Below are 54,926 nucleotides of genomic sequence, written 5' to 3' on the forward strand. Positions count from 1 at the left end.
CCGCCCAGGTAGCCGACCGGATGCTGATCCTCACGCGCACGACGCCGCTGGAGGACGTGGCCAAGCCCACCCAGGGTTTGACGCTCTTCTACACCGCGCTCGACCGCAGTCGCGTCGAAGTGCGCGAGATCCACAAGCTCGGCCGTGCCGCGGTGGATTCCAACATGCTGTTCATCGATGGCCTGGCGGTGCCGCACGACGATCGTATCGGCGAGGAGGGCCGCGGCTTCGAGTACATCCTGCACGGCATGAACCCGGAGCGCATCCTGATCGCCGCCGAGGCGGTGGGCCTGGGGCGCGCGGCACTGCGCATCGCGGCGCAGTACGCGAGCGAGCGCGTCGTTTTCGGTCGGCCCATCGGGCAGAACCAGGGCGTGTCGCATCCGCTGGCGCGCGCCTGGATGAACCTGGAGGCGGCCGACCTGATGGTGATGAAGGCCGCCGCGCTCTACGACGCGGGCGAGCCCTGCGGCGCCGAGGCCAACACGGCCAAGTACCTCGCGGCAGAGGCCGCGCACGATGCCTGTCAGAACGCCATCCTCACGCTCGGCGGCATGGGCTACGCCAAGGAGTACCACGTCGAGCGCCTGCTGCGCGAGAGCTATATCCCGCGCATCGCACCGGTGAGCCCCCAGATGATCATGAACTTCATCGCGGAGCGGGTGTTGGGCCTGCCGAAGTCCTATTGATGGCTTCCCCCAGGCCCGACCGAGGAGCGTCAGGCCGTCTGCGATCATGCGGTACTTTCCGCCGCCGGCAGCTTCCCGGTCCTGCCGGCCTTCGCGAACCACTCCCTGAAAGACAACCTGCATGCAATCTGCCGACGCGGCGACCTTCGACGAGGCCTACTACCGGCGCTACTACTTCGACAAGAAAACGAAGGTGGTCGACCCGCAGCACGCCGAGCGCCTCGCGGCCTTCGTCTGTTCGTACCTCAAGTACCTGCGCGTGCCCGTGCGGCGCGTGCTCGACATGGGCTGCGGCATCGGCCACTGGCGCGATGCCATCGCGTTGCATTTTCCGAAGGCCAGCTACCACGGCGTGGAGTTCAGCGAATACCTGTGCGAGCGCTACGGCTGGGAGCGGGGCTCGGTGGTCGACTACCGCGCGAGGGAGCGCTTCGACCTCGTGATCTGCCAGGGCGTGCTGGCCTACCTCGAACCTTCCGACCTCAAGCGCGCGCTGCGCAACCTGGGGTCGCTCAGCGCGGGCGCGCTCTACCTCGAGGCCGTGACGCAGGAGGACTTCGAGCAGGACGTGGTCGACGAGGACCTCAGCGATCCGCGGCTGTTCCGCCACCGTGCGCAGGTGTATCGGCGCGGGCTGACGCGCGGCTTCAAGGAGATGGGCGGCGGCGTGTGGCTGAGCCGCCAGGCGGAGGTGCCGACCTTCGCGCTGGAGTGCACCGACGCCTGACCCGTAGAGCGCCCGCTCAAGGCTCGGCGAAGAACTGGCTCGGCGTCTGCCCGAAGTGCTTGCGGAACATGGTCGCGAAGGCGCCGGGGCTGTCGTAGCCCAGGCGCAGGGCGATGTCGATGATCTTCTCGCCGTCGGCCAGCAGCTCCAGCGCGCGCAGCAGCCGGGCCTGCTGGCGCCACTGGCCGAAGGTCATGCCGGTCTCCTTCATGAACAGGCGCTGGATGGTCTTCACGTCGAGCGACAGCCGCCCGGCCCAGTCGGCCAGGGTGGAGGCATCGTCCAGATGCTGTTGCAGCCGTTCGCAGATGCGCAACAGCCGTGGGTCGGCGGGCATCTGCAGGTGCAGCGGCAGCACGTGCAGGCTGCGCAGCTCGTCGAGGATGAAGCGCATCAGCCGGCCGTCGCGGGTGCCGGGCGCATAGGGTTGCTTCACCTCCATCGCCGCGCGGATCAGCTCGCGCAGCAGCGGCGGAATGCCCACGGCCTGCGTCGTCGTCAGGGTCCGGGGCGCCACCTCGGGCTTCACCAGCAGGCTGCGCATGTGGACCTCGCCGACGCAGCGGATCTCGTGCGCCATGCCCGCGGCCATCCAGATGGCGCGCGTGGGCGGCACCACCCAGCGGCCGGCCTCGGCCTGCACCACCATCACGCCGCGCAGGGCATAGATCAGCTGGTGCTTGGTGTGCTGGTGCGACCGGATGTGCCAGCCGGCGGGGTAGTCGGTGGCGCGGCCCGCGATCGGCGAGGACTCGCCCTCGATCTCGCGCAGCACCTCGGGCAATGACTTGGGACGGCGCGGGAGGTTCATGTCCTTTTTGCGAAAGGTGTTGGTCGGTTGGCGCAAGACAGGCGAGCCGCATCCTCCCATAATTCCGGGGCGCCGGCGGCCCGTTCTTCCCGAACCCGCGCCCCTCGTGCCGGCCGGTCCCGTCTCCCCAGTGTGAAAGTCCCCATGCCGCCTTCCGCGACCGCCCCCCTCGAATCCCAGGCCACGCCCGCGAGCGTCGCCGCCGCCAGTCCCGCGAAGGCCAAGCCCGCCTTCGGCATCCTCGGCGCCATCAGCAGCGCGCACATGGTCAACGACATGATGCAGTCGCTGATCCTCGCGATGTACCCGATTCTCAAGGGCGCGTTCTCGCTGAGCTTCGCGCAGATCGGCCTGATCACGCTGACCTACCAGCTGACGGCCTCGCTGCTGCAGCCGCTGATCGGCCTGTTCACCGACCGGCGTCCGCAGCCCTACTCGCTGCCGATCGGCATGACGGCCACGCTCATCGGCCTGCTGCTGCTGGCCTTCGCGCCCAGCTTCGGCATCGTGCTGCTGGCCGCGGCCTTCGTGGGGCTCGGCTCGTCGATCTTCCATCCGGAGTCCTCGCGCATCGCGCGGCTCGCCTCGGGCGGCCAGCACGGGCTCGCGCAGTCGGTGTTCCAGGTCGGCGGCAACCTCGGCACGGCCATCGGGCCGCTGCTCGCGGCCGCGGTCATCGTGCCCTTCGGCCAGCACAGCGTGGCCTGGTTCGGCCTGGCCGCGCTGCTGGGCATCGGCCTGCTGTTGCAGGTGAGCCGCTGGTATGCCTTCCATCACGTCACGGCCGGCGTGCGCAAGAAGGGCGCGGTCGAGTCGCCCTATCCGCGCCGCGTGGTGCTGGGCGCCATCACGGTGCTGCTGGTGCTGATCTTCTCCAAGTACTTCTACGTGGCGGGCATCAGCAGCTTCTACACCTTCTACCTGATGGACCGCTTCGGCCTCACGGTGCAGAGCGCGCAGCTGCACCTGTTCTTCTTCCTGTTCGCCTCGGCCGTGGGCACGGTGCTCGGCGGGCCGGTCGGCGACCGCATCGGCCGCAAGCCGGTGATCTGGGTGTCGATCCTGGGCGTGGCTCCGTTCGCGCTGCTGCTGCCGCACGCGGACCTGTTCTGGACCACCACGCTGACCATCGTGATCGGGCTGGTGCTGTCCTCGGCCTTCTCGGCCATCCTCGTCTACGCGCAGGAGCTGATGCCGGGCAAGGTCGGCATGGTCTCGGGGCTGTTCTTCGGCTTCGCCTTCGGCATGGGCGGCCTGGGCGCCGCGGTGCTGGGCCTGCTGGCCGACCACACCAGCATCGCCTTCGTCTACCAGGCGATCGCCTACCTGCCGCTGCTCGGCGTGGTCGCGGCGCTGTTGCCCGGAAAATCGCGCAAGTCATAGCTCCCCCTTGTCCGCTGCATGCCTTCCACCCGAATCTTTCGCGGCGCCGATGCGCTGATCGAATGCCTGCGCGCGGCCCGCGTCGCGCGCATCTTCACCCTCTCGGGCAACCACGTCATGCCGGTGTTCGACGCGGCCTTCGGCTCGGGCATCGAACTCGTGCACGTGCGCCACGAGGCCAGCACCGTGCACATGGCCGATGCCTGGTCGCGGGTGTCGGGCGAGGTCGGCATCGCGCTCGTCACCGGCGGTCCTGGCCATGCGAACGCCGTGGCCGCGCTCTACACCGCGCAGATGGCCGAGGCGCCGGTGGTGCTGCTGTCGGGCCATGCGCCGAACGACCAGCTGGGCCAGGGCGCGTTCCAGGAGATGCGCCAGGCCGACATGGCCGAGCCGGTCTGCAAGGCGTCGTGGCGCTGCGCCAGTGCCGACGCGGTGGCGGGCGATGTGGCCAAGGCCATCCGTATCGCGAAGTCGGGGCGGCCCGGCCCGGTGCACCTGAGCCTGCCGAGCGATGTGCTCGAGGGCGCGGCCACCGTGCCCGCCTTCGGCCCTGAAGCCTTCGTGCCCGAGCCGCGGTTGCTGGACCCGGCGCTCGCGACCGAGCTGGCCCGGCAGCTCGCCGAGGCCGAGCGCCCGCTGATCCTCGCGGGCCCGTCCTGCCTCACGCGCGATGGGCGCGCGCTGATCGCCGCGCTGGAGCAGGCCACGGGCGTGCCGGTCGCCGGCATGGAGAGCCCGCGCGGCATCGGCGATGCGAGCCTCGGCGCCTTCGCGCAGCTGTTGGCGCGCGCGGACTGCGTGCTGCTGCTGGGCAAACGACTGGACTTCACGCTGAAGTTCGGCACTGCGTTGGCCGCCGATGCACGGGTCCATCAGATCGATCCCGATGCGGATGAGCTCGCGCGTAGCCGCCGTGCCCTCGGCGACCGCCTGCGCACCGAAGCGCAGGCCGATGCCTGGCCCGCGATGCAGGCGCTGGCCGCGGCCGCAGCTGGCGCCAGGGACCCGTCGTGGCTGCAGGAGGCGCATGCGTGGCTGGCCTACCGCCCCGCCGCATGGGACGACGCGCGCGCCTCGCTGCCGCAGCGCCTGCATCCGGTGCAGATGCTGCGGCCGCTGCAGGCCCTGCTCGACAGCCATCCCGAGTCGGTGCTGGTCTGCGATGGCGGTGAGATCGGCCAGTGGGCCATGGCCTGCCTGAGCGCGCCGCACCGCGTCAACAACGGCGTGGCGGGCGCGATCGGCGCCGGACTTGCCTACGCGCTCGGCGCGCGCTGCGCGCAGCCCGAGGCGCCGGTGATCGCCGTCATGGGCGACGGCACCGTGGGCTTCCACATCGCCGAGTTCGACACCGCCATCCGGCACCACCTGCCCTTCGTGGCGGTGGTGGGCAACGACGCGCGCTGGAACGCCGAATACCAGATCCAGCTGCGCGACTACGGGCCCGAGCGGCTGATCGGCTGCGAGCTGCAGCCCACGCGCTACGACGCGGTGGCGCAGGCCTTCGGCGCGCACGGCGAACTCGTCACCGAGGCCGATGCACTGCCCGACGCGGCGCGGCGCGCGATCGCCAGCGGCAAGCCCGCCTGCCTCAACGTGATGATCGAGGGATTGCCCGCGCCGCAGATCCGGCGCGAGCCTTGAGACGTCGCGGGCCACGGGCGCCCGAAGTCATTCGATTGGCGCCGCAGGGATAGTGCGGTCCATTCCAGCGCGATCAAGAATTTCACGGCCTCCGGAAGAAGGCGTGGTCCCCGCTCCGGCTCAGGCGTGGGGTCTTGTGAATTCGAACCGATCACGTTGGAGACACATCTTGACTAAGACAGAGAACCTCGCGCGGTGGATCCGCGCGCTGCTCGTGGCGCTGGCCTGCGGCGCACTCGCCTCGTGGGCCCAGGCGGCCACCGACATTGCCAACATCCTCGTGCGCACCTGCTCGAACCAGCTCGAGGGTTCGCAGTACGGCGACGCCGTGCTCAACGATTTCCGCGGCAGCCGCTTCCCTTCGCCGAAGACCGGCGGCTTCAAGGTCACTTCCGTCCAGCAGGTCTGGCTCGCGCTGCCGGCCTACTGCCTGGTCAAGGGCACGATCCAGCCCACCTCGCCCGGCGGCGTCGACCCGGCCGTGAAGGACCCGAGCTACCGCGTGCGCGACATCAACTACCAGATCTACATCCCGGCGCAGTGGAACGGCAAGTTCGTGCAGCTCGGCGGCGGCGGCTTCGCCTGGAAGTCCGACGTGGTCGCCGCCGGCGCGCAGACCAGCCAGCAGTTCGCGCTGCCGCTGCAGGGCGTGGCGCTGGCCAACTACGCCGTGGTGCTCAGCGACGCGGGTGCCGATGGCTCGAACGGCGCCTTCGATCCCGACTTCGTGCGCCCGGGTCGCAAGCTCGCCGATGTCGCGAGGCAGGAGATGGTGAAGAACTTCGGGCAGGACTCGATCAAGAAATCGCTCGACGTCGGCCTGTACCTGCTGAAGAAGCTCACCGGCGCCGCGCCCACCGACACCTACTTCGTCGGCATCTCCACCGGCGGCCGGCAGGCGCTCAAGGCCATCGCCAACTGGCCCGACGCCTACGACGGCATCGTCGCGGGCGCGCCGCCGGTCGACGAGACCAACCTGCTGAAGACCCTGCAGGTGCCCGACGCGGTCAACGACTGGACGACCAACTGGGCCAGCGCCTCCGCCATGCTCACCAGCCTGTTCGGCCAGGACGTGTCGCCCCGGACCATGAGCGACGGCCTGGGCGCGACCTCGCGCTACCTGGCGGACGTCGCGATCGAATCGGGCGCCGACTACGACGGCTACCACCGGCTGCTCGACCAGCTGGCCCCGGTGTGGAACGTGCGGCCCGCCGAGCTCGTGCCCTTCCTGCGCATGTCGGCGCGGCAGGAGAGGGACGGCGGCAAGGGCAAGAAGATCGTGATCTACCAGGGCACCTCCGACTTCCTCGTGCCCTGCACGCAGGCCGGCGAATTCGTCAGGCAGCTGAACGGCCTGCCCGCGGGCGGACAGGTCGCGGCCGCCGACATCCGCAACACCGTGCGCGCCTATTTCGTCGAGGACTACAGCCACGGCTTCTACAACACGAATGCCGTGCTTAAGCGGCTCGGCCTCACGTCCCTGCAGTTGAACTGGGATGCGCTGGCCGATCTCGACCGCTGGGTGCACGACGACCAGGCGCGGGGCGGGGCGCCTTCGCTGGCGCGCAATGCCTCGGGGGAGATTCCTACGGCGCAGGCCTTGAGTGCTTGGAGGTGCGTCGCGGCGCCCTGAGGGGCGTCATTGGCTTACGCAACATTCTTTGACCACTCCGCGCGCAGCGTCGTTCAAAGTTCATGCGCTGAAAGTCAACTTCCTAGGATGTTGCTGGTCCATCGCCCTCCGCGCAGTCCCTTTGCCACGGTCACTTTCGAGGATCGCAGTGCGAGCGATTGACGGGGCTGTTGTGATAGCAAAGGTTATTGCGATGGCAGAGTTCATCACTGCAGCAGCAGATGGGCCGACCTCGGCCCACCTGCTGTTGCCGCTGCTTCAGCGTAAGCCCGCGGCTATGTCATCGAAACCGAAAGCATGCGCACGCGGCTAGACTTTCGCTATCGATCAACCGCGAGAATTCGAACCAGCCGCCCAACCGGAAAGAAGACGATGGGGTATGACCTGAACTTGTGTACCGTGAGCGATAGGCAGTTGGACCATTTGAGGATCAATACTTCGCACACGCGCGATTTCATCGACGGCAGGCGCCCGAGGATGGCCGCAACCGGGGAAGTCGATGTCGAGGCCGGATGCGCTTGGCCGGAATCGGCAGCCGCTCGCACGGAGCTGTACTCAAGGGGCGGGCTCTATTTCATCCTCAACGGAACTACAGCCAAGGTTGATGGCGTCACGAACTTTCCCAACGTTGGAGGGCGATACCGCGGAGAGATGCTTGGGCTGGCGGTCGAGCTTGGTGAAGTGGGGCTTGGGCATGCGCACGCGTTTCGGGCCGCACAGGTCGTCGAGCTCAGAGCAGCATTGCGCGACCTGGATGTGGCCACGGTGGAAGCGCGGGCGCGCGCCCACGCTTGCGACGTCGAAAGCGATGAGCAAGAGCTTGCGCGCGATGCCGTCGCAGACGTCAATGCCTTGCGCGAGTTTCTCGACCGCGCCTGCGGCACGCAACTCGGCATGATGTGGTTCTGGGCCTAGAGAGCCTCGCGGCCACGACCAGAAATTCAACCAGTCCCCTTAAACGTACGCTGGCGAAAGCGGACAAAGCCGAGGCCTCACCCCATGCTTTCAATCCGAATTGATCAGTTTGAGTTCGACTATCCAGACGCCGAAGAGAAACTCGAGATTGATGTCTCGAAACGATCAAGGTATCCACACCCGGATGTGAAAGCGTTTGCCGGGTCGACCATCGGTGTTCCAGCCGCCTCGGCGCTACCTGAGCCCGTGCCCTTCTATCGGGTGGCGGAACGAGGAAGCATCAGCGAATATCTCGAGCGTTTCGCCAGGGTCGATGTACCCCGACACTGCGACTGGGCCACGCACATCCTTTCCGAGGAGTCATGGGATGAAGTTCATCTCATCATTTGCATGCCGGACGCATTTGTTCGCTATCACTGGTCCACAAGTGCATGAACGAGGAAGATCATTCGTTTGGCCGGTCGCTACAGAATGTGCGGCAGCCCCGGGATATGCGAATGGGAAGCTCCCAACAAAGCCCTGGAAGGCACTCGCGATCGAATCAGTTCGAATTCCCCACGGTCCTAAAAACAGCAAACCCTCATGAACCTCACGGAACACCAACAACGTTTGCTTGATGACGCTGAGAGCTGGGTGAAACGGCTGCTGGAGACAAATGGCCGTCTCGACGTGTTCGGCATCGCGGAAATGCCCGGCGGAAAGATGTCCGTTGTGCAATCGCCCATCGAGAGTGACGACTGGGAACGGGCACTGAAGCGGACCGTCGCGGAACTGACCGGCCTTGCACTCCGGCGCGAAATCATCGCGAGCGTGGTCATCACTCCTCTGACTGATGACTCCAACGGCGTGGTGATGTTGGATGTCGAAAGCCGTGAGGACGGCCGGCTGACGGTTCGCCTCATGCTGAAGAAAAAAATGTTCGGCGGATGGACTTTGATCGACAGGAAATTCGAGGCGCAAGAGAGGGGTATCTTCAAGATTCAGGAGTCGACACGGGCGAGTAATCCTGATGTTCGGTCCTTCACACGCGACGATCTGAACCTCGTCTATCCCTACATAGTCCCCAAGTCCTGGGTTGACTACGCGGGCAAGGATGCGTTGGTGACATGGGAGTTCTCAGAGGATGTCCGCATGGTCCTTGTCGTAGACAGGTTGGGAACCGTGCAGAACGTCAGGCCTCAAGACCTTGAAAAGGTGCACGAAACGCCTGATAGCCTCTTCGAGATAGCTACGGAGAACTTGTCCAAATCGTTCCAACAGCAAGAGTTCGAGATTGGAGGCGCCACGCTGCTGGACGGGCGTGAGGTTGGCTATTCCCGCGGGAGCTGGATGGCGCCGGCCGGCGGATTGATGTTGAGCGCGCTTTATCAAGGCCTGCAGCAGCAGTTCAAGCAGGACGAATTTACCGCAATCGCGGTCAATCAACAATTCCTGCTGGCCTTCCCCCTGGACGAAGACACCCTGAATTCGGACTCACTGCGACTGGCTGTCGATGACGAGTGGCGTGCACCGAAACCGATCTCTCAGTCTTGGCTCCTGTTGGACGGGCAGTGGCCTCGCGAGTATCCCTATACGCCGACCTTCGGGCCTAATAAAACCGCAATGCATTGAAAGCAGCGGTAGATTTATTTCAACACTTGCGGGCTATCGACCAGAGGCGGGAATCCATGAACTACTCAAGACTGCGCCCTAAATCGGAAAGAGAACTCAGGCAAGAAGAGTTGCTTGCACGGCTTAAACAGCGGGGAGGACCGGAGCCCGGGGTCTGCCTTACGCAGGACGCTCCCCTTGACGAGCAGGTGGCCATTAGAGAGCTGACGCTCGACGCTGAAGGCCGGGTTGTCGGCGTCTCAGAGTTCGCGCTCTCTCCGAAGACTGGATCGGGTGAAACCAGCATTACGGACCCGCTCAAACAAGAGCTTGAGCGCCTGCTGGCCGCGGCGGGCGATGAAGGTGTTGTGTGCGGCGACAACGGTCGCCGAGCCAGTCGAGAGGAACTCGAAGAATGGCTGTTGCTCATCGGCCTGCCAGTGTTCAGATACTCTCGGGGCTGACGTTTGCTTTGGGCCCGCAGCAGGCCTTGCTAGCATGTCCGATTTCGGCCAACTGCGGTCGTCGGAACCAGCAAGCCAACCTATGACATTTCTATGGCGAACTCCTGAGGCCGGTTCTGATGGCCTCATCGGCACATATTCGCGCTCGAACACCTTGGACCGGTTTGACTTCCGCAATGGGAAGCACATTGAGTTCAGCGGGACGACGCCGGTCCTGAGATTTGATGGGCGGACCCGCGACCTTATGGCCTTTGACTGCCTGTCAAACACGGCGGCACCCATGGTAAGCCAACGCATGGCACAAGTACTGCACGACGCCTGTCCGCAAGACATTCAGCTTGTGCCAGCACGAATCGAAGCAGCGGACGGTGACCTGGATGGATGGTCCTTGCTCAATGTGACTGCAACGGTGCTCGCCATCAATCACAAGAAATCAGCGTACACGACGGTCCCGGGAACGCAAAAAATCATGAGCTTCCGGCATCTCGAATACCTCGAGGGCTGTTTGAACGAGCACCAACTTGCGCGTGACGCGGAGTATCTCGGCCACTTGCTTGTGAGCGACTCATTGGCACACACTCTGTCAGGTTTCGCCGGTGTCTCATTTGAACGGCCTCAGGAGGTCTACTACCAGACCATGAGCCGACGCTGGAACTCAGCCAACGATGCCCGCTGAACAGCCGAAATGAATGACCGCTTGCCGAAAATCCGTACGCTGGCTTAGGGCCCGCTCAAGCCGGTAGCGCGACCGGCTACAGTCGGCCAGGAGCCGACATTCGTCATCGACGCCCGGTTCAGCGGGTGACCGCCTGACCGCATGAGTAAGTTGTCAAGCGAATCTCAATTGGATGCGCATGTGCGTCAATCTTCAACGCAATAGCAAACGCCGTAGCCCTGTCACTTGAGCTGCGGACGCACTAGGCCGGCTGGCGGTCAATTTGATGGGAAACTAGAAATGGAAACAAAGGATCAACCCCGCGCTGGCCTCAGTCAGCCGCATCGTTCGAGCCTCTTCGCCTGCAACGGCATTCTTGAAGTAATGGCCGAGCTCAATCGGGGGTGCGATCACGATTGCATGTACTCGCTGGAACAGCTCCATGGCGACCTTTCCCTTGCTGAAGCCGTAGCATCTCACTTTCAACCGCAAGTAGGTGTCGGGGCTGAATGGACAACCGAAGTTGGCAACTCGCCGAGGCAGGACCGAGAAACCGTCCGACTTGATCAACTGCAGAATGATTGGAAAGATGTTCTCGAGCGATCGCTTGCAAGTTGGTTCTTCGCGCAAGCGTACTCGCCAAAAACGTCTGAGATAAATCAGGCAAACGTCATCCGTGGTTTTTTGAATCACTTTTCAGACGTTCTTCAATCCAGCTCCATCTTTGATGTGACAAGGCCGGCCTCGATGTCATCAGAGGTCTTTTGGGAGGGGTACGCATTTACAAATAATGACTCAAACTTTTTGCTGCATTTCGGATTTACGGACTGATTGCTGTGATCTCTGGCCGGGCACACTGGGCCCTTTCGCTACGCCGGCGGGACCGGCTACAGTCGGCCAGGACCGAACACTCACCGATACCTCAGAATTTGCGACAAACGCGACTTTCGTTGCGCGTAAACCGAATACTCAGTGAGACCTGATGAGCCGCTATCAAGACAAGCCGTTCCTTCGATTCTTGGACAGCTACGTTCTCGACGCAATTGACCAACTCAGTGACGATCAGCGCCGAGGGCTTGAGGAGCTTCGGCCGATGCTGGCGAGGTCACTTGGCCTCCAAGGCACTTGGCAGGAAATCGTAAGTGCCGCGATGGAGTTCCCTGAATCAATGCCCGAATCCATCCGTCGAATATGGGACGCCTATCTGGACGCGGCACGCGCCGCCCAGAACCCTGTTGACCCGAACGAATTCGTCGCAGAGTTCATCGGCGCAAACTTTCCAGACATTGCCTCCTCGCACGATCTCCACTAGTCTGCTACCGGCCACAACCAGACGTTTGGCAACAGCAGCAAAACCGATGATCACGACCCTGTCTGTAAATTCCGCTATCGATGCTTTGCAAGAGGTGGCTGGCCAGGACATCACGGTTGAAGGCGTCCTCTGCTTCGAGTTTGAGGACACGTCCATCGATCACTTCCCGAAGTTGGAGCGGCGCGAACCGGACCGAATAGGGCCGATCCGCCCTTCAAGCATTTGGTTGAGCGTCGGTGACGGAGCGCTTCGGTTCAATGAAGAGCAACTCAAGCGATGGCACGGTAAGCGCGTGACAGTGAGCGGAACGTTGTCTGCCCCGGTCTCGGGTTTCGATGGATGCGGTCACATGTCCGCCTGCGCAGCCGAAATGCTTGCTCGTTCCATCGAGCGGCTGTAGCCGGCCAGAAGCGGACACCATGAAATCAAGAAGCACGCTCGTGACTGCAGCGCTCGATGAGGTCGCGATGCTTCGCGCATCTGACTTTCGAAGGGAAGAACTTATCACCGCTCAGTTGTTGCGCGAATACGGCAAGTCCAGCGACCTGACAAACCAGTTGTGGTTTGACCTCTCTGCGGAACTGCGTGTAAACCGTCGCCGTGACATCAGTGATCTACTCGGGCTGTGGATTTGGAGAACTTCCGACAATGGTTCGCGCATTCGGCATGCCCTGGATGACTGGCTCCGTGCTTGCGACGACGAGAGTAAAGTATGGATTGCACTTCATCGGGAAGGCGTTCCATTCGCACAGGAGGGTGACCTACTTGAGCGTGCAGCCGAGAGATTTCCTGGCTTGGTAGATCTCTGTCGCGAGGCTCGCCTGAATCGATAACCTCAGTGTCTGCTATGGGCCCAAAGCCGTCATCTAGCTTGCTCGAAAGCAGGCATTCATTGCAGCCGCAATGTGAGATCAGACGCTAGGCCTGGAGGACGGCTTCCAGATGTTCGTGCGTGGCACGTATTCCTCATATCCAGTCCCGTCATCGATGCCGCCGACTTGATGGCCGAAACACTCCACCAGCGCAACTAGACTGCCGGTGCCACCGTATGGGTAGCCGTGGGGATTGAACTCCAACACATGCCGTGACGCTCGCGGTTGGATTGCAATGAGGTCGTAGTCCCCATTCCAAATGGCATCAAGCATGGAGGCGAAATCCCACTGTGGAGTCAGCATCTCAGGGGAATGCCGCTCTGGGAGTGGAGTGGAGAACCAATATTCATTCCACTCAGCCACTTCGGCGGGGGTCAGGTTCGAAAAGTAGGAGCGCTCACCGTCGGTCAGAAAGGCCAATAGCTGCGACTCATCCAAGGGCTCGTCACTGTCTTTCGCAACCTTCACGAGGTCAAAAAAATCCGTCAACCGCTGTAAGGGTCTCTCGCCATTCGACTCGAATTCAATTCGGCAATATGTCGGGCCGCTTCCATCGGCTGAGGCCCCTACAACCCTTTCTGAAGGCGGGATGGAGTGTGCTGGTGAGACAGCCACGCGTTTCTTGAAGGGTCGCATAGGGTTGTACGAGTCAGTTGAGCGACAGAGACCACAGACCGGTATTGGCCGGCTCCGGCTATTGGCCGCATTCTGCCGTGCTCGCCACCAGCGACGCTGGCAGCAGTTCGTCAGCCGGTGGCAGGTGTGCGAGTAGATGCGCGCCAGCACGCTGCGCAGGCATGCCCATGAGTCCGGGCCGTCGAGCTCGGCAGCCCGCACCAGGCTCATCATCGCCGCCGCGCGCCGCAGGCGACTTGCTGTCCATGAACGGCCAGTTCTTCGTGCCGACTTTCCAGGGCTTGATCTATCGGTCAATCAGGTTGTCGTCGATGAATACCGCACCGTCCTGCAGGTGCAGGACTTCCAGGGGCCAGCGCCCGTCATCGCGCCTCTCCTTCGCGAACGCCGGCAGCGGCCGATAGCCGGCACTTCTCGACTTCGCGTGAAAGTGCACGAACCTCGATCAGTTCGGATCAACGACTTTGACCAACTCGCAGCAAAGTGACTTCCCACAACCGTCATGCGACACGACAAGGCCTGAAAAAGATCCGCCCTGGATCGTCTCGGAAGCCGCATCGCCCACGCCCTCAGCGCACGTCATCGAACGCCGCGTCGATCTCCTCGACGTTCATCGCCGCATAACTCGCGGCCGAACCGCCCAGCTCCCACACCGCCTCGCCGCGCTCGACCGCACGCGCCATCTCCTCTTCCTTGCGCATGCGCGCAAGCGCGGCCTCGACTACCTCGCCGGCCTCGCGGCGCGGCACGCAGACCACGCCATCGCCGTCGGCCATGACCAGGTCGCCCGGCTGCACCAGCACGCCGTCGCAGACCACCGGCGTGTTGACGAAGCCATGGCCGCACTTGTCGGGATGGATCGAGAGGACGTGGGTGGACCAGACCGGCAGGCCCAGCGCCTCCACCGTATCGGTGTCGCGCACGCAGCCCTGCACCACCACGCCCGCGAGGCCCTTGCGCAGCGCATAGCGCGCCGCCATGTCGCCCCATTGGGCGCCCGAGGTCTCGGCCTCGCAGACCACCACGAGCACGTCGCCGGGCTGCGCGAGGTAGAGCGCGCGGTGCATCATCAGGTTGTCGCCGGGCGCGCAGAAGGCGGTGACGGCCGGGCCCGCGATGCGCGCGCCCTTCTGGATCGGCCGCATGCGGCTGGACATCAGGCCGCCGATGCCGCGCGGCGCGGCCGACTCGTGCAGGTCGGACACCGTGGCCTCGCGCGCCTTCGCGCACAGGGCCGCCTCCACGCGGTTGACGCGCAGGAACACTCTGGAGCTGTTCACGGTCGGTCCCCGTTCAGTGCGGCACGCAGTAGGCGTCGGCCGCGAGACGGAAGGTGGTGCGCTTCATCAGCCGCGGCTGGTTGAGCTGCATCTCGTCGCGGCGGTGCATGGTGCAGCCGTTGTCCCACATCATCAGGTCGCCGTTGCGCACCTTGTGGCGGTACACGAGTTCGGCGCTGCCGCCGGCCTCGAACAGGAGCGGCAGCACGCGCGCGTTCTCGGCCTCGCTCAGGCCCTCGATCGCCACCAGCGTGGTCGGGTCGGCATAGAGCGCCTTGCGGCCGGTCAGCGGATGCGTGAGCACCACGGGATGGAAGGCATCGGGCAGCTTCGCCATCTCCTTGGCCTGCGCGCTCTCCTTGTCCTTGAGCTCGAGCGTGTTCATGATCGCCATGCGCTTGGCATAGCGGTAGGTGCCGGTGCGGCCGTCGATCAGCGCGCGCACGTCCGCCGGCAGCCGCTCCCAGGCGCCGTACTGGTCGGCCCAGTAGATGTCGCCGCCGCCCTTGGGCACCTCGAGGCCGTAGAGCATGGCGCCGGTGGCGGGCTTGACGCGGAAGGTCTGGTCCGAATGCCAGTCGACGTCGTCGCCGCCCGCGAAGCCGCCGACGAAGCGGCCGTCGGCATAGCGCAGGGTGCTGAAGTAGATGATCTCCTCGTGATAGGGCGACTGGATGTCCTTGCGGTTGGCGCTCTCGCAGTGGCCGAACTGCTCGGTGAAGCGCACCTGGTCGGCCTCCTCGAGCGACTGGCGCGGGAACACGATCACCGGCGCGTCCTGCCACAGGCGGCGCACCTGCTCGATGGCGTCGGGGTTGGCGAGGATGTCCTCGATGCGTTCGTCGATCTCGATCACGAAATCGGAATGCAGCGGGCGGACCTTGAGTTCTTGCGCGAGCACGGTCATGGGATGTCTCCTGGGTGTGTATGAAAGAAGAAAGGGGAAAAGAGGGGTGGCGCGTCAGTCGGCCTTCATGCCGGCGCTGCGGATGATCTCGGCGTCGGTCAGTCGCTCCGAGCGCAGCCAGGCGACGAGCTGGGCGTGGTCCATTGGCGGTGCGGGCTCGAAACCGAGCTCGTGCAGGGCCTTGGCGGTCTCGGGCAGCGCGAGGATCTTGCGCATCTCGGCGGCCAGCCGCTCGCGTACCTCCACCGGCGTGCCGCGCGGCGCCATCAGCGCGTTCCAGGCCACCACGCTGAAGCCCTCGAGGCCCTGCTCGGCCACCGGGCGGATCTCGGGCAGCGCGGTCATGGCCTTGGCCGAGGTCACGGCCAGCGGCTTGATCCTGCCGAACTGCGCGCGCGAGGCCGCCACCGTGTCGATCAGCACCGGCACCTGGTTGCCCAGCAGCGCGGTCATCGCCTCGCCCGAGCCCTTGTACTTGATCGAGAACAGCGGCACGTTCTGGCGCCGGATCATTTCGAGCACCAGCTGCGCCGTGACGCTGGGCAGCGCCACGTCGACCTTGTCGGGCCGGCTGCGCGCGAGCTTGATCAGCTCGGGCAGCGTCTGCACGCCGAGCGAGGGATGCACCGAGATCACCATCGGGATGAAGGCGGTCGCGACGATGGGATCGAAGTCCTTCTCGGCGTCGAAGCCGATGTTGTCGTAGAGCGCCGGGTTCATCGCATGCGTGCCCGAGGCACCCATGATCAGCGTGTAGCCGTCGGGCGTGGCGCGCGCCGCATAGGCGGTGCCGATGTTGCCGAAGGCGCCGGGACGGTTCTCCACCACCACGCCCTCGTGCAGCGCGGCCGAGAGCTTGGCCGCGAAGTAGCGGGTGGCGATGTCGGTGCTCTGGCCCGGTGGGTAGGCCACCACGATCTTGATCGGCCGGTTCGGGTAGCCCTGGGCCAGTGCGCCGGCGGTCAGCGCGAAGGCCAGCGGCAATGCGGCGAGTCGCCGCGCGAGGCGAAAAAGTGAGGTCATCGCTGTCTCCTTCATGGTTGTAAGGTCGCCGCCCGCGGTGGATCGAAGGCGGTGCCGTTGGCCGCCGGCATGGCGGGCAGGGGAGGGGATGGGTTCGCGAAGGCCTCGGCGCCCGCACTGCGCAGATGGCGCGCGTCGAGCGCGTCGAACGAGGCGCAGCCGATCTGCGCGAGCACCATGTCGATCTCGTTGCGCACGATCTGCAGCGCCCGCGCGATGCCGCGCGCGCCGCCCGCGGCCGCACCGAACAGCGTGGGCCGGCCGAACAGTGCGAAGCGCGCGCCGAGGCAGCGCGCGATCACGATGTCGGAGCCGCGGCGCACGCCGCTGTCGAGCAGCAGCTCCACGCGCTCGCCGACCGCCGCGCGGATCGCGGGCAGCATCTCGAGCGGCGTGGGCGCCACGTCGAGCTGGCGCCCGCCATGGTTCGAGACCACGATCGCATCGACGCCGAGCGCCGCCGCCTGGCGCGCATCGTCGGGATGCAGCAGGCCCTTCACGGCGAGCGGGCCGCGCCAGTCCGCGCGGATGCGCTCGAGCGTGCGCCACGTGATCATCGGCGCGGGTGTCAGCGTGCCGTAGAGGTCGGCGACATCGGCCGCTGAGGCGCCCGCGCGGCCATAGGGCGCCCAGTTGCTCATCATCGGAATGCCGCCGCTGCGCAGATAGCGCAGCACCCAGGCCGGATGGCCGAGTGCCTCGAGCACCACGCCGGGCGTCATCCGGAAGGGGCGCGAGAAGCCGTTGCGCCGGTTGCGCTCGCGGTTGGAGTTCACCGGCACGTCGACCGACACCACGAGCGTTCGCACGCCGGCGTCGCGTGCACGCTCGACGAGATCGAGGTTGATGCGCTCTTCGCGCGTGCCGTAGATCTGGAACCAGACATGCTCGGGCGCGAGCTTCGCGACCGTCTCGACCGAGGCATTGCTCGCGCTCGAGAGCAGGAAGGGCACGTCGGCTGTGCGCGCGGCCTGCGCAAGCAGCTCGTCGGCACCCGGATGGAACAGCCCGGCCAGGCCCGTGGGCGAGATGCCGAAGGGGCTCGCATGGCGCCGGCCCAGCAGTTCGGTGGACTGGTCGCGCTGCGACACGTCGACGAGGTAGCGCGGCACCAGCTGGAAGCGGCGGAAGGCCTCGCGGTTGCGCCGCATGCAGTCCTCGTCGTCCACGCCGCCGTCGATGAAATCGAAGGCGATCCGCGGCAGCTTGCGCCGTGCCATCGAGCGCAGGTCCTCGAGGTTGACCGCAGTGTTCACGTTCATCGTTTCTCGTCGTGAGTTGTCTCTGCGATCGAGAATATCGAGCGGTCTTCTCGCTGCCCATAGGGCCGGGCAGCGGAGTTTCACAGTTTGAACTTGTAGCGCCGCGCGTCGGTGCTCAAGGCTCGGCGTTCACGCTCATGTGATCCATGTGCATGACGCCGCCGAGGAATTCGCGCGCATCCTGCTCCACCGCCGCCGCCACTTCGTCGAGCGCCGCGCGGACTTCGGCGAGCTTCGGCTCGCCGAACTGCTCGGCCAGCCCGGTGAGGCACACCGCGGCCATCGCGCGCCCGTTGTCGGCGCACACCGGCACCGCGAAGGCATGCACGCCAGTCACCACGTCGCCGAGGTTGACACCGAAGCCATGGCGCCGCGAGCGGTCGCGCATCTTCTCGAGCGCTTCGAGGCGGCCGCTGCCGCGCTGCGCGATCTCCTGCTGCATGTTGTCGGCGAGGATGTTCTCGGCTTCGAGCGAGGGCAGGGTCTGCAGGATCGCGACGCCGCCGACCGAGGTGAACAGCGGCCGCCGCGTGCCCGCGTGCACCATCAGGCCGCGCAGCTCGAGCGAGCCCTGGCGCACCGCGCAGACGTACTCGTTGCCGCTGCGCAGGATCAGCCAGGCGATGGCCTCGGTCTGCGCCGCCAGCTTCGCCATGCGGCGTTCGCAGGCCTGCTGGAAGGCCGCGTAGCCCGGGAGCGAGAGGCCGAGCTCGTAGAGCATCGGGCCGGGGAAGTAGTGCTTGTCGGTGCTGCGCTGCTGCACGAAGCGCTCGCGCACCAGGCACGAGAGCACGCGGTGCACGGTGCCCTTGTCGACCTCGCAGCGCGCCGCGAGGTCCGACAGCCGCCAGCCGAATTCGCCGCGCGCGGCCAGCTCGCGCAGGATGCGCAGGGCGCGCTCGATGCTTTGCGTGCCGTGGGAGGCGGGGGCCTGGGGGCTGCGCGAACTTCTCACCGCTCGTGTTCCTTCGATGCGCCTGCGCGGCGTTCCGGGCTGGACATCGATCGCGGCGAAGACGCGGATTATTCGCCGCGCGCCGCGTCAGCCGGCGAAGAAGCGTTCGCGCACCTGGGGCGGCAAAGCGACACCCGCGGCTTCGGCCGCGCGCAGCACGCTCCAGAAGTAGCGATAGCTCGCACGGTCATGCAGTTCGCCCTCGTGGCGTATCGGTCCCCATTGCGCCTCGCTCGCCGCCAGCAGGATCGCGCCGGCGCGCTCGGCCTGGCTCGCATCGGGCGCCATGGCCTCGACGATCGGCCGGATCTGATCGGGATGCACGCTCCACATGCGCAGGAAGCCGAACTCGTGCCGCGCGCGATAGGCGTCGTTGCGCGTGGCCAGCGGATCGCGCAGCGTCAGCGACACGTTGTGCGCCGGCACGAGGCCGTTGGCGAGCGCCGCGGCCACGATGCGCGTCTTGGCGCGCACCAGCAGCGGATGCTCGAACTGGCCCGGGCTGCGCATGGCCTCGAAGCCGATCGCGCCCTGGTGGTCGCTGACGAAATCCATCAGCCCGAAGTCGAGCACCTCCAGGCCCGGCAGCGCCGCGATCTCGAACACGTCGCGCAGCGCGCCATGGGTCTCGACCAGCACATGGACCGGGATGGCGCGCGCGAGGCCCGCAGCCGCGCGGCGCCGCTCGATGTGCTCGAGCATGGCGATGACGTCGCCGGTGCGTTGTGCCTTGGGCAGCGTGAGGTAGGCCAGCCGGTCGCCGGCCTCGCCGATCAGCGTGTCGACGTCGGCGCGCCAGAAGGCCGACGAGGCATCGTGCACGCGCGCGCCGACCCTTCCGTGGCGGTTGGCATCCGAGGCGATGGCGCGCGCGGCCATCTCGGCGTGCGCCTTCTCCTCGCCCGCCGCGGCGCCGTCCTCGCAGTCGCAGGTCAGGTCGAAGACCGGGCCGAGTTCGGCCTGCAGTTGCAGCGCCTTGTGGATCAGCTTCTCGCTGCCCGCATAGTGCTCGCAGGGCGCGAGCGCGGGAACGAGCGTCTCGCCGGAGAACAGCGCGGCCGAGGGATGAACGGGCGTGGAATGCATGAGCGCTTGTCGTGGATGAAAGGAGATCGGGTCACAGCGCATGCGCGGCACGCAGCCGCGCCAGCGCCTCGGCATCGAGGCCCAGCAGCTCGCTCAGCACCTCCTGCGTGTGCGCGCCGAGCGCGCCGCCCAGGTGGCGCAGCAGCGGCGGCGTCCTCGACATCCGCGGCACGGCGGCCGGCACCACGAGCTCGCCCACGCGCGGGTCCTGCACCCGCTGCAGGTTGCCGCGCGCCGCGTACTGTGGGTCGGCGAAGATGTCGTCGATCGCCATGATCGGCCCGCAGGGCACGCCGGCCGCGTCGCAGCGCGCCACCACTTTGGCCAGTTCGAGCCGGCCGATCCAGCCCGCGATGGCGGCATTGATCTCGGCACGGCCCGCGAGCCGCTGCGCATTGGTCGCGAAGCGGTCGGGCGCGACCAGGTCGGGCCGCTCCATCAGGTGAGCCAGTCGCTCGAAGATCTTGTCGCTCGAACAGGCCAGCGCCACCCACTTGCCCTCGGCCGTCTGCCAGTGGCCATGCGGCACCACGTGCGGCACGTCGGCGCCGAGCCGCTGCCGCACCTCGCCGAACTTGCCGTAGGCCGGCACCAGTTCGTCGAGCAGCCGGAAGATCGATTCGTAGAGCGACACGTCGATCACCTGGCCCTCGCCGGTCTGGTCGGCGACGCGCAGCGCCAGCAGCACGCCGAGCGCGCCCCACAGGCCCGAGATGTAGTCGGCCAGCGAGGTCGAGCCCGGCACCACGGGCGGCCCGTCGCTCATGCCCGCGAGGTGCGAGAGCCCGCCGAAGCCGTGCGCCACGCGCGCGAAGCCGGGCTTCTCGCGGTAGGGGCCGGTCTGGCCATAGGCGCTCACGCGCAGCAGCACGATGCGCGGATTGGCTTGGCGCAAGGTCTCGAAGTCCAGGCCCCAGCGCTCCATGGTGCCGGGGCGGAAGTTCTCGAGCACCGCGTCGGACTGCGCCACCAGCCGGAGGAACAGTTCGCGGCCCTCGGGCACGCGCAGGTCCAGCGTCACGAAGCGCTTGTTGCGCGCCTCGCTGAGCCACACCAGGGTGTCGCCGCATTCGGTGGGCGTGCCGAACTTGCGCAGCGGATCGCCGCCCTCGGGCTGCTCGATCTTGATCACGTCGGCGCCGAAGTCCGCGAGGATGGTGCCGCTGAAGGGCGCGGCCACGAAGGTCGCGATGTCGAGCACGCGCACGCCGGCCAGCGGGGCGGTGGAGGTCTCAGCCATCTCAGCGCCGATCGGCGTTGCCGCCCGTGTGCCGGTCGATCGTGGCCTGGCGCTGCTGCAGCGAGCGCGCGAGCTTGGCATGGGCCAGGTCGATCAGCACGCCCTTCTCGCCGATGGCCCCGTTGCCCTGCGCGGCGGCCGCTTCGAGCGTGGCGAGCACCTTGTCGGCCCAGGCCAGTTGTTCGGCCGAGGGCGAGTAGACCTCGTTGGCGATCGCCACCTGCGAGGGATGGATGGCCCACTTGCCCTCGAAGCCCAGCGCCGCCGAGCGCGTGGCCGAGGCGCGGTAGCCCTCGGAATCGCCGAAGTCGGTGAAGGGGCCGTCGATGGCGCGCACGCCGTAGGCGCGGCAGGCATTGGCGATGCGCGCGAGCGCGAAATGCCACTGGTCGTTCCAGTGCCGGTGGCGCAGGCCCTGCGCGTCGGGGGCGGTGAGCACCGCATAGCGCTCGCTCGGCGTGCCGAACACGAAATCGTTGGTGCGCATGTCGACCGTGTAGTCGCCGACGCCGAAGATCATCGCCTCCAGCCGGTCGGACGAGGCGGCGATCTCCTCGGCATGCGCGACGCCCTGCGAGGTCTCGATCAGCACCTCGATGCCCACGCGCTTGTCGCGCCCCTTCTCGCGCTCGATGGCCGTCAGCACCTGCGCCACGAACTGCACGTCGAAGGCGGTGCCGGCCTTGGGCAGCAGCACCATGTCCAGCCGAGGGCACTCGCTCACGATGTCGACCAGGTCGCGCAACGCCCAGGGCGTGTCGAGGCCGTTGATGCGCACGGCCATGCTCTTGCGGCCCCAGTCGAGCACGTTGAGGGCTTCGACGGCCTGGCGCCGGGCCTGGTCCTTGAAGGCGTCGGCCACCGCGTCCTCGAGGTCGAGGAAGACGACGTCGGCATCGCTCGCGCAGGCCTTGGCGAAGAAGCGCTCCGAGGTGGCGGGCACCGCGAGTTCGGAACGTTGGAGGCGCTGGCGGCGCGGCGGGGTGAGGGTGGCGGACACGAAGGCTCCTGTGGCGGATGAAAGGGTGTGGGGATGCGGTCGGCCTACTGGTCGACCTTGATGCCGTTGGCGACGATCAGCTCGGTCCACTTCGGGACCTCGGCCTTGACGAAGGCGCCGAAGGCACCGCCGCCGCGCAGGTCGGGCAGCGCGCCGCGCTGCGTCATGGCCTCCTGGATCGCGGGGTCGGACATCACGCGGTGGATGCCCTGTTCGGCGGCCGCGACCACGGCCGGCGGCGTGTGCAGCGGCAGCAGGAAGCCGGCCCAGCCCACGGCCTCGACGCCCGGGAAGCCGCTCTCGGCCACGGTCGGCACCTCGGGCAGCTGCGGCACGCGCCTGGTCGAGGTGACGGCGAGCGCCTTGAGCTGCCCGCTGCGCACATAGGAGATGGCGGCCGAGACCGTGTCCACGCCCAGCGTGACCTGTCCGCCCAGCAGGTCGCTGAGCATCACGCCGCTGCCGCGGTAGGGCACGGCCACCACGTCGATCTGCGCCTTGGCCTTGATCAGTTCGCCCGCGAGGTGCGGCGAGGTGCCCAGGCCGGCCACGCCCCACTTCTCGGCGCCGGGCTTGCGCTTCGCGGACTCGACCAGCTGCCTGAACGAGTCGATGCCGGCCGAGGGATTGGCGAGCACCACCAGCGGCGAGAGGAACAGGCCGTGCACCGGAATGAAATCGGCCAGCGGGTCGTAGGGCAGCTTCTTGCCGTAGAGCCCGGGGTTGATCGCCATCGGCCCGCTGCCGCCGACCGTGAGCGTGTAGCCGTCGGGCGCGGCATTGCGGCCCGCGAGCATGCCGGGGATGCTGGCGCCGCCGCCCTTGTTGTCGATGAACACCTGCTGCGGCCACAGCTTGCCGAGTTCGATCGCGACCATGCGGCCGAACAGGTCGGCCGATTGGCCCGTGGTGTAGGGCACAAGGATGCGCACCGGCTTGCTCGGGTAGCCGGCCTCGGCGCGCGCGCCGCCCGCGTGCACCAGCGGCCAGGCGGCCGCAGCGCCTGCCTGCAGCAGGGTTCTTCTCTTCATGGCTGTCTCCTGTTCTTGTCGTCGGATTTCCCGGCGGGTCGCCGGGCGGGTTTCCGGGTGCGGTCAGGCCGCGCAGGCCGCTGTAGCGCGCTCGCGCAGCGCGCTGAAGCTGCCGCGGAAATAGATCAGCGGGTCGGCGCCGCCATCGCTGTGCACCTCGCGCACCAGGCCGATGAAGACCGAGTGCGTGCCGTGGTCGTGCGCCTGAAGCAGCTCGCAGTCGAGGCTGGCGAGCGCATCGGCCATCACCGGCGCGCCGGTCTGCTGCACGGTCCAGTCGCCGCCCTCGAAGCGCTGCTCGCCCTTCAGCCCGGTCATGCCCGCGAAGCGCGCGGCGATGTCGGCCTGGCCGTCGCGCAGCAGATTCACCGAGAAAGCGCGCGTGCGCTCGATCACCGGGTGCGCGCTCGCGCCGCGGTTGACGCAGATCAGCACGGTGGGCGGCGAATCCGACAGCGAGCAGAAGGCCGTGGCGGTGAGCCCGGTGCGCTCGCCGGGCCGGCCGGTGGCGATGACCACCGGCGCACCCGCGTGATGCTTCATGAGTTGCTTGTAGGCGCTGGCTTCCATGGGATGCTCCTCGTGTCAGCGGTAGAGATGTTTCCAGTCGCCCGCCGCCGGGCGCGCCAGGCCGAGGTTGTCGCGCAAGGTGGGGCCTTCGTAGTCGTGGTGGAAGACGCCGCGGCGCTGCAGCTCGGGCACCACCAGCCGCACGAAGTCCTCGTAACTGCCGGGCATGCTGGTGGCGGCGAGCACGAAGCCGTCGCAGGCGCCGGTGCGGAACCACTGCTCCATCTGGTCGGCGACGTCGGTCTTGCTGCCGACGAAGGTGGCGAGCTCGTCGGTGGTGCCGCGGCCGCTGAAGCGCAGGAAGTCCGCGAGCGTCGGCCGCGCCAGGCCGCTCTGCGCGATCACGCGGTCGAGGATGGCGCGCAGGCCGGTGATCGAGCCCAGCTCCTCGTCGGTGAAGGGCTCGTCGGGCCGCTTGGTCGCGAAGTCGAAGTTCAGCACTTCCGACAGCAGCGCGAGGCCGTCGACCGGTTTCACGAGCGCATCGATCGCGGCCTTCTTGTCCTCGGCCTCGGCGCGGCTCTCGGCCGCGACCACGTAGACCGCGGGCGCCACCTTGACCTGCGCCGGATCGCGGCCGTGCGCCGCGACCTTGCGCTTGAAGTCGGCATACGACCTGCGCGCCACGTCGATGTTCGGATAGATCACGAACACCAGCTCGCCCCAGCGCGCCGCGAACTCGCTGCCGCGCCCGCTCTGGCCGGCCTGGATCAGCACCGGATGGCCCTGCGCCGAGCGCGGCACGGTGAACGGTCCGCGCGACTTGAACCACTTGCCGCTGTGGTCGAGGCGGCGCACCTTGGAAGCGTCGGCGAAGCGGCCGTTCGCCTTGTCGTGCAGCACGGCGCCTTCCTGCCAGGTGTCCCAGTGGCCGAGCACCACTTCCAGGAACTCGTCGGCGCGCTCGTAGCGCAGGTCGTGCGCGAGGTGCTCCTGCGCGCCGAAGTTCGCGGCCTCCGAGTTGTTGAGCGAGGTCACCACGTTCCAGGCCACGCGGCCCTGCGTCAGCAGGTCGAGCGTGGCGAACACGCGCGCCACGTGGAAGGGCTCGTAGTAGGTGGTGGAGTAGGTCGCGCCCAGGCCCAGGCGCTCGGTGGCCAGGCCCATGGCCGTGACCACCGAGATCGGATCGAGCTTGACCGCGCGCACGCCGTGCTCGACCGTGTCGCGGTGGTCGTCGCCATAGCGGTCGGGCATCGCGAGCCGGTCGTCGAAGAAGGCCATCTGGAACTTGCCGCGCTCCAGCGTGCGGGCGATGTTCTGGTAATAGGCCGGCGTGCCATAGCCGAGCTCGGTGTCGGGGTGGCGCCACGAGGCGACCAGGTTCGAGCAGTTCTGCGCCTGCAGGAAGGCCACGAGCGTCATCTGGGGTGCGGTCATCGGATCTTGCCTCTCTCGCGACTCGTCGGAGTCATTGGGATGGCTCGAATGCTAGGTTTGACCTCGCACCACAACAACTCAAATAATCTTAGGCATTGTTCAGACTTTTGGAATGACGCAGGATCGCCCCATGAACATCAACTTCAAGCTGATCGGCACCTTCCTCTCGGTGGCGCAGAACGAGAGCTTCCGCAAGGCGGCCGAGGAGACCAACCGCTCGCTGCCCGCGGTCAGCATGCAGGTCAAGCAGCTCGAGGAGCAGCTCGGCGTGGCGCTGTTCCAGCGCACCACGCGCAAGGTGGCGCTGACGCAGGAGGGCGAGCAGCTGCTGATCAGCGCGCGCAAGGCGCTGGCCGAGCTCGAGGTCGGGCTCTCGCACATCCAGCATGCGGCCGACGTGCAGCAGGGCCACCTGTCCTTCGCCTGCGTGCCCACGATCGCGAGCACGCGGCTGCCGGCGATCCTCACGGCCTTCGCGAAAAAGTACCCGGGCATCAGCGTGCACGTGCGCGAGCTTGCCAACCAGGACCTGCTGGAGGCGGTGCGCCGGCGCGAGGTCGACTTCGCGATCGGGCCGGTGCCCGAGAAGAAGGGCGAGCTCGAGTTCGCGCCGATCTTCGTCGACGACTACTGCGCGATGCTGCCGCGCGGCTACCAGGACAACGGCCGCGCCAGCATCTCGCTGCGCGAACTGTCGAAGCTGCCGCTGCTCAAGCTGTCGAGCTCGACCGCCTTTCGCGACCATGTCGACAACGCGCTCAAGGCCAACGGCCTTTCGCACGAGAGCAACTACGAGTTCATGCAGGTCACGACGCTGGTCGCGATGGCCGAGGCGGGGCTCGGCATCGCGCTGCTGCCGCGCGTGGCGCTGCCGCGGCGCACGCCGCTCAAGGTGGTGCGCATCATCGGCCCGGCGCTCAGCCGCACCATCGCCATCGTGACGATCCGCGGCCATTCGCTCTCGCCCGCGGCGGCGCGGCTGGTGGAGATGTGCAACAAATTGATCGCGGCCGAGTAGCGAGCGGCCGAACATGGACAAACGGTAATGTTCGCGGCGTTCGTGTGCGCCCGATCGTTTTTATGATCCGAAGCGATGGCGGCCCTGTCACGGGGTCGCCGTTCCGCTCGACATGAACACCGCACCCCGCCCCTCCCTGTCGACCTGCTTGCGGGCCGGCCTGCTGTGCGCGGCCCTGTTGTTCGGGCACGCCGCCGACGCGGCGCGCGGGCCCGCGCCCACCGCCTTCCAGACCAGCACCTATGCGGCCGGGCTCGAGCTGCCCTGGGGCATGGAGTTCATGCCCGACGGCCGCCTGCTGGTGACCGAACGCGCGGGCCGGTTGCGCATCGTGGACGCGCAGGGCGACAAGGTCTCGATACCGGTGCGTGGCCTGCCGGCCGTCGACCGGCGCAGCCATGGCGGGCTGCTCGATGTCACGATCGATCCGGCCTTCGAGGCCAACCGCCTCATCTACCTGAGCTACACCGAGGTCGATCGACGCCGCAGCCGCGCCGGGCGCAATGGCATCGCGGTCGCGCGGGCGCGGCTCAGCGACGACGGCGCGCGCGTCGAGCAGCTCAAGGTGCTGTTCCGCCAGACGCCGAAGATCGCGATCGGCGAGAACCTCGGCGGGCGGCTCGCGGTCTCGGGCGACGGCCACCTGTTCCTCACGCTCGGCGACCGCTATGCGCCCGAGGACCGCATGCGCGCGCAGTCGCTGGGCTACTACCAGGGCAAGACGGTGCGCATCCGCACCGATGGCGGCGTTCCGGCCGACAACCCCTTCGCGCAGCGCGCGGGCGCGCGGCCCGAGATCTGGAGCCTCGGCCATCGCAATCCGCAGGGCGCCTTCGTGCATCCGCGCACGGGCCAGCTCTGGGTGGCGGAGCACGGACCGCAGGGCGGCGACGAGATCAACGTGGTGCGCAAGGGCCGCAACTACGGCTGGCCCCTCGTCAGCTTCGGCTGCGAGTACAACACCTGCGCACCGATCGGCGGGGGCACCGCCAAGGCCGGCCTCGCGCCGCCGCTCGTGCACTGGGGCCTGCCGGCGATCGCGCCGAGCAACCTGATCCTCTACACCGGCGACCAGTTTCCCGAGTGGAAGGGCAGCGTGCTCGTGGGCGCGCTGGCCGGCAAGGCCGTGTGGCGCATCGAGCTCGCGGGCGAGGACGCCGCGCCGCGCGTGGTGCGACGCGAGCCGCTGTTCGCCGAGCTCGGCGAGCGCATCCGCGACATCCGCCAGGGGCCCGATGGCGGCCTCTACCTGCTGGTGGACGGGGTGCAGGGCCGCGTGGTGCGCGTCGCGCGCACCGACGCGAGCCTGTAGCGCCAGCGCGGGCGGCAGCGGGCGGCACAATTGCAGGCGTGATCCATCCCACTCCCCTGTGGCGTTGCCTCATCGTCGAGGACGACGCCGACAACGCCCGCTACATCGCCGAGGGCTTCCGCGCGCTCGGCCACGTGGCGGTGATCAGCCGCGACGGCACCGATGCACTGGCGCGCGCCACCAGCGAAGCCTGGGACCTCGTGATCCTCGACCGCATGCTGCCGAACGAGGTCGACGGCCTGTCGATCCTCTCGACACTGCGCGCGCTCGGCAAGAAGACGCCGGTGCTGGTGCTCAGCGCGCTGAGCGCGCTCGACGAGCGCGTGCGCGGCCTCAAGGCCGGCGGCGACGACTACCTGGCCAAGCCCTTCGCGTTCTCGGAGCTGGCCGCGCGCGCCGAGGCGCTGGTGCGGCGCTCGCGCACCGGGCCCGAGATCCGCACGCTCGAGGTGGCCGACCTGTCCATCGACCTCGCGAGCCGGCAGGTGAAGCGCGCGGGCCGTCCCATCGCGCTGCAGCCGCGCGAGTTCCGCCTGCTGGCCTACCTGATGATGCATCCGGGCCAGGTGGTCACGCGCACCATGCTGCTCGAGGCCGTGTGGGACTACCAGTTCGATCCGCAGACCAACGTCATCGACGTGCAGGTGAGCCGGCTGCGCGGCAAGCTCGACGCGGGCGGCGCGCCGACCCTGATCCAGACGGTGCGCGGCGCGGGCTACCGGCTGGCGCCGCCAGAACCCGAAGCCGCGCCGGCCGCCGCGCCCACGCGCCGATGATCCGGGCGCTGCGCCAGCTCTGGCGCTCGGTCGGCTTCCGGCTGGCCTTCTACTACGGGCTGCTGGTCGCGATCACCATGCTGGCCTCGCTGGCGATCGTCTACATGCAGACCGTGGGCGTGCTGCAGCAGCGCATGGTGCGCCAGGTGGCGGCCAGCGTGCAACAGCTGGTGGTGCGCCACGAGGCGCGTGGCCTCGAGGGCGTGGCGGGCGAGATCGGGCATCTGCTGGCCGACGACCGGCATTCCGACAACGAGGTCTACCTGCTGGTGGACCGCGCGGGCCGCAAGCTCGCGGGCAACCTCGACCAGATGCCCTCGAGCGCGCCCGACGCGGGCGACGGCGTGCACCGGCGCGTGCTGCGCGGCGGCCAGGGTGCCATCGCCTACCTCGTGATGCGGCCGCTGCCCGATGGTGCCACGCTGGTGGTGGGGCACGACCTGCGCGACCAGGAGTCGATCGAGTCGCTGGTGGCGAGCGCCAGCGCCGCGGCCGGCATCGTCGCGGTGCTGCTGCTGATCGGCGGCACCTTCGTGTTCCGGCAGGAGCTCGAGCGCAGCGTGGGCGCGGTGCGGCGCACGGCCGCGCGCATCGCGGCCGGCGAGCTGCAGGAGCGTGTCGCGCCCTCGGGCGAGGAGGACGAGTTCGCGCTGCTCGAGCAGGACATCAACGCCATGCTCGACCGCATCGAGTCGCTGATGGACGGCGTGCGCCATGTCTCCAACACCATCGCCCACAACCTGCGCACGCCGCTCACGCGCGTGCTGGTGCGGCTGCGCGCGGTGGAGCTGGGCCTGCCGCCCGACGATGCGCAGCGCGGTGCCGTGGCGACCGCGATCCGCGAGCTCGAGGAGCTCGCGGTGGTGTTCGAGAAGCTGCTGCAGATCGCCGAGGTGGAGGCGGGCGCGCGGCGCCAGCAGTTCGCGCCGGTGGCGCTGCACGTGATCGCCGACGACGTGGCCGAGCTCTACGAGGCCGTGGCCGAGGTGCAGGGCATCGTGTTGCGGCGCATGCCGTGCGAGGCAGCGACGGCGCTCGGCGACCGCGACCTGCTCGCGGGCGCGGTCGCCAACCTGGTCGACAACGCGCTCAAGTACTGCGGCACCGGTGCCGTGGTGTGCATCGGCACGCAGACCGTGAACGGCCGCGCGCAGCTCTTCGTGCAGGACGACGGCCCGGGCATCCCCGCTGCCGAGCGCGAGCGCATCGGCGTGCGCTTCCACCGACTCGACCGCAGCACGCCGGGCCACGGCCTGGGCCTGGCCAGCGTGCGCGCGGTGATCGCGCTGCATGGCGGGCAGCTCGCGTTCGAGGATGCCGCGCCCGGGCTGCGCGTGCGCATCGACCTGCCCGGCGGCGGCGACTGAGGCGCGCCACATTGCCGAACGGCAATGTTGTGTTCACGCACAGCGCGGGCGCGAATTCCTAGGATCGGCGGCTCGCACTTTCACGTGCCAGCCGCATGGGCCGCGCCGCGGTCCCAGGCAATTCCCAGGAGACATCAACGGTGAGAATCAAGAGTCAGAGAGACTTCTGCTCGGGCGTGCTCTTCAGCGCCTTCGGCGTGGCCTTCGCATGGGGCGCCACGAACTACAACGTCGGCACCGGCGCCCGCATGGGCCCGGGCTACTTCCCGCTGATCGTCGGCATCCTCATCGCCCTGATGGGCGTGCTGATCACGCTCAAGGCGCTGTCGGTGGAGACCGACGACGGCGAGCCGATCGGGCGCATCGCCTGGAAGCCGCTGGTGTTCATCATCAGCGCCAACCTGGTCTTCGGCGTGCTGCTCGGCGGGCTGCCGAGCATCGGCCTGCCGTCGATGGGGCTGATCGTCGCGATCTATGCGCTGACCTTCATCGCCAGCCTCGCGGGCGACAACTTCGGCTGGAAGGGCGTGACCCTGCTGGCCACCGTGCTCGCGCTCGGCAGCTACCTGGCCTTCGTGGTCGCGCTGAAGCTGCAGTTCCAGGTCTGGCCGACCTTCATCGCCGGCTGATTTCGCTACAAGAAGAACGAAAAGACAAGACAAGAGAACCATGGACCTGATCACCAACCTCTCGATCGGCTTCGGCGTCGCCTTCACGGCGCAGAACCTGGTCTACGCCTTCGTCGGCTGCCTGCTGGGCACCCTGATCGGCGTGCTGCCGGGCATCGGCCCGGTCGCGACCATCGCAATGCTGCTGCCCGCGACCTACGCGCTGCCCCCAGTGTCGGCGCTCATCATGCTGGCCGGCATCTACTACGGCGCGCAGTACGGTGGATCGACCACCGCCATCCTGGTGAACCTGCCAGGGGAGTCATCCTCAGTGGTGACAGTGATCGATGGCTACCAGATGGCGCGCAAGGGGAGGGCCGGGCCCGCGCTCGCGGCCGCGGGGCTCGGTTCCTTCTTCGCCGGTTGCGTCGGCACGCTGATCCTGGCCGCCTTCGCGCCGCCGCTGACCGAGCTGGCCTTCAAGTTCGGCCCGGCCGAGTACTTCTCGCTGATGATTCTGGGCCTGATCGGTGCCGTGGTGCTGGCCTCGGGCTCGCTGCTCAAGGCCATCACCATGATCCTGCTCGGCCTCGCACTGGGCCTGGTGGGCACCGACGTGAACTCGGGCGTGGCGCGCTACAGCTTCGACATTCCCGAACTGACCGACGGCATCGGCTTCATCGCCATCGCGATGGGCGTGTTCGGCTACGGCGAGATCATCGCCAACCTCGCGGTGCCCGAGCACGAGCGCGAGGTCTTCACCGCCAAGGTCAAGGGCCTGTGGCCCACCAAGGAAGACTTCCGCCGCATGACGCCCGCGGTGCTGCGCGGCACCGCCCTCGGCTCGGCCCTGGGCATCCTGCCCGGCGGCGGCGCGCTGCTGTCTGCCTTCGCGGCCTACACCATCGAGAAGAAGATCAAGCTCAAGAACGGCGAAGTGCCGTTCGGCAAGGGCAACATCCGCGGCGTGGCGGGCCCCGAGTCGGCCAACAACGCCGGCGCGCAGACCTCCTTCATCCCGCTGCTGACGCTGGGCATCCCGCCCAACGCCGTGATGGCGCTGATGGTGGGCGCGATGACGATCCACAACATCCAGCCCGGCCCGCAGGTGATGACCAGCAACCCCGAACTGTTCTGGGGCCTGATCGCCTCGATGTGGATCGGCAACCTGATGCTGATCGTGCTGAACCTGCCGATGATCGGCATCTGGATCAAGCTGCTGACCATTCCCTACAAGTGGCTGTTCCCTTCGATCGTGCTGTTCTGCGCGGTGGGCGTGTACTCGGAGAACAACAACACCTTCGACGTGTGGATGGTCGCGATCTTCGGCATCGTGGGCTACCTGTTCCTCAAGCTCCGGTGCGAGCCCGCGCCGCTGCTGCTGGGCTTCATCCTCGGACCGATGATGGAAGAGAACCTGCGCCGTGCGCTGCTGCTGTCGCGCGGCGACTGGAGCGTGTTCGTCACGCGGCCGCTGTCGGCCGGGCTGCTCGCGGCGGCGCTGCTGTTGCTGGTGGTGGTGCTGCTGCCTTCGGTGAAGGCGAAGCGCGAGGAGGCGTTTGTCGAGGATTGAAGGGGATGCAGTCCCCAGGGGCTCCTGGGCAGGAGCGGGTACCTAAGACCCGCTGCCCGAGCCCTTCATCCGGGGATTCCCTTTCTTCGTGAGCTTGGTGGTCAAGTGAGGAGTGGTAAGCCCATGCGTTTCACCCGGGAATCGCAGCGCATCATCCGCCGCTTGCTTCATGGCACGCGCATCCTCGGCCGAGGCTGACCGATGCTCTATGGCATGAAGATTCATTCGTTGCAAAAGATCGCCATACCAATCCAAACCAAGTAGCTGCATCGCGACAGCGCGCGGCAGTACGCCGTGAGCATAGGCTCCCAGGATGGCCTTCTCGGCGACTTGAGCGCTCAAGAGCATCGCCGCGGGGCGGCGATCCCTTTCGATCAGAACGCTGGCACCTTCGTCCTTTTCGACATCGTCGAGAAGCTCGCCGAGTTGGCTCTCGACGTCGATGGCGTTCACGATTTGCATGGCAGAGTCCCCGGAATGGAAGTGCGCATTTTCTTGATGATGCGCACTTCTACAAATATCCGGATGCCCCCATCAGTGGAATCGCTGCCTTGGCTCTGAAGGCAAACGAGCTACTTCGCCGCGATGCACTCCACCTCGATCCGCGCATTGAAAGCCAGCGCGGTCGCACCGAAGGCACTGCGCGCCGGATACCTGCCTTCGGCGAAGTAGGTCTTGTAGACCTCGTTGAACGCCCCCCACTCGCTCATGTCGGCCAGCATGGCGGTGCACTTCACCACGTCGGCCATGGTGTGGCCATGCGCTTCGAGCGTGGTCTTGATGTTCTCCATCACCTGCTTCGACTCGGGGCCGATGCCGCCCGGCGGCAGCTTGAGACTGCCGGGCAGGTTGCCGATCTGGCCCGACAGGTAGAGCGTGCGGCCGACCTGCACGGCCTCGGAGAAGGGCAGGGTGGTGGGCAGCACCTTGCCCGAGTTGAGATGCCGCGGCGCGACGCCGCAGGCGCTGGTCGCGAGCACGAGGCAGGCCAGCGCGGCGCCGCCGATGAGGGTGTGGCGTTTCATGGCGTTCCGATCGCGGCGAGGAATTTGGCGATGTCGTCCATGTCGTTGTAGACGGACGGCGAGATGCGCGCATGGTTGGCGCGCAGCGTGATCTCGATCTTGTCGGGTGCGAGCCGGCTCGCGAGCTGCGCGGCATTGGCATAGGCGAAGGTCACGATCGGCGAGCTGCTGTCGGGCGGCGTCACCACCTGGAAGCCCTTGGCGCGCAGGCCGGCCTGCAGCGCATCGGTCATCGGCTTGCGCCAGGCCTGGACCCTGTCGACGCCCACGCTCTGTATCCAGTCGATGGACGCCGCGCAGGCCGCCTCGACCGAGGAGGCCGGGAACGAGCCGCTGAAATAGCCCGACACCGAATCGATCTGCACGCTCTCGTAGGGCACGCTGCCGGGCGGGTCGAGCGGATAAACGTGCAGGATCGGCGCCGCGAAGTTGCGCGTCTGGCGGTAGCCGTACCAGGGCCGCTGCAGCTTGGGCAGCAGGCTCTTGCGCACGTAGAGGAAGGCGAAACCGAAGTCGCCCATCAGCCACTTGTAGGTGCCGCAGCCCGCGAAGTCGACGCCGGCCGCCTTCACGTCCACCGGCACCGCGCCGGCCGACTGGATCAGGTCGACGTAGACCAGCGCGCCGCGCGAGTGCGCGAGATCACACACGGCCTTGAGGTCGTGCGTGAAGCCGTTGTAGAGCGACACGTGCGAGATCGCCACCAGCCTGGTGCCCGGCGAGATGGCCTTGTCGAGGTCGGCCAGCGCGATGCGGTGGTTGGCGTCCATCGGCACCGTGAGCACGTCGAGGCCGCGCAGGCGGTACTGCTCGTACATGTAGAACGAGCCCACGAAGTGCAGCGCGTCGGTGACCACGCGGCCGCCCGATTCGGGCAGGCCGAGCGCGCGCGTCACGAGGTACTCGCCCATCGAGGTGCTGGGCACGTAGGCGATCTCGTCGGCATCGGCATTGATCAGCGCCGCGAACTTCGCGGTGGCGGTCGCGCTGCCGCTCGCGAGCGAGAGCTTGGACTGCGCGTAGGAACTCAGCGCGTCGGTGGCGTACTGGTTCCAGGGGTGGTCGGCCGCGCCGTTGAGGTACACGCGGTCGGCCACGCCGGGGAACAGCGCCTTGGCGGGCAATGTGGGCGTGTCGCTCGGCGGGACCGGCGGCGGCGCGGCCGATGCGAAGGGCAGGAAACCGCCCGACGAGCCCGAGCCACCGCCGCAGGCGACGAGCTGGCTGCCGAGCACGCCCGCGACGGAAGCGCCGCCGAGGGACTTGAGCCAATGGCGGCGGGAGGTGACTGGCGGCGCGGATATGTCCGTCGGCAGGGGCGCCGCGGTCGCGGCGGGATGGTTCGAACTCGGCATGATATGAACTCCTTGTTGATGTATCAACGAAATGTTGAATTTCTGGGCGCACCTTGCCCTACAGTTGCCGCGTCGTTTCGGGCGGACCCCAGGGCCGGCCGGACCTGCAAGACATGTGCCAGAATCAACGCCAGATCAAGTATTCAACAGTTTGTTGAAATCAAGGATCAGGGCTTTCACTCCCCTTCGACCTTCCTTCGACTTTCGCGTCCATGCCAGCCACCCGCAAGACCGCCGAGACCTCCAGCGCTCGTTCGACCGCGCAGCCGCCGCCGGCCTCGCGTGCACGCTCGCGCGCGGCCAAACCCTCGAAGGCCACGACGGTGTCGCCGGCCATCGCCGAGGAGCGCCGGCGCATCGTCGAGGTGCTCAAGCCCGTGGTGGAGATGATGGGGCGCATGCTCGGGCCGAACACCGAACTGGTGCTGCACGATCTGACGCAGCCCGATGCCTCGGTGATCGCGATCGCCAACGGCCATGTGTCGGGCCGCAAGGTCGGCAGCACCATCCTCAGCGGCCCGAAGGACGACCGCGCCTTCGGCGCCGCCTGGTCGGCCGCCACCGACCTCTCGGGCAGCGGCCACTCGGTGGTCAATGTCTATCCCACGCTGACCGGCACCGGCACGCCGCTGAAGTCGGCCACCGTGATCTACCGCGATGCCGACGGCACGCCGTTCGCGGCGCTGTGCATGAACGCCGACCTCACCGTGTTCAAGCTCGCCCATGCCTGGCTCGAGCATGCGATCCAGGGCGCGCCCGCGCCCGCGGCGGCGCCCGAGTCGCGCGAGGAATCGCCCGACATGGACCTGCTGATGGGCGAGATCATCCGTTCGGCGATCCGCACCTTCGGCAAGCCGGTGCAGCTCATGAACAAGGAGGAGAAGGTGCACGCCGTCGAGGAGATGCTGCGGCGCGGCCTGTTCATCGTGAAGGGCAGCGTGGGTCGCGCGGCGGCGGCGCTCGACATGTCGCGCTTCTCGATCTACAACTATCTCGACGAGATCCGCAAGCGCGAGGGGTTCACGAAGTAGGTGCCTGTCCAAGGACTCGCAGAGGGTACGACCTCTCTGTGTTGACAACAGCTACACGCACGGCTATGATTTGTATATCAATCGTGTAGACAAGGAGGCCCCATGCGCAACGCAGCCATCAACCTCAGGGCCTTGCCCGAGCAGCGTGATCTGATCGACCATGCGGCCGAGCTGCTGGGAAAGAACCGTTCCGATTTCATGCTCGAAGCTGCTTGCGACCGTGCGCAGGCAGTGATCCTCGATCAGGTGTTCTTCAATCTGGATGCCACGCGCTTCCAGACATTCAACGCGATGCTGGACGCGCCCTTGGCGCCCAATCCAGGCCTCGAACGGCTCATGGCCGTGAAGGCTCCGTGGAAGAAGGCCGCCAAGGCATGAGCCTGACGCTCGGTGCGCCGGAGCCGCTGGGACTTGCCCACCTTCTGAGCGAGTTCGCTTGCGGGGAGGCCAGTCTCGACGACTGGCTTCGCAAGCGGGCACTGGCCAATCAGGCCACGGGTGCCAGTCGCACTTTCGTGGTGTGCGATACGGCCAGGCAGGTTCATGGCTACTACGCGATGGCTGCTGGTGCCGTGTCGCATCAGGACGCCACGAGCGGTGTCCGTCGAAACATGCCGGACCCGATTCCCGTGCTGGTCCTGGCCAGGTTGGCGGTCGACCTGCGTGCCCAGGGCATCCAGCTCGGCGCAGCCCTGTTGCAGGACGCGGTGCTGCGTGCCATTGCGGTTTCGCAGAACACCGGCGTGCGCGCCTTGCTCGTCCACGCGCTGCACGAGCGCGCGAAGCAGTTCTATGCGCACCACGGGTTCATCGAGTCGCCACTGCATCCGATGACCTTGATGCTGCGTCTGAGCACCGTCAAGGCCTGAGTCTTTGTTGTAAAGCCGGCGGGGAGCACTACGGCGCCACCACCAGCTTCCCCCCACGCACCTGATAGATCGTCACCGTCCCTCGCAGGTTGTCCCCGCGCGCATCGAAGGCGATCGGCCCGATCAGCCCGGTGAGCGTCACGCCCGCGAGCTTCGGTCCGTACACGGCGGGATCGGTGGAGCCGGCCTTCTTCATCGCTTCCACCAGCACCATCACCGCGTCGTAGGCATAGGGCGCGAACACGATCACGTCGGCGCCGAAGCGTGCCTTGTAGCGGTGGTTGAAGGCCGCGAAGGCGGCCATGGCCTCGCGTGGCGCGCCGGCCTGCGAGCAGTAGGCGCCCTCGTTGGCGCCGGCCGCGAGCTTGCTCCATTCACCGGTGCACACGCCGTCGCCCGCGATGAAGGTCGCGGTCAGGCCGAGCTGCTTCATCTGCCGGTTGACCAGCGCGGCCTGCGCGTCGGCGCCCGCGTAGACGATCACGTCGGGCTTGAGGCTGCGCAGGGTGGTGAGGATGGCCGAGAAGTCGGTCGCGCGGTCGGTGCCGAACTCGCGCTTGAGCACCTTCACCTGCGCCTTGCCGAGGTCGGCCACCACCTGGTCGGCCAGGCCCTGGCCGTAGGCGGTGCGGTCGTCGATCACGGCGGCGGTCTTCGCCTTCAGCGTGCGCGCGACATAGCCCGCGATGCCGTCGGCCTGCTGCACGTCGGTGGCCATGAGCCGCGCGGCGAACCTGTAGCCGGCGCGCGTGTACTGCGGATTGGTCGCGGCCGGTGCCACCTGCGGGATGCCGGCGTCGTTGTAGACGCGGGCCGCGGGAATGGTGGTGCCCGAGTTGAGATGGCCGACGACGCCGTTGACCTGCATATCGGCCAGCTTCTGCGCCACGGTGGTGGCACTGGCGGGATCGGCTCGGTCGTCCTCGACCACCGCTTCGAAGCGCAGCCGGCGGCCGCCGATCGCGAGGCCCTGCGCATTGAGGTCCTCGATGGCGAGCCGCGCGCCGTTCTCCATGTCCTTGCCGAGATGGGCGATGCCACCGGTCAGCGGGGCGGCGATGCCGATGCGCACGGGCGCATCCTGCGCCTGCGCGGTGGTGGCGATGGCGACGACGAGCGAGGCGAGGGCGTGGCGTACAGCGGGATTCATGCGCGGCTCCGTGGGGCGGGTGAGTCGGGAGGATCAGGAAGGGGCCCCGCCGCGAGGTCGCGAGGCCTCGGTTAGAGTAGGCCGTCCGGACGGAATAAATTTCGCTGTTTCGCCCGGCTGCGTACAGGGCGGGCGGACGAAACATGCGCGAGGCGCGGGTGTTTCGAACGAACCATTTTTCTTTTGCGGGCGATGCCGACATGGCCAGAACCAAATCCGAGAACTTCGACGACATCCGGGCCACGATCCTCGACGTGGCCGCGTCCCTCTTCGCCAAGAACGGCTTTCGCAACACCAACATCATCGACATCGGCGCCGCCTGCAATGCGTCGAAGTCGCGCATGTACCACTACTTCCCCTCGAAGGAAGCGATGCTCGCGGAGATGCTCGGCGAGCACGTGAGCGCGCTGGTGGCGATCGCCTCGGACCTGGTGTCGGCGCCCATCGATCCGCGCGCGCGGCTGCGCAACTACTTCCTCGCGCATCTCAAGTACTACTACGAGCAGCGCGACCGCCACACCGTGCTGATCGAGGACGTCTACCACCTGCCCGAGGAGGTGCGCGCGCAGGTGAATGCCAACGAGCAGAAGCTGGTGGGCTTCCTGTGCGCGCTGCTGCGCGAGATCAACGCGCAGAAGTTCAAGGACCGCCAGGCCGCGACCACGCACGCGATGCTGATGTACGGCATGCTGAACTGGACCTACACCTGGTACCAGCCCACCGGGCGCCTCAGCCTCGAGACGCTGGCCGACCAGGCGAGCGACATGTGCCTGCACGGCATCGTGTAGTGCGTGCGCGGCCGCGGGTTCAGCCGGCTGCTGGCTGGCCGTGCAGCGTGCCGAGCCAGTCGGCCAGCGCGGCAATGGCCGGCTCCTGCGCGCGGCGCCTGAGCACGCACAGCGAGATGCGGTCGCCGCTGGGCACGAAGCCCAGCGGGGCCGCGATGCGCGCCTGCGCGAGTTCCTCGCGCACCAGCACCGAGGGCGCGATGCCCACGCCGAGACCGGCGATGGCGGCCTGGATCATGTAGACCCACTGACCGAAGGAGCGCCGCGGCCGCAGCCGCGCGGCGTCCAGCCCATGGGCCTGCGCCCAGATCGTCCAGCCGGCCGGATAGGACTCCGTGCCGAGCAGCGCATGCGACAGCACGTCCCGTGGCCGGGCCAGCGTCTTCGCCTGCGCGGGCGTGCAGATCGGCCCGATGTCGTTGTCGGCCAGCAGGATCTCGCTCACCTCGCGCGGATGCGTCCCGCGGCCGCAGTAGACCAGTGCATCGATGTGCCCGGCGCGCAGCCGGCCGAGGTCGCTGCCGGTCTGTAGGTTGAGCACGACCTGGGGATGCCGCGCCTCGAAATCGTCGAGCCGCGGGATCAGCCACTGCAGCATGAAGCTGCCGGGGCAGGCCAGCGTCAACGCCGTGGCGGGCCGCTGGCCGCGAATCTCGGCGCAGACTCGGCCGATGTCGTCGAGCGCCCGCGCGGTGCTGGCGAACAGCCGCCGGCCGGCGTCGGTGAGCGTCACGCTCGCGGCATGGCGATCGAACAGCTTGCAGCCCAGCCACGATTCGATGAGCCGCAGCTGGTGGCTCACCGCGCTGTGCGTGACGTTGAGCCGGTCGGCCGCGCCGACCACGCTGCCGGCCTGCGCGGCCGCGGCGAAGGCGCGCAGGGCGGTCAGCGGGGGGAGTTGCTGGAGGTCCATGGTGTGAATTGATTTCACGGCCAGTGTAGAGAAGGATCGCTGGCGAAGGGAGGGGGACCGGCTTATCTTGAGCGGCTTCCGCTCTATCCCCTGCCCACCGTCAGCCATGTCCTCGAACGCCTCGCCACGCGGCACCGCCGTCCTTCTGCTCGCGATCGTCATCGCCGCCTGGGGCGTGAACTGGAGCGTCGGCAAGGTGGTGCTGGAACACGTCACGCCGATCTGGGCCACCACGCTGCGCATGGTGCCGGCGTGCATCGTGCTGTGGGTGGTGCTGCCGGCCTCGGGCCGGCTGGCCGTGCCCACGCGGCACGACCTGCCGGTGATCCTGAGCGTCGGCCTGCTGCACATGGTGGCCTTCTCGGTGCTGGCCGCGCTGGGCCTGCAGTACCTGAGCGCGGGCCGCTCGGTGGTGCTGGCCTACACCACGCCGCTGTGGGTGCTGCCCGCGGCCCGCTTCTTCCTCGGCGAAGCCTTCACCGCGCGCCGCGCCGCCGGCCTGGGGCTCGGCGTGGCGGGGCTGCTGGTGCTGCTGCAGCCCGCGGCCGTCGACTGGCGCGATGCCGACGTGGTGCGCGGCCACGGCCTGATCCTGCTGGCCGCGGCCTGCTGGGCTGCCTGCATCGTCTATGGGCGTGCCCATCGGTGGACCACGCCGCCGTTCCAGTTGCTGCCCTGGCAGATGCTGCTGGCGAGCATCGCGCAGCTGCTGCTGGCGCTGGCCATCGAGGGCGTGCCGCGCATCGCGTGGTCGATGGAGCTGGTCGCGCTGCTGGGCTACAGCAACCTCATCGGCACCGTGCTCGCCTACTGGGCGATGAACACCGTGAACCGTGACCTGCCTGCCTCCGTGACCTCGATGGGGCTGCTGGGCGTGCCGGTGGTGGGCCTGTTGGCGGCCGACCTCGCGCTGGGCGAAAGGCCCGATGGCGCGCTGCTGCTGGCGACGGGGCTGATCGTGGCGGGCATCGCGATCTCGACCTGGGTGCGCCGATCGCGGCGATGACGGTGCGATCAGTGCCCGGGATAGTGCCCCGCGGCAATGTCCTGCAGCAGCGTTGCGTACGTCGGCTCCCAGCCGAGCACTTCGCGCGTCCTGGCATTGGCGGCGGGCGCGTCGGCGCCGAAGAACATGCCGATCCAGTCGAAGTGCGAAGCCGCGCGGTCGGCGGGGATCGACTCGGCCGGCACGTCGAGGAACCGGCCCAGCGCCGTCGCGATGTCCTTGGTGGCGATACCTTCCTCGGCGACCGCATGCAGGACAGTGCCCGGTGGCGCCTTGTCGATCGCGAGCTGCACGAGCTTGCCGGCATCGAGCCGATGGACGGCCGGCCAGCGGTTGAGGCCTTCGCCCAGGTACGCCGCGACGCCCTTGGTTCGCGCGATCCGGGCCAGCGTTGCGACGAAGCCGTGGTCGCCGCCAGCGCCATGCACCGTCGGTGCGAACCGCACGACCAGCGAGCGGATGCCGCGCTGCGCCAGGTCGAGCGTGTACGCCGCATTCGCGATGCGTGGATGGGTCGCGGCCGCGGGCATGTCCGCTTCGGTGCCCACGCGCCCGGGCGCCAGGCCCAGCGTGCCCGAGGCGATCAGCAGCGGGCCGCCGGTTCCCTGCAGGACGTCGGCGAAGGCGTCGATGGCGGCGCGGTCGGTCCGGGCCGCCGCGGCCATCTGGGAGAAGTCGTGGTTGTAGCCGAGGTGCACCACGCCTTCCGCGCGCGCCGCCGCGGCGCGCAGGCTCGCAACATCGTCCAGCGAGCCGCGCACGACCTCGGCGCCCAACTGCTCGATCCTGGCGGCGGCTTCGTCGTTGCGGGCGAGGCCCAGCACCTGGTGCCCGGCCGCGAGGAGTTCGGCGACGCTGGCCGAGCCGATCCAGCCCGACGCGCCAGTGACAAGAATCTTCATGGAATGCTCCAGTGATGTCATTAAGTGACATCAGTATAAACCTATGATGTCACACTGTGTCAACACTTGGGAGGTCCGATGGGTCGTTGGGAGCCCGATGCGGCAGGACGCTTTCGCGTGGCCGCCATGGAGCTGTTCGCGGAGATCGGCTATGAGCAGACCACGGTGGCGGCCATCGCGCAGCGCGCCGGTCTCACGCCGCGCACCTTCTTTCGCCACTTCGCGGACAAGCGCGAAGTGCTGTTCAACGGCTCGGAGCTGCTGCAGCAATCGATGACGGCCGCGCTCGCCGCCGCGCCTGCGCAGGCCTCGGCCATGGAGGCGGTGGCCATCGCGCTGAGGGGCGCCGCGGATTTCTTCGACGAGGAGCGCCGCCGCTACGCCCACCAGCGCGCCACCGTGATCGCCGCCACGAGCGAGTTGCACGAACGCGAGCTGATCAAGCTGGCCAGGCTGTCCGAGGCCCTCGCGGCCGACTTGCGCGCCAGGGGCGTGGAGAAGTCCGATGCAAGCCTCGCGGCCGAGGCGGGCATCGCGGTGTTCCGCATCGCGTTCGCGCAATGGGTCCAGGCCTCCGAGCGACGCAGCTACAGCGAGATCGTCGATGCGTCGCTGGCGAGCCTGAAGGCGCTGGTGGCCGTCTAAGAGTCTGCGCGGCAGCGCCGGCTCCCACGCCCTTCGCGGCGGCACTTGTGTCTGTCGACACGCGCAAGTTACTTCCTGGAGCACCCCCGCTCTACCCACCTTTTGCAAGCCTTGCACGGGCTCCCGGCGCGGGGCTTTCTGCGAGCGACGAGCCCCTTCCTCATTCGCAGGCGCCGCGGCGCGCCCGCGTGCCCGACACGAAAAGAAACTGCCCTGGCATGGGGTACCCCCTGGTGATTTCACGCGGGGGTACGTCTATTTACATTTCGCCGGCCGGCTCCTGCCGACGTCTCATCCCAAGCCCATTGCGTGCATCCGGGCGAATCGCGTGGCTGGAGAAACCGGCATGGTTTCTGGACCCGCAATGGGAGCACACGATGAACGAGACATTCGAGACGATCTGGACCGGAACCCCGCACGCAGGGGCGCCCGCACCCGGGACCGCGCGGGGCCGTGGTAAGACGCACGGCACGGTCCCCGGCACCGCGCTGCTGCGGGTGGCGATGGCTTCGGCGCTCGCCTGCGCCGCGCCCGCCTGGGCAGCCGGTGGCGCGGGCGGGCAGCCCACCGACAACCTCATCCTGCATGGCGGCGCCGGCGGCGCGACCGATGGCAATGGGTCGGTCGGTGGCGGCCGGGGCGCATTGAACGACAGCGCGCTCGGCTCGAGCGCGGGCGATGGCGGTGCTTCGGCGCCCGGCACCGGCGCGAGCGCCGGATCGACGGCCGATATCGGCACCTTCGCCGGTGCCACCGCGGGCACGGGCGGCGCGGCGGGCAGTTCCAGCGCCATCGTGAGTCCCGGCGTCTCGCGCGGCGCCAACGGCGGCGCGGGTGACTCGCGCACCGGCGATGCGAACAACGGCAACGGTTACGGCGGCGGCGGCGGTGGTGGCTACCGCGGCAACGCCCTGGCGCCGAATGCCGCTGTCGCGGCCGGCAGCAACATCGGCGGCGATGGCGGCGCGGGCGGCAACGGCTACTGGGCCGCGGGCGGCGGCGGAGCGGGTGCCCATGGCTCGACGCTGCTCGCACCGACGGCGAATTTCACCGTGCTCGGTACCGGCATCTCGCGCGGCGGAGTCGGTGGCCAGGGTGGCGCGGCGTATTCGCAGGGCGGCGGGGGCGGCGGCGGTGGCAGCGGCTTCTTCGTGAGCGCGTCCACGCCGGGCTTCGCACTGAGCAACCTCGGCAGGCTCGCGGGCGGCGCTGGTGGCGCCGGCGGTCCGGAATTGCTGCCGGCGCGCGCCAATGCCTCGGGCGGCGGCGGTGGCGAGGGCGGCAACGGCTTGATGCTCGCCGGTGCTGCCTCGAGCGTGAGCAACGCCGGCGCGATCGTCGGTGGCGCGGGTGGTGCCGGCGGCAACGCCGGCGGCGGGGTGGGCGGGACGGGCGCGCCCGGGCAGGGCGGCGATGGCGGTGCGGGCCTTCGCTCGTCCGCCGCGCAGGCCAGCATCGTCAACAGCGCGACCATCACCGGCGGTGCCGGTGGCGCGGGCGGTGCCAGCAGCAATGGCGGTCCACGGGGCGCCAACGGCGCGGGCGGCGCGGGCGTGGTGGGCGCCAACCTCGCGCTCACGAGCAGCGGGGCCATCGTCGGCGGGCTCGGCGGCGACGGCATCAGCCGCGCGGCCTCGGTCCGCTTCACCGGCGGCAGCAACAGCCTGCGCCTGGACACGGGCGCGTCGCTGATGGGCGCCCTCGCCATCGACAGCGGTGCCAGCGCCACCGTCATCGCCGGCGCCGACAGGCTCAGCCTCAATGCCGCGGTCGATCTCGGCGGCATCGGCACCATCGACACCAACGGACACGACCTCGCCTGGTCGGGCCCGATCACGGGCAGCGGGGATTTCATCAAGACGGGCGCGGGCACGCTGTCGGTGAGCGGCGCCAACACCTACGCCGGCGGCACCGACGTGCGGCAGGGCGTGCTCAGGACCACGGCCACGAACGCGCTGAGCGCGGGTTCGTCGCACACCGTGGCCGCGGGCGCGACGCTCGACCTCGCGGGCTTCAGCCAGACCGTGGCGTCGCTCGCCAACGGCGGCACGGTGTCGCTGGTCGGCGCGGTGCCGGGCACGACGCTGACCGTCAACGGCAACTACACGGGCAACAACGGCGTGCTGCGCCTGGGCGCCGTGCTCGACAGCCCCGGCATTTCCGACCGGCTGGTGATCAACGGAGGCACCGCCAGCGGCGTCACCCGCGTGCAGGTCGCCAATCTCGGCGGGTTGGGCGCGCGCACCGTCGGCAACGGCATCGAGGTGGTGAGCGCGCAGGCTGGCGCCACCACGACCGCGCAGACCACGCGCGATGCCTTCGTGCTCGCCGGCGGCCATGTCGATGCGGGGGCCTACGAGTACCGGCTCTATGCGGCCGATGCGAGCGGCGCGGGCGAGAACTGGTACCTGCGCGCGGATGCGCCGAATGTCGCGACACCGGGTACCCCGGCCACGCCCGGTGCGCCCATCGGGGCGCCCGTGGTCGCCTACCGGCCGCAGGCCTCGCTGTACGCCGCGCTACCGTCGCAACTGCGCCAGGGCAACCTCGCGATGCTCGGCAACCTGCATCTGCGCCGGGGCGACGAGACCGCCGTCTCCGCAGCTCCCGAGGGCACTTCCGCGCGGCGCGCCTGGGGCCGGCTGATCAGCGCCGACATCGACATCCGCCAGGGCGGCACCGTCTCGCCCGGCAGCAAGGGGCGGGTCACCGGCCTGCAGGCCGGCACCGACCTTCTCGCCATGGGCAACTGGCGCGCGGGCCTCTATGTCGGCCAGCTCGAGGGCGACGTGAGCGTCGACGGCTTCGTCAGCGGCGTGCGAAACCTGCGCGCCGGGCGCAACGACCTGCGCAGCCAGTACCTCGGCGCCTACGGCACCTACGCCGGCGACGGCGGCTTCTATGCCGACGTGGTGCTGCAGGGCGCGCGCCATCGCGCCGATGCGGCGTCCTCGCTCGACCCCGGCGCGCAGACCCGCGGTCGCAGCCTGCTGGCCTCGCTGGAAATCGGCCAGAGCCTCGCGCTGGGCAACGGCTGGTCCGTCGAGCCGCAGCTGCAACTGATCCATCAGCGCCTGGACCTGGACAGCACCGCGATCGCGGGTGCCCAGGTGCAGAGCCACGCGGACAACGGCTGGACCGCGCGCGCGGGCGTGCGGGTCAAGGGCCGGGTCGATACGGCGGCCGGCGCGCTGCAGCCCTATGCACGAGTCAACGTCTACAAGCGCGCCAATGGCAGCGACACCGCGCGTTTCGTGAATGCGGCCGCGGTGACCGACATCACGGCGCCGATCGGCGGCACCAGCACCGAGCTCGCGGCCGGCTTCACGCTCGCGCTGAACGAGTCGACCAGCCTGCACGGCGAGCTGGGCAAGCTCTGGTCATCCGGCGGCGACGCCAGGGTGCGGAGCTCGATCGGTGCATCCGTGGGCGTTCGCGTGGCCTGGTGAGTCGACGGCGCCGCGCGCCGCCGTGCATTTGTTCCGTTCTGAGCCCCCGCCTCGACGGGGCCTGGCCCCGTCCTACGGTGCGGGGCCGGGTGCCGCCCTAGTTTGGCTGCAACGGCGCCGTCCGCCTCCGGTGGGCTGTCATCGCACCGCGCGGCATGCGGGGTGCGGCGTCGTCCACCTTCAAAGGAACGAACGATGCAGTCCAGACAAAAGATCCACCACGGCGCGACGGTCACGCTCGTGCTGCCGGGCGGCATGAGCACGCAGGCGGAGGTCGCGGCGCTGCGCGCCGCCGGCGTACCGGTCGACGAGTGGTGCGAGGTGGCGGTGGGATTCCTTTTCCTGCGCTGGCAGCGGGCGACGAACCGCACGGTCTTTCGCTGGTTCGCCCGCACCCCCGGGGAAGGCGATATGCCTGCCCCGCAGCGCTGAGCCGGCACTTCGTCCGCCATCCACGCCCGGCGCATCCACGTCATCGCCACGCGTTCTCCATGCAGCTTCGGGTAAGCCCTAGCTGCCGCCAGGTCTTCGTCTTCATTTATATTCCGTCTGGAAGGTTAAATAAAGACGCGATGACCGACATCACCAGCACCTGCGGATTTCTAGAGCAGCACTTCGACCGGATCGAGGAGGGCGCGCGCTTCCGTTCGCGCGGCCGCACCCTCACGGAAGCCGACATCGTTCAGTGGTGCGCACTGACCGGCGACTGGTACGTGCTGCACACCGACGCGCACCATGCGGCGCGCACGCGCTTCGGCCAGCGCATCGCGCCGGGCCTGATGCTGCTGGCCTATGCGGCTGGCCTGGGCATCCCGCCCGCGGCGCCGGCGATCGTGGCGAACTACGGCAGCGACGCGCTGCGCTTCACCGCGCCGGCCTTCATCGGCGACACCATCCATCTGGAGGCCGCCGTGCTCGAGAAGACAGTGAAGCGCCCCGGCACCGACGGCGTGGTGCGGCTGCAGTGGAACGTCCACAACCAGAACGGGCTGCTGCTGATGGCCAGCGAGCTGCGCATCCTGATGGCCTTCGAGGGGGCTGCGCGATGAGCGGCGCGACCTCTACCGATGCAGTGCGCCTGACGCTGGAACTGCCGCTCGCTGTCATCGCGATCGACCGGCCCGCCGCGAAGAACAGCCTGCGCCTCGACGAGATGACGGCGATCGCCGATGCGATCGGCGAGGCCGTGTCGGCCGGTGCGCGCGCGGTGCTGGTGCGCGGCACGCGCCATGCCTTCTGCGCCGGCCGCGACCTCAAGGACACCAACCCTGGCACCGACGACACGCTCGCGATCCTGCGCGAACGGATCAACCCGGTGCTGGTCGCCGTGCGCGACTGCCCGGTGCCCACGATCGCCGCGGTGCAGGGCCCCGCGCTGGGCTTCGGTTTCGGGCTGGCGCTGGCCTGCGACATCGCGCTGGTCGCCGACGATGCGCTGCTCGGCAGTCCGTTCCGCAACATCGGCGCGGTGCTCGACTCGGGCGGCCACCATCACCTGCGCGAACGCGTCGGGCCGCACCGCGCGGCCGAGCTGATCTTCCTGGGCCGACTGTTCTCGGGGCGCGAAGCCGCGGCCATGGGGCTCGTGAACCGCAGCGTGGCGGCCGAGGCGCTCGACGAGATCGCGCTGCGGATGGCGCGCGAGATCGCGAGCGGCCCGACCGCCGCTTTCGCCGCGTCGAAGCGCATCCTGTCGTGCGCGCGTTCCTTCGAGGAGACGCTCGAGCTCGAGGCGATCGCGCAGGCCGAGGCGCTGGCCGGGCCCGACGGCATCGAGGGCATCGGCGCCTTCCAGCAGAAGCGCAAGCCGCGCTTCATCGGACGCTAGGCGATGGACATGACCCAAGCTCCCGAAGCAGCACGTTCGCCGCGCGCCCTGTTCCTCGCCGCGCTGGCCGAAGGCCGCCTGGCCTACCAGTTCGACCACGGCGCGGGCCGCGCGGTCTTTCCGCCGCAGGCCGTGGGTCCAGGCGGTCGGCCCAATGAACTCGAATGGCGCACCAGTCGCGGCGCGGGCACGGTCCACGCCTGCACCGAAGTGCAGCGGCGCGATGGCGCCTTCAACATCGTGCTGGTCGATCTCGACGAAGGCTTTCGCATGATGGCCACCGTGGTCGATGCGGCGCCCGGCGCGCTGCGCATCGGCCTGCGCGTGGCCGCGCGCATCGAGCCCTGGAACGACGCGCACCGCGTGGTGTTCGGAGCGCTCGCATGACCGCAACCAATCTGCGCGGCGCGGCCGCGATCGCCGGCATCGGCAGCACCGGCTTCGCGACGATGCCGGCCCTGTCTTCGCCGCTCGACGCGATGGCGCTGGCCTCGGTGCGCGCGCTCGACGACGCGGGCCTCTCGGTGGCCGATGTCGACGGCGTGTTCGCGGCCGGGCTGCAGCTGTTCATGCCGACGCTGAGCCTGTGCGAATACCTGAGCCTGCGCCCGCGCTACACCGATTCGACCCAGGTCGGCGGCGGCGCCTTCCTCGCGCACCTCAACCATGCGCGTGCCGCGATCGCGGCCGGTCTGTGCTCGGTGGCGCTGATTGCCTACGGCAGCACGCAGAAATCGGCGGGCGGACAGTTCGCGACGCACTCCGAACCCAACCCCTACGAAGTGCCCTACGGCTACCCGGGCCCGCTCGCGGCCTATGCGATGGTCGCGCAGCGCCACATGCACGAGTTCGGCACCACGCGCGAACAGCTCGCGCAGGTGGCGGTGAGCGCGCGCGACTGGGCGCGGCTCGACGCCGACGCGCCCGATCCCGGGCCGCTGAGCATCGAGGACGTGATCGCGGCGCGGCCGGTGGCGCATCCCTTCACCGTGCGCGACTGCTGCCTGGTGACTGACGGCGGCGGCGCGCTGGTCGTGGTCTCGGCCGAGCGCGCCGCGCAGCTGCGGCGCAAGCCGGTCTACCTGCTCGGCGTGGGCGAGGCCGCCACGCACCGCAGCATCGCGCAGATGCCGGACCTGGTGCGCACCGCGGCCAGCGTGTCGTCGGCCACCGCCTATGCGCAGGCCGGCGTGGGCCCGAAGGACATCGACGTGGTGCAGTTCTACGACGCCTTCACGATCATGCCGATCGTCTTCGCCGAGGACACGGGCTTTTGCGCCAAGGGCGAGGGCGGCGCCTTCCTCGATGGCGGCCGTGCCTCGCCGGGCGGCGATTTCCCGATGAACACCAGCGGCGGCGGACTCTCGCTCGGCCACCCCGGCATGTTCGGCATCTACACCGCGATCGAATCGGTGGTGCAGCTGCGCGGCGACGCCGGCGCGCGCCAGGTCGCCGGCGCCGAGCTCGCGCTGGCCCATGCGCCGGGCGGCTACATGTCGAGCCAATGCACCGCGATCTTCGGCACCGCCGCCACGCTCTGAACCCACCATGACCCTCCAAGACCTGCAACTGAAACACGCCGGCCGCCTGGCCGATGCGATCGCCGCCGTGGCCTGCCGCGGCTACCACAGCGCCTATCCCGAGGATCCGACGCATCCCGCCTATGCCGACGGCTCGCGCGCAGCCGGCGAGGCCGCCGTGCGCGCGGCCTGGACGCAGCGCGACGGTGCGATCCGCGGCGAGGAGCGCAGCGCCTTCGGTGCGCCCTTCGACACCGCCTACGCCGACGAGCCGGTCGATGCCGTGCTCGCGCGCGCCGAGGCCGCGGCACCGGCCTGGGCCGCGCTCGACCCGGTCGAACGCGCCGCGGTGGCACTCGAGATCCTCGAGGCGCTGCAGCAGCGTGCCTTCGAGATGGCCTTCGCCTGCATGCATGCCTGCGGCCAGCCGTTCGCAATGGCCTTCCAGGCCGGCACCGCCCATGCGCTGGACCGCGCGCTCGAGGCCGTGGCCATCGCCGTGCGCGAGATGGGCGCCTATCCGGCGCGCGTGCTCTGGGAGAAGCCCGACGCGCGCCGGCCGCTGCGCGTGGAGAAGACTTTCGAGATCCTGCCGCGCGGCATCGCGGCCGTGATCGGCTGTGCCACCTTCCCGACCTGGAACTCCTACCCCGGCCTGTTCGCGAGCCTGGTCACGGGCAATCCGGTGGTCGTGAAGCCGCATCCCACGGCCGTGCTGCCGCTCGCGCTGTGCGTCGACACGGCGCGCTCGGTGCTCGCGGGCCTGGGGTTCGACGCCGACGTGGTGCAGTTGCTGGTCGACACGCGCGCCGCGCCCAAGACCAAGGCGCTCGCGCTCGATGCGCGCGTGAAGCTGATCGACTTCACGGGCGGCCCCGAATTCGGCGACTGGCTCGAAAGCCACGCGCGCCAGGCCCATGTCTTCACCGAGAAGGCGGGCGTCAACGCGGTGCTGATCGAGAGCACCGGCGACTACCCCGGCCTGGTGCGCAACCTCGCGCTCACGCTGAGCCTTTACAGCGCCCAGATGTGCACCACGCCGCAGAGCATCTACCTGCCGCGCGCGGGCATCCGGCTGCAGGACGGCATGACGAAGACGGTCGAGGATTTCAAGGCCGATCTCGCGGCCGCCGTGGCCAAGCTGGTCGCCGATCCGGTGCGCGCCATCGAGTTGCTCGGCGCGATCCAGAGCGATGCCACCGAGGCGCGCGCCGTCGAGGCGGCATCGATCGGCGAGCCGGTGTTCGCCTCGCGCCGGCTCGCGCATCCCGATCTGCCCGACGCGGTGCTGCGCACGCCGGCCTTGTATGCGGTGCCGCCCGAAGCCCTGGACACCATCGCGCGCGAGCACTTCGGCCCGATCAGCCTGCTGATCGTGACCGAGGACGCCGACGCGGCGCTGCGGCATGCGCACGAGGTCACGCGCTCGCGCGGCGCGATCACCTGGTCGGTGTACTCGAACGACGAGGCCTTCGTGCGTCGCGCGAAGAACGCAGCCGCCGATGCCGGCGTGCACCTCACGCTCGACATGACCGGCCCGGTGCTGGTGAACCAGTCGGCCGCCTTCAGCGACCTGCACGTGAGCGGCCACAACGCCGCCGGCAACGCGGCGCTGTGCGACACCGCCTTCGTGCTGCCGCGCTTCCGCGTGCTGCAGACGCGCCGCTACCTCGCCGCCTGAAGCGCGACCGCCCACCAAAGAACAAAGGAGACGCCCCATGACCGAATCCCGCAATGCGCAGGCCGCGGCCGATGCCGCAGACGATTTCCTGTCGCTCGACGAACTGCAGGCGCGCCAGGACGCCAAGCTCGCCGCACTCGGCCGCCGGCTCGCGGACTCGCCGCAGTGGCGGGCGCATTTCGCGGCGGCCGGCGCCTCGCCGCTCGACCTGAAGGACCGTGCCGCGCTGCAGGCGCTGCCGCTGCTCGAGAAGAGCCACCTGCGCGCGCTCTATCCGTACCCGCTGCTCACGGTGCCGCTCGAACAGGTGGTGCGCTTCTGCGCCACCTCGGGCACCACGGGCCTGCCGGTGCTGTTCGGTTTCACGCAGAAGGACTGGGAAGACACGCTGGTGCGCCAGCTCGCGCGCATCTACCGCACGGTGGGCGTGCGCGCGGGCGACCGCGTCTACCAGGGCTACGGCTACGGCCTGTGGATCGGCGGCAGCTCGATGGACGAGGCGCTCAAGGCCTATGGCGCGGTCAACTTCCCCGTCGGCCCGGGCCGCGGCGAACTGATGGTGCAGTGGCTGCGCGACCATCGCCACACGGTCACGACCATGTCGCCGCTGTGGCTGATGACGCTGATCCAGCAGGCGCGCAAGGCCGGCATCGACCCGCGCCGCGACTGGGCGCTGCGCGTGGGACTGTTCGGCGGCCAGTCGGTGTCGACCACCTTCCGCAGCGAGATGGAGGCGCTGATGCCCGAGGGCTTCCTGGCGCACAACATCTACGGCACCACCGAGGCCGGCGGGCCGGTGCTCGGCGTTTCCTGCCCGCATTCGCACGGCGACGACGAGATGCACCTGGTCAACGACGACAGCGTGCTCAGCGAGATCCTCGACCCGCAGACCCTGCGCCCGGTGGCGCCGGGCGAGGTCGGCGAGATCGTCTTCACCACGCTCGACAAGGAGGCCTCGCCGGTGCTGCGCTGGCGCACGCGCGACCTGGTGCGCCGCTCGGCCCAGCCCTACCGCTGCGCCTGCGGCCGCCATGCCTATGCGCGCATCGGCCGCATCATCGGCCGCTCTGACGACATGCTCAAGGTGCGTGGCGTGCTGGTCTATCCCTCGCAGATCGAGGACGTGATCGCGGGCGTCGAGGGCCTGGCCAAGGATGCCTGGCAGATCTACATCGACAGCGAGCGCAGCGTGCTCGACCACATGGAGGTGGCCGTGGAGCGCGTGCCCGGCACGGCCTGCACGGGCGACGACCTGGCGCGCGAGGTGCGCGCGCGGCTCAAGGCCCGGCTGGGCCTCACCTGCGAGGTGCGCTGCCACGACGAGGGCGCGCTGCCGCGCTACGAGGCCAAGGCCACGCGCGTGCTGCGGCGCAGCGCCACGGAGGCCAGCCCGGCATGACGCACGCCACGCAAACCACGCCAGGCGCGCTGGCCGGCCTGCGCGTGATCGACCTCTCGCGCGTGCTCGGCGGTCCCTTCTGCACCCAGATGCTGGCCGACCATGGCGCGCAGGTGATCAAGGTCGAGCCGCCGCAGGGCGACGAGACGCGCGACTGGGGGCCGCCCTTTCTCGACAGCGCGGCGTCGTACTTTCTCGGCGTCAACCGCAACAAGCAGGGGGTCGCGCTCGACCTCTCGCTGCCCGAGGGCCGCGCGCTGCTGTTGCGCCTGCTCGCGGATGCCGACGTGCTGGTCGAGAACTTCAAGCCCGGCACGCTCGAGCGCTGGGGCATCGGCTACGAGGACTTCCTGCGCAAGCGTTTCCCGCGCCTGGTGCACTGCCGCGTCAGCGGCTTCGGCGCCGACGGCCCGCTGGGAGGCCTGCCCGGCTACGACGCGGTCGCGCAGGCCATGACCGGGCTGATGTCGGTCAATGGCGAGCGCGGCGGCGCGCCGCTGCGCATGGGCATCCCGGTGATCGACATCGCGACCGGGCTGCACGCGGTCATCGGCATCCTGATGGCGCTGCGCGAGCGCGAGCTGTCGGGCCGGGGCCAGTCGGTCGAGGCCACGCTGTTCGACACCGGCGTCTCGCTGATGCATCCGCACCTGCCCAACCACTTCCTGTCGGGCCGCGTCGCGGGGCGCAGCGGCAATGCGCATCCCAACATCTGTCCCTACGATGCCTTCGCCACGCGCAGCGTCGGCGTGTTCATCGCCGTGGGCAACGACGGCCAGTTCCGCCGCCTGGTCGCGCTGCTGGGCCGCGCCGAGCTGGCCGACGATCCGCGCTTCGCGCACAACAGCGAGCGGCTCGCGAACGCGGCGGCGCTCAAGGCCGAGCTCGAGGCGCTGCTGGCCACGCGCGACGGCGAGGCCATCGCGCAGGAACTGATGCGCGCGGGCGTGCCCTGCGGCCCGGTGCTCGACGTCGGCGGCGTGCGCACGCATCCGCATGCGCTGCACCGCGAGCGTTTCGTCGAGGCCGGCGGCCAGATGGGCGTGGCCTCGGCCGTGTCGCTGTCGCGCACGCCGGCCAGCTACCGCAGCGCGGCGCCGGCCTTCGGCGCGCACAGCCTCGAGGTGCTGCGCGCCGCCGGCCTCGGCGAAGCCGATCTCGCCGAAGCCACCCGCGCGGGCGCGATCCCGCGCGCGCGTTCTTCCTTTGCCAATTGATATGCCGTCTGGAAGGCTAATCAATGATCCACCACCCCTCCCATCCGAACACATGACAAGGAGAGATTCCCGATGAACCCGTCCCCCACCCACCAGGACAACGCCCAGGACACCGCCGCGCTCGCGCGCGCGCTGACCTCGCCGCCCGAGCAGGTGCTCGCCATGCCCGATCCGCAGACCCTGCTCGCCGAGATCGAGGCCGCGCCCGGCATCGACGGGGCGAACATCTTTCCGCTCGAGTGGCACGTGGAGACGCCCAAGCTCTACGACATCTACGATGCCGCGCGCGATCCGGGCTGGTCGCCGCACACGCTGGCCTGGGACACGCTGCGCGTGGAGGACTACAGCCTCGACCAGCGCTACGCCATGGCCTACTGGTTCTCACTGCTCGCGGTGTTCGACGGCTCGGGGCCGTCGGTGTTCGCGCGCGCCATGATCCACACCTACGAGAGCAAGGAAGAGGATCCGGTGCGCAAGTGCTTCTTCTCGGTCGTGCGCGACGAGATGAACCACGAGGAAGTGTGCGGCCGCGCCATCAAGCGCCTCACGCCCGGCGGCCCGCTCGGCTACGTGCCCGAGACGCCGCTCGGGCATCTCGCGCGCAACAACATCGAGTGGCTCTACTACAACGGCTCGCGCTACTGGACCGGCTTCAAGAACGGCGTCGACAAGTACCCGCTCGCGATCCTGTTCACCTCCTTCCTGTTCGGCGAGGTGGCCTCGAGCACGCTGTTCCACGGCATGTACCAGCGCACCACCATCCCGGTGTTCAAGGAAGCCTTCAAGCGCATCGGCCAGGACGAGGGCCGCCACCTGGGCATCTGCCTGGCGGTGCTGCAGAAGCTGCTGCCGGTGCTGACCGAGGACGACAAGCAGATGATCAGCATCCAGCTGCGCGCGGGCTTCGTGTTCCTCTCGGGCATCCTGCACGAGCCGCCCGAGCAGTTCTGGAAGCTGCCGCCCACCTTCATCCCCGCGCAGCGCCAGATCGACGAGGTCGCGCGCAGCGCCGGCCTGGGCATTCTCACGCTCGACGAGCGCAAGGCCAACTGGAAGACGGCCGTGCTGCGCATGAAGGCCAACCTCGATCCCTACGGCATCGAATTCCCCGCGCTGCCCGAAGTCGGCATCGAGGGCAAGGAGGTGGTGTTCGATCCCGAGAAGGTGATCCCGATCTTCTAGGCCGCATGACATCGATGAACATGAGCCGAACGATCGTCGTCAACGAGGCCCTGAGCTTCGGCGTGCCCGAGGGAGACATCATCCTGGACGCCGCGCTGTCGCAGGGCGTGGTGCTGCCGCACCAGTGCCGCGGCGCCTCCTGCGGCATGTGCAAGGCGCGCGTCACGCAGGGCACGGTCGACAACGGCTGGTCGCTGGGCCTCGCGATCTCCGACCAGGAGATCGCCGAGGGCTTCTGCCTGATGTGCCAGGCGCGGCCGCTCAGTGCCGAGGTGCATCTGCGCACCGTGCAGCCGATCCCGGGCGGCGAGGGCTCGGCCGTGCAGAGCTTCGAGGCGCGCGTGCTGTGCAACACGCCGCTCACGCCGCGCGTGCGGCGGCTGGTGCTGCAGGCGAGCGAGCCGCTGCGCTTCGAGGTGCAGGCCGGTGCCTATGTCGAGCTCGCGCTGCCGGGCCTGTCGCCGCACCGGCGCTACAGCCTCGCGACCGTGCCTTCGAGCGCGGGCCTGATCGAGCTGCTGGTGGCGCGCCATCCGGGCGGCGCGGCCAGCGGCCACATCCACGACCTGCTGCAGCCCGGCGACAGCGTCGGCGTGACCGGTCCCTACGGCACCTGCCGGTTGCCCGAGGGCGAGGGCCCGGTGCTCGGCCTCGCGGGCGGCACCGGCCTGGCGCCCGTGCTCTCGATCATGGAGGATGCGCTCGCGCACGGCGACACGAGCCCGATGACGCTGCTGTTCTCGGTGCGCGACGACGCCGAGCTGATGCTGATGGACCGCCTCGCGGGGCTGGCCCGCGCGCATCCGAACTTCCGCTATGCGCTGCTGGTGACCGAGGCGCGCAGCCGCTTCTGCACGAAGCAGCAGTACGCGCCCTCGTGGCTGCGCGAGAACCACGGTTCGCTGGCCGGCGCCCGCGCGGTGATCGGCGGCTCCCCGGGCTTCGTCGCGGCCTGTTCCGACACCTGCATCGCGCTGGGCATGGCGAGCACGGCGATCTCGGCCGACAGCTTCACGCCGGTGGCGCAGACCTAGCGAGCTTTCGATTTTTCCCGGTACGACAGACACATAAAAGGAGACAACGATGATCGAGATTGCAAAGGCCCGCTTCCGGGCCGCCGCCTTCGGCGCGGCACTGTGCTTCGCGGCGCTTTCGGGCGCGCGGGCCGACATCAACGTGGGCGTGGTGGTCTCGGCCACCGGGCCCGCGGCCTCGGTGGGCGTGACCCAGCAGCGCACGGTGTC

At 68.6% G+C, this 54,926-nt stretch carries 58 protein-coding genes (2 of these 58 cut by a window edge); 39 read left to right on the plus strand and 19 right to left on the minus strand.

The genetic code is table 11. From position 1 onward, the window contains the following. Positions 1 to 689: the 3' portion of an acyl-CoA dehydrogenase family protein gene (locus AC07RV_RS33880; RefSeq protein WP_296779427.1), read on the plus strand. Its footprint begins 481 nt before the window's first position; the window shows 689 of its 1,170 coding nt (coding positions 482–1,170); the start codon falls outside the window, past its left edge; it ends in the stop codon at positions 687 to 689. Positions 690 to 810: 121 nt separating this feature from the next. Next, positions 811 to 1,416: a class I SAM-dependent methyltransferase gene (locus AC07RV_RS33885; protein WP_296779430.1), complete on the plus strand. Its 606-nt coding sequence runs from the start codon at positions 811 to 813 to the stop codon at positions 1,414 to 1,416. A gap of 16 nt (positions 1,417 to 1,432) precedes the next feature. On the opposite strand, the gene AC07RV_RS33890 is transcribed toward AC07RV_RS33885, so the two are convergent. Then, a complete protein-coding gene (locus AC07RV_RS33890; RefSeq protein ID WP_296779432.1) occupies positions 1,433 to 2,227 on the minus strand; it encodes an AraC family transcriptional regulator in 795 nt (264 codons plus the stop codon). 144 nt (positions 2,228 to 2,371) lie between these two features. On the opposite strand from AC07RV_RS33890, the gene AC07RV_RS33895 reads away from it, so the two are divergent. The 12 genes from AC07RV_RS33895 to AC07RV_RS33950 all read left to right on the plus strand — a co-directional run bounded on the left by AC07RV_RS33895 (position 2,372) and on the right by AC07RV_RS33950 (position 12,659). Continuing rightward, positions 2,372 to 3,610, plus strand: coding sequence for an MFS transporter (locus AC07RV_RS33895; RefSeq protein ID WP_296779435.1), 1,239 nt, complete (start codon positions 2,372 to 2,374; stop codon positions 3,608 to 3,610). 18 nt (positions 3,611 to 3,628) lie between these two features. Further along, positions 3,629 to 5,257 (plus strand): thiamine pyrophosphate-binding protein, encoded by a 1,629-nt coding sequence (locus tag AC07RV_RS33900; RefSeq protein WP_296779438.1) that lies wholly within the window; start codon positions 3,629 to 3,631, stop codon positions 5,255 to 5,257. A 169-nt stretch (positions 5,258 to 5,426) separates the two neighbouring features. After that, positions 5,427 to 6,890 (plus strand): tannase/feruloyl esterase family alpha/beta hydrolase, encoded by a 1,464-nt coding sequence (locus AC07RV_RS33905; protein ID WP_296779441.1) that lies wholly within the window; start codon positions 5,427 to 5,429, stop codon positions 6,888 to 6,890. A gap of 372 nt (positions 6,891 to 7,262) precedes the next feature. After that, positions 7,263 to 7,805 (plus strand): hypothetical protein, encoded by a 543-nt coding sequence (locus AC07RV_RS33910; RefSeq protein WP_296779443.1) that lies wholly within the window; start codon positions 7,263 to 7,265, stop codon positions 7,803 to 7,805. An 84-nt stretch (positions 7,806 to 7,889) separates the two neighbouring features. Continuing rightward, positions 7,890 to 8,240: a hypothetical protein gene (locus tag AC07RV_RS33915; protein ID WP_296779446.1), complete on the plus strand. Its 351-nt coding sequence runs from the start codon at positions 7,890 to 7,892 to the stop codon at positions 8,238 to 8,240. A 147-nt stretch (positions 8,241 to 8,387) separates the two neighbouring features. Further along, positions 8,388 to 9,416 carry a hypothetical protein gene (locus AC07RV_RS33920; RefSeq protein WP_296779448.1) on the plus strand — a complete coding sequence of 343 codons (1,029 nt, stop codon included), beginning with the start codon at positions 8,388 to 8,390 and terminating at the stop codon, positions 9,414 to 9,416. Between the two features lie 56 nt (positions 9,417 to 9,472). After that, a complete protein-coding gene (locus AC07RV_RS33925) occupies positions 9,473 to 9,859 on the plus strand; it encodes a hypothetical protein (RefSeq protein WP_296779450.1) in 387 nt (128 codons plus the stop codon). Between the two features lie 34 nt (positions 9,860 to 9,893). Further along, positions 9,894 to 10,535: a hypothetical protein gene (locus AC07RV_RS33930; protein WP_296779452.1), complete on the plus strand. Its 642-nt coding sequence runs from the start codon at positions 9,894 to 9,896 to the stop codon at positions 10,533 to 10,535. A gap of 279 nt (positions 10,536 to 10,814) precedes the next feature. Next, positions 10,815 to 11,345, plus strand: coding sequence for a hypothetical protein (locus AC07RV_RS33935; RefSeq protein ID WP_296779455.1), 531 nt, complete (start codon positions 10,815 to 10,817; stop codon positions 11,343 to 11,345). Between the two features lie 151 nt (positions 11,346 to 11,496). Then, entirely contained in the window at positions 11,497 to 11,826 is a 330-nt protein-coding gene (locus AC07RV_RS33940) for a hypothetical protein (protein ID WP_296779457.1), read from the plus strand. Positions 11,827 to 11,872: 46 nt separating this feature from the next. Further along, on the plus strand, positions 11,873 to 12,226 hold the full coding sequence (locus tag AC07RV_RS33945; RefSeq protein ID WP_296779459.1) for a hypothetical protein: 354 nt from the start codon (positions 11,873 to 11,875) through the stop codon (positions 12,224 to 12,226). 19 nt (positions 12,227 to 12,245) lie between these two features. Continuing rightward, complete coding sequence (locus AC07RV_RS33950) at positions 12,246 to 12,659, plus strand: hypothetical protein (protein ID WP_296779461.1); 414 nt, start codon at positions 12,246 to 12,248, stop codon at positions 12,657 to 12,659. A 78-nt stretch (positions 12,660 to 12,737) separates the two neighbouring features. On the opposite strand, the gene AC07RV_RS33955 is transcribed toward AC07RV_RS33950, so the two are convergent. Further along, positions 12,738 to 13,166 carry a hypothetical protein gene (locus AC07RV_RS33955; RefSeq protein WP_296779463.1) on the minus strand — a complete coding sequence of 143 codons (429 nt, stop codon included), beginning with the start codon at positions 13,164 to 13,166 and terminating at the stop codon, positions 12,738 to 12,740. 304 nt (positions 13,167 to 13,470) lie between these two features. Between AC07RV_RS33955 and AC07RV_RS33960 the strand changes: the two genes are divergently transcribed. After that, complete coding sequence (locus AC07RV_RS33960) at positions 13,471 to 13,821, plus strand: hypothetical protein (RefSeq protein WP_296779465.1); 351 nt, start codon at positions 13,471 to 13,473, stop codon at positions 13,819 to 13,821. 82 nt (positions 13,822 to 13,903) lie between these two features. On the opposite strand, the gene AC07RV_RS33965 is transcribed toward AC07RV_RS33960, so the two are convergent. From AC07RV_RS33965 to AC07RV_RS34015, 11 genes are all read right to left on the minus strand, one after another. Beyond that, positions 13,904 to 14,614, minus strand: coding sequence for a 4-carboxy-4-hydroxy-2-oxoadipate aldolase/oxaloacetate decarboxylase (locus AC07RV_RS33965; RefSeq protein WP_296779467.1), 711 nt, complete (start codon positions 14,612 to 14,614; stop codon positions 13,904 to 13,906). A 13-nt stretch (positions 14,615 to 14,627) separates the two neighbouring features. Further along, positions 14,628 to 15,521 (minus strand): TauD/TfdA dioxygenase family protein, encoded by an 894-nt coding sequence (locus AC07RV_RS33970; protein WP_296779469.1) that lies wholly within the window; start codon positions 15,519 to 15,521, stop codon positions 14,628 to 14,630. A gap of 54 nt (positions 15,522 to 15,575) precedes the next feature. Continuing rightward, positions 15,576 to 16,544 (minus strand): Bug family tripartite tricarboxylate transporter substrate binding protein, encoded by a 969-nt coding sequence (locus AC07RV_RS33975; RefSeq protein WP_296779472.1) that lies wholly within the window; start codon positions 16,542 to 16,544, stop codon positions 15,576 to 15,578. An 11-nt stretch (positions 16,545 to 16,555) separates the two neighbouring features. Beyond that, positions 16,556 to 17,806: an alpha-hydroxy acid oxidase gene (locus AC07RV_RS33980; protein ID WP_296779474.1), complete on the minus strand. Its 1,251-nt coding sequence runs from the start codon at positions 17,804 to 17,806 to the stop codon at positions 16,556 to 16,558. Between the two features lie 115 nt (positions 17,807 to 17,921). Next, positions 17,922 to 18,761 carry an IclR family transcriptional regulator gene (locus AC07RV_RS33985; protein ID WP_296779476.1) on the minus strand — a complete coding sequence of 280 codons (840 nt, stop codon included), beginning with the start codon at positions 18,759 to 18,761 and terminating at the stop codon, positions 17,922 to 17,924. A gap of 87 nt (positions 18,762 to 18,848) precedes the next feature. Then, on the minus strand, positions 18,849 to 19,847 hold the full coding sequence (locus AC07RV_RS33990) for an HpcH/HpaI aldolase/citrate lyase family protein (RefSeq protein WP_296779478.1): 999 nt from the start codon (positions 19,845 to 19,847) through the stop codon (positions 18,849 to 18,851). A gap of 31 nt (positions 19,848 to 19,878) precedes the next feature. Beyond that, complete coding sequence (locus tag AC07RV_RS33995) at positions 19,879 to 21,087, minus strand: CaiB/BaiF CoA transferase family protein (RefSeq protein ID WP_296779479.1); 1,209 nt, start codon at positions 21,085 to 21,087, stop codon at positions 19,879 to 19,881. Between the two features lies 1 nt (position 21,088). Next, entirely contained in the window at positions 21,089 to 22,087 is a 999-nt protein-coding gene (locus AC07RV_RS34000) for an HpcH/HpaI aldolase/citrate lyase family protein (protein WP_296779481.1), read from the minus strand. A gap of 44 nt (positions 22,088 to 22,131) precedes the next feature. Next, entirely contained in the window at positions 22,132 to 23,118 is a 987-nt protein-coding gene (locus AC07RV_RS34005) for a Bug family tripartite tricarboxylate transporter substrate binding protein (RefSeq protein ID WP_296779483.1), read from the minus strand. A 63-nt stretch (positions 23,119 to 23,181) separates the two neighbouring features. Next, positions 23,182 to 23,688 carry a flavin reductase family protein gene (locus AC07RV_RS34010; protein WP_093352964.1) on the minus strand — a complete coding sequence of 169 codons (507 nt, stop codon included), beginning with the start codon at positions 23,686 to 23,688 and terminating at the stop codon, positions 23,182 to 23,184. A gap of 15 nt (positions 23,689 to 23,703) precedes the next feature. Further along, positions 23,704 to 25,068: an LLM class flavin-dependent oxidoreductase gene (locus AC07RV_RS34015; protein ID WP_296779484.1), complete on the minus strand. Its 1,365-nt coding sequence runs from the start codon at positions 25,066 to 25,068 to the stop codon at positions 23,704 to 23,706. Between the two features lie 130 nt (positions 25,069 to 25,198). On the opposite strand from AC07RV_RS34015, the gene AC07RV_RS34020 reads away from it, so the two are divergent. The 6 genes from AC07RV_RS34020 to AC07RV_RS34045 all read left to right on the plus strand — a co-directional run bounded on the left by AC07RV_RS34020 (position 25,199) and on the right by AC07RV_RS34045 (position 31,722). Next, positions 25,199 to 26,086, plus strand: a complete 888-nt coding sequence (locus AC07RV_RS34020; RefSeq protein ID WP_093352969.1) for a LysR family transcriptional regulator — start codon at positions 25,199 to 25,201, stop codon at positions 26,084 to 26,086. 112 nt (positions 26,087 to 26,198) lie between these two features. After that, on the plus strand, positions 26,199 to 27,398 hold the full coding sequence (locus AC07RV_RS34025; protein WP_296779488.1) for a PQQ-dependent sugar dehydrogenase: 1,200 nt from the start codon (positions 26,199 to 26,201) through the stop codon (positions 27,396 to 27,398). Positions 27,399 to 27,454: 56 nt separating this feature from the next. Then, complete coding sequence (locus AC07RV_RS34030) at positions 27,455 to 28,174, plus strand: response regulator transcription factor (RefSeq protein WP_296779611.1); 720 nt, start codon at positions 27,455 to 27,457, stop codon at positions 28,172 to 28,174. Continuing rightward, positions 28,171 to 29,541, plus strand: coding sequence for a sensor histidine kinase (locus tag AC07RV_RS34035; protein ID WP_296779490.1), 1,371 nt, complete (start codon positions 28,171 to 28,173; stop codon positions 29,539 to 29,541). Before AC07RV_RS34030 ends, AC07RV_RS34035 begins: the two co-directional genes overlap by 4 nt. 140 nt (positions 29,542 to 29,681) lie before the next feature. After that, the gene (locus AC07RV_RS34040) at positions 29,682 to 30,170 is read left to right on the plus strand and encodes a tripartite tricarboxylate transporter TctB family protein (RefSeq protein ID WP_093352976.1); all 489 of its coding nucleotides are present in this window, start codon (positions 29,682 to 29,684) and stop codon (positions 30,168 to 30,170) included. A 40-nt stretch (positions 30,171 to 30,210) separates the two neighbouring features. Then, positions 30,211 to 31,722, plus strand: coding sequence for a tripartite tricarboxylate transporter permease (locus tag AC07RV_RS34045; protein WP_203207895.1), 1,512 nt, complete (start codon positions 30,211 to 30,213; stop codon positions 31,720 to 31,722). Between the two features lie 42 nt (positions 31,723 to 31,764). Here AC07RV_RS34045 and AC07RV_RS34050 read toward each other — a convergent pair whose 3' ends face one another. From AC07RV_RS34050 to AC07RV_RS34060, 3 genes are all read right to left on the minus strand, one after another. Beyond that, entirely contained in the window at positions 31,765 to 32,184 is a 420-nt protein-coding gene (locus tag AC07RV_RS34050; RefSeq protein ID WP_143129317.1) for a type II toxin-antitoxin system Phd/YefM family antitoxin, read from the minus strand. A gap of 110 nt (positions 32,185 to 32,294) precedes the next feature. Then, positions 32,295 to 32,747 (minus strand): RidA family protein, encoded by a 453-nt coding sequence (locus tag AC07RV_RS34055; protein WP_296779496.1) that lies wholly within the window; start codon positions 32,745 to 32,747, stop codon positions 32,295 to 32,297. After that, a complete protein-coding gene (locus AC07RV_RS34060; protein ID WP_296779499.1) occupies positions 32,744 to 34,102 on the minus strand; it encodes an aminotransferase class V-fold PLP-dependent enzyme in 1,359 nt (452 codons plus the stop codon). The genes AC07RV_RS34055 and AC07RV_RS34060 overlap by 4 nt, the downstream gene beginning before the upstream one ends. A gap of 212 nt (positions 34,103 to 34,314) precedes the next feature. On the opposite strand from AC07RV_RS34060, the gene AC07RV_RS34065 reads away from it, so the two are divergent. From AC07RV_RS34065 to AC07RV_RS34075, 3 genes are all read left to right on the plus strand, one after another. Beyond that, on the plus strand, positions 34,315 to 35,133 hold the full coding sequence (locus AC07RV_RS34065; protein WP_296779502.1) for a helix-turn-helix transcriptional regulator: 819 nt from the start codon (positions 34,315 to 34,317) through the stop codon (positions 35,131 to 35,133). A 102-nt stretch (positions 35,134 to 35,235) separates the two neighbouring features. After that, complete coding sequence (locus AC07RV_RS34070; RefSeq protein WP_296779504.1) at positions 35,236 to 35,511, plus strand: type II toxin-antitoxin system TacA family antitoxin; 276 nt, start codon at positions 35,236 to 35,238, stop codon at positions 35,509 to 35,511. Beyond that, complete coding sequence (locus AC07RV_RS34075) at positions 35,508 to 36,002, plus strand: GNAT family N-acetyltransferase (RefSeq protein ID WP_296779507.1); 495 nt, start codon at positions 35,508 to 35,510, stop codon at positions 36,000 to 36,002. Before AC07RV_RS34070 ends, AC07RV_RS34075 begins: the two co-directional genes overlap by 4 nt. Positions 36,003 to 36,030: 28 nt before the next feature. Here the strand turns inward: AC07RV_RS34075 and AC07RV_RS34080 are convergent, their stop codons facing one another. After that, complete coding sequence (locus tag AC07RV_RS34080; protein ID WP_296779509.1) at positions 36,031 to 37,152, minus strand: branched-chain amino acid ABC transporter substrate-binding protein; 1,122 nt, start codon at positions 37,150 to 37,152, stop codon at positions 36,031 to 36,033. Between the two features lie 200 nt (positions 37,153 to 37,352). Between AC07RV_RS34080 and AC07RV_RS34085 the strand changes: the two genes are divergently transcribed. Then, positions 37,353 to 37,940 carry a TetR/AcrR family transcriptional regulator gene (locus tag AC07RV_RS34085; protein ID WP_093352991.1) on the plus strand — a complete coding sequence of 196 codons (588 nt, stop codon included), beginning with the start codon at positions 37,353 to 37,355 and terminating at the stop codon, positions 37,938 to 37,940. Between the two features lie 19 nt (positions 37,941 to 37,959). Here the strand turns inward: AC07RV_RS34085 and AC07RV_RS34090 are convergent, their stop codons facing one another. Beyond that, entirely contained in the window at positions 37,960 to 38,853 is an 894-nt protein-coding gene (locus tag AC07RV_RS34090) for a LysR substrate-binding domain-containing protein (protein ID WP_296779513.1), read from the minus strand. A gap of 106 nt (positions 38,854 to 38,959) precedes the next feature. On the opposite strand from AC07RV_RS34090, the gene AC07RV_RS34095 reads away from it, so the two are divergent. Next, positions 38,960 to 39,859: a DMT family transporter gene (locus AC07RV_RS34095; RefSeq protein WP_296779515.1), complete on the plus strand. Its 900-nt coding sequence runs from the start codon at positions 38,960 to 38,962 to the stop codon at positions 39,857 to 39,859. A gap of 8 nt (positions 39,860 to 39,867) precedes the next feature. Here AC07RV_RS34095 and AC07RV_RS34100 read toward each other — a convergent pair whose 3' ends face one another. Beyond that, positions 39,868 to 40,761, minus strand: a complete 894-nt coding sequence (locus AC07RV_RS34100) for an SDR family oxidoreductase (protein ID WP_296779518.1) — start codon at positions 40,759 to 40,761, stop codon at positions 39,868 to 39,870. A 78-nt stretch (positions 40,762 to 40,839) separates the two neighbouring features. On the opposite strand from AC07RV_RS34100, the gene AC07RV_RS34105 reads away from it, so the two are divergent. The 13 genes from AC07RV_RS34105 to AC07RV_RS34165 all read left to right on the plus strand — a co-directional run. Then, positions 40,840 to 41,406 (plus strand): TetR/AcrR family transcriptional regulator, encoded by a 567-nt coding sequence (locus AC07RV_RS34105; RefSeq protein WP_296779521.1) that lies wholly within the window; start codon positions 40,840 to 40,842, stop codon positions 41,404 to 41,406. Between the two features lie 377 nt (positions 41,407 to 41,783). Continuing rightward, positions 41,784 to 44,855 (plus strand): autotransporter family protein, encoded by a 3,072-nt coding sequence (locus AC07RV_RS34110; RefSeq protein WP_296779523.1) that lies wholly within the window; start codon positions 41,784 to 41,786, stop codon positions 44,853 to 44,855. A 195-nt stretch (positions 44,856 to 45,050) separates the two neighbouring features. Continuing rightward, complete coding sequence (locus tag AC07RV_RS34115; RefSeq protein ID WP_208514168.1) at positions 45,051 to 45,287, plus strand: hypothetical protein; 237 nt, start codon at positions 45,051 to 45,053, stop codon at positions 45,285 to 45,287. A 140-nt stretch (positions 45,288 to 45,427) separates the two neighbouring features. After that, complete coding sequence (locus AC07RV_RS34120) at positions 45,428 to 45,904, plus strand: MaoC/PaaZ C-terminal domain-containing protein (protein ID WP_208514167.1); 477 nt, start codon at positions 45,428 to 45,430, stop codon at positions 45,902 to 45,904. Next, a complete protein-coding gene (locus AC07RV_RS34125) occupies positions 45,901 to 46,683 on the plus strand; it encodes an enoyl-CoA hydratase/isomerase family protein (protein ID WP_296779530.1) in 783 nt (260 codons plus the stop codon). The genes AC07RV_RS34120 and AC07RV_RS34125 overlap by 4 nt, the downstream gene beginning before the upstream one ends. A gap of 9 nt (positions 46,684 to 46,692) precedes the next feature. Beyond that, a complete protein-coding gene (locus tag AC07RV_RS34130; protein ID WP_296779532.1) occupies positions 46,693 to 47,070 on the plus strand; it encodes a Zn-ribbon domain-containing OB-fold protein in 378 nt (125 codons plus the stop codon). After that, entirely contained in the window at positions 47,067 to 48,224 is a 1,158-nt protein-coding gene (locus AC07RV_RS34135) for an acetyl-CoA acetyltransferase (RefSeq protein ID WP_296779534.1), read from the plus strand. The genes AC07RV_RS34130 and AC07RV_RS34135 overlap by 4 nt, the downstream gene beginning before the upstream one ends. A gap of 7 nt (positions 48,225 to 48,231) precedes the next feature. Then, positions 48,232 to 49,884 (plus strand): phenylacetic acid degradation protein PaaN, encoded by a 1,653-nt coding sequence (gene paaN, locus AC07RV_RS34140; RefSeq protein WP_296779537.1) that lies wholly within the window; start codon positions 48,232 to 48,234, stop codon positions 49,882 to 49,884. Positions 49,885 to 49,921: 37 nt separating this feature from the next. After that, entirely contained in the window at positions 49,922 to 51,283 is a 1,362-nt protein-coding gene (locus AC07RV_RS34145; protein WP_296779540.1) for a phenylacetate--CoA ligase family protein, read from the plus strand. Next, positions 51,280 to 52,500: a CaiB/BaiF CoA transferase family protein gene (locus AC07RV_RS34150; protein ID WP_296779543.1), complete on the plus strand. Its 1,221-nt coding sequence runs from the start codon at positions 51,280 to 51,282 to the stop codon at positions 52,498 to 52,500. The genes AC07RV_RS34145 and AC07RV_RS34150 overlap by 4 nt, the downstream gene beginning before the upstream one ends. 72 nt (positions 52,501 to 52,572) lie before the next feature. Then, positions 52,573 to 53,682, plus strand: a complete 1,110-nt coding sequence (locus AC07RV_RS34155; protein ID WP_296779544.1) for a hypothetical protein — start codon at positions 52,573 to 52,575, stop codon at positions 53,680 to 53,682. Between the two features lie 20 nt (positions 53,683 to 53,702). After that, the gene (locus AC07RV_RS34160) at positions 53,703 to 54,716 is read left to right on the plus strand and encodes a 2Fe-2S iron-sulfur cluster-binding protein (protein ID WP_296779547.1); all 1,014 of its coding nucleotides are present in this window, start codon (positions 53,703 to 53,705) and stop codon (positions 54,714 to 54,716) included. A 49-nt stretch (positions 54,717 to 54,765) separates the two neighbouring features. Next, positions 54,766 to 54,926: the start of an ABC transporter substrate-binding protein gene (locus AC07RV_RS34165; protein WP_093353026.1), read on the plus strand. Its footprint extends 1,006 nt past the window's final position; the window shows 161 of its 1,167 coding nt (coding positions 1–161); it begins with the start codon at positions 54,766 to 54,768; the stop codon falls past the right edge of the window.

The sequence above is a fragment of the Variovorax sp. GW821-FHT09B01 genome (genome assembly GCF_059418345.1).

Coding starts and splice junctions, on each gene's coding strand:
- AC07RV_RS33940 (WP_296779457.1), top strand. CDS start 11,497: ATGAGCCGCTATCAAGACAAGCCGTTCCTTCGATTCTTGGACAGCTAC.
- AC07RV_RS34005 (WP_296779483.1), bottom strand. CDS start 23,118: ATGAAGAGAAGAACCCTGCTGCAGGCAGGCGCTGCGGCCGCCTGGCCG.
- AC07RV_RS34090 (WP_296779513.1), bottom strand. CDS start 38,853: ATGGACCTCCAGCAACTCCCCCCGCTGACCGCCCTGCGCGCCTTCGCC.
- AC07RV_RS33970 (WP_296779469.1), bottom strand. CDS start 15,521: ATGACCGTGCTCGCGCAAGAACTCAAGGTCCGCCCGCTGCATTCCGAT.
- AC07RV_RS33900 (WP_296779438.1), top strand. CDS start 3,629: ATGCCTTCCACCCGAATCTTTCGCGGCGCCGATGCGCTGATCGAATGC.
- AC07RV_RS34100 (WP_296779518.1), bottom strand. CDS start 40,761: ATGAAGATTCTTGTCACTGGCGCGTCGGGCTGGATCGGCTCGGCCAGC.
- AC07RV_RS34080 (WP_296779509.1), bottom strand. CDS start 37,152: ATGAATCCCGCTGTACGCCACGCCCTCGCCTCGCTCGTCGTCGCCATC.
- AC07RV_RS33935 (WP_296779455.1), top strand. CDS start 10,815: ATGGAAACAAAGGATCAACCCCGCGCTGGCCTCAGTCAGCCGCATCGT.
- AC07RV_RS34130 (WP_296779532.1), top strand. CDS start 46,693: ATGACCCAAGCTCCCGAAGCAGCACGTTCGCCGCGCGCCCTGTTCCTC.
- AC07RV_RS34085 (WP_093352991.1), top strand. CDS start 37,353: ATGGCCAGAACCAAATCCGAGAACTTCGACGACATCCGGGCCACGATC.
- AC07RV_RS34075 (WP_296779507.1), top strand. CDS start 35,508: ATGAGCCTGACGCTCGGTGCGCCGGAGCCGCTGGGACTTGCCCACCTT.
- AC07RV_RS34020 (WP_093352969.1), top strand. CDS start 25,199: ATGAACATCAACTTCAAGCTGATCGGCACCTTCCTCTCGGTGGCGCAG.
- AC07RV_RS34110 (WP_296779523.1), top strand. CDS start 41,784: ATGAACGAGACATTCGAGACGATCTGGACCGGAACCCCGCACGCAGGG.
- AC07RV_RS34125 (WP_296779530.1), top strand. CDS start 45,901: ATGAGCGGCGCGACCTCTACCGATGCAGTGCGCCTGACGCTGGAACTG.
- AC07RV_RS34115 (WP_208514168.1), top strand. CDS start 45,051: ATGCAGTCCAGACAAAAGATCCACCACGGCGCGACGGTCACGCTCGTG.
- AC07RV_RS34060 (WP_296779499.1), bottom strand. CDS start 34,102: ATGCCGAGTTCGAACCATCCCGCCGCGACCGCGGCGCCCCTGCCGACG.
- AC07RV_RS33950 (WP_296779461.1), top strand. CDS start 12,246: ATGAAATCAAGAAGCACGCTCGTGACTGCAGCGCTCGATGAGGTCGCG.
- AC07RV_RS34070 (WP_296779504.1), top strand. CDS start 35,236: ATGCGCAACGCAGCCATCAACCTCAGGGCCTTGCCCGAGCAGCGTGAT.
- AC07RV_RS33925 (WP_296779450.1), top strand. CDS start 9,473: ATGAACTACTCAAGACTGCGCCCTAAATCGGAAAGAGAACTCAGGCAA.
- AC07RV_RS33910 (WP_296779443.1), top strand. CDS start 7,263: ATGGGGTATGACCTGAACTTGTGTACCGTGAGCGATAGGCAGTTGGAC.
- AC07RV_RS33960 (WP_296779465.1), top strand. CDS start 13,471: ATGCGCGCCAGCACGCTGCGCAGGCATGCCCATGAGTCCGGGCCGTCG.
- AC07RV_RS33975 (WP_296779472.1), bottom strand. CDS start 16,544: ATGACCTCACTTTTTCGCCTCGCGCGGCGACTCGCCGCATTGCCGCTG.
- AC07RV_RS34120 (WP_208514167.1), top strand. CDS start 45,428: ATGACCGACATCACCAGCACCTGCGGATTTCTAGAGCAGCACTTCGAC.
- AC07RV_RS34035 (WP_296779490.1), top strand. CDS start 28,171: ATGATCCGGGCGCTGCGCCAGCTCTGGCGCTCGGTCGGCTTCCGGCTG.
- AC07RV_RS33995 (WP_296779479.1), bottom strand. CDS start 21,087: ATGGCTGAGACCTCCACCGCCCCGCTGGCCGGCGTGCGCGTGCTCGAC.
- AC07RV_RS33890 (WP_296779432.1), bottom strand. CDS start 2,227: ATGAACCTCCCGCGCCGTCCCAAGTCATTGCCCGAGGTGCTGCGCGAG.
- AC07RV_RS34065 (WP_296779502.1), top strand. CDS start 34,315: ATGCCAGCCACCCGCAAGACCGCCGAGACCTCCAGCGCTCGTTCGACC.
- AC07RV_RS34045 (WP_203207895.1), top strand. CDS start 30,211: ATGGACCTGATCACCAACCTCTCGATCGGCTTCGGCGTCGCCTTCACG.
- AC07RV_RS33980 (WP_296779474.1), bottom strand. CDS start 17,806: ATGAACGTGAACACTGCGGTCAACCTCGAGGACCTGCGCTCGATGGCA.
- AC07RV_RS33915 (WP_296779446.1), top strand. CDS start 7,890: ATGCTTTCAATCCGAATTGATCAGTTTGAGTTCGACTATCCAGACGCC.
- paaN (WP_296779537.1), top strand. CDS start 48,232: ATGACCCTCCAAGACCTGCAACTGAAACACGCCGGCCGCCTGGCCGAT.
- AC07RV_RS34135 (WP_296779534.1), top strand. CDS start 47,067: ATGACCGCAACCAATCTGCGCGGCGCGGCCGCGATCGCCGGCATCGGC.
- AC07RV_RS34025 (WP_296779488.1), top strand. CDS start 26,199: ATGAACACCGCACCCCGCCCCTCCCTGTCGACCTGCTTGCGGGCCGGC.
- AC07RV_RS33920 (WP_296779448.1), top strand. CDS start 8,388: ATGAACCTCACGGAACACCAACAACGTTTGCTTGATGACGCTGAGAGC.
- AC07RV_RS34105 (WP_296779521.1), top strand. CDS start 40,840: ATGGGTCGTTGGGAGCCCGATGCGGCAGGACGCTTTCGCGTGGCCGCC.
- AC07RV_RS33885 (WP_296779430.1), top strand. CDS start 811: ATGCAATCTGCCGACGCGGCGACCTTCGACGAGGCCTACTACCGGCGC.
- AC07RV_RS33930 (WP_296779452.1), top strand. CDS start 9,894: ATGTCCGATTTCGGCCAACTGCGGTCGTCGGAACCAGCAAGCCAACCT.
- AC07RV_RS34095 (WP_296779515.1), top strand. CDS start 38,960: ATGTCCTCGAACGCCTCGCCACGCGGCACCGCCGTCCTTCTGCTCGCG.
- AC07RV_RS34015 (WP_296779484.1), bottom strand. CDS start 25,068: ATGACCGCACCCCAGATGACGCTCGTGGCCTTCCTGCAGGCGCAGAAC.
- AC07RV_RS34055 (WP_296779496.1), bottom strand. CDS start 32,747: ATGAAACGCCACACCCTCATCGGCGGCGCCGCGCTGGCCTGCCTCGTG.
- AC07RV_RS34160 (WP_296779547.1), top strand. CDS start 53,703: ATGAGCCGAACGATCGTCGTCAACGAGGCCCTGAGCTTCGGCGTGCCC.
- AC07RV_RS34050 (WP_143129317.1), bottom strand. CDS start 32,184: ATGCAAATCGTGAACGCCATCGACGTCGAGAGCCAACTCGGCGAGCTT.
- AC07RV_RS34010 (WP_093352964.1), bottom strand. CDS start 23,688: ATGGAAGCCAGCGCCTACAAGCAACTCATGAAGCATCACGCGGGTGCG.
- AC07RV_RS34150 (WP_296779543.1), top strand. CDS start 51,280: ATGACGCACGCCACGCAAACCACGCCAGGCGCGCTGGCCGGCCTGCGC.
- AC07RV_RS34155 (WP_296779544.1), top strand. CDS start 52,573: ATGAACCCGTCCCCCACCCACCAGGACAACGCCCAGGACACCGCCGCG.
- AC07RV_RS34145 (WP_296779540.1), top strand. CDS start 49,922: ATGACCGAATCCCGCAATGCGCAGGCCGCGGCCGATGCCGCAGACGAT.
- AC07RV_RS33990 (WP_296779478.1), bottom strand. CDS start 19,847: ATGCATTCCACGCCCGTTCATCCCTCGGCCGCGCTGTTCTCCGGCGAG.
- AC07RV_RS33945 (WP_296779459.1), top strand. CDS start 11,873: ATGATCACGACCCTGTCTGTAAATTCCGCTATCGATGCTTTGCAAGAG.
- AC07RV_RS33895 (WP_296779435.1), top strand. CDS start 2,372: ATGCCGCCTTCCGCGACCGCCCCCCTCGAATCCCAGGCCACGCCCGCG.